The sequence below is a fragment of the Rhodococcus sp. KB6 genome, assembly GCF_001445685.1.
GTDB lineage: Bacteria > Actinomycetota > Actinomycetes > Mycobacteriales > Mycobacteriaceae > Rhodococcus_F > Rhodococcus_F qingshengii.
In genome coordinates, this window is the sequence record NZ_LNAK01000154.1 from 518235 (window position 1) to 575717 (window position 57483).

The window sequence follows — 57483 nt, forward strand, 5'->3', positions numbered from 1 at the left end:
CGATCACGATCACAGCACGCGACGCGTCGATCGACGATCCGAGAATGGACACCGCTGCCTCGACGGCTGACTCGAATGCCGCGGTGTCGCCATCGAGAAAGCCGTGCCTGCCACCGTCGGGGACATGTGCCGGCCACGGCAGATCGATCCGTGCCAGCGTGCCACGGCGGTCACCGATCGGATTGAGATCCGGAGCATCCAGCGCCGTGACGCGCTCGGTCAGGCCGTCGGGCAGGACCGTCGAACCCGAAGCGAGAGAGACGTAGTCGATTCGTACATTCAACTCTGCCGCCGCGGCTTCGCCGGCGACTCGGTGTTCCTCGGTTCTCATGTCCACCAGCGAGGCCACGACGTAGCGGCTTCGCGGGCATTGCCCGTGCAGCGCCCGGATGGCATCGATCGCAGTGGCGCCGGTGGAGATCTCGTCGTCGACGAGGACCAGAGGCAGGTCGTTCTCGAACAGTTCGGCGGACGTCGGCTGCATCAGATGGCTCGTGGCGTGCGAGTGCCCCTCCTCGAATCCGGCGAGCGTCGTAGCCCCTGGTACGTCTCGGCGCGTGGAGTGCAGGTAGCAGTGAGCGTGCAGGCGAGCTGCGACGCAGTGGCCCAAACCTGTTGCGGTTTCGGCAAATCCGAGAACGACGACGTCGACACCCTCACCGAGGGTTGTCCGCACCAGATCGCCGAGGTCGTCGGCAGCGCCGATGACCACGGACGGCTCGGTGGGCACGTGCTTTCCCAGCACGGTGGACACCAGCAGATGAGCGCGACGCGGATTCCGCCGAAGTCCCGGGATCACCAGATCGGGCACCGAATGCCCGAGTGACGAATCACCGTGAACGAGGTCCAAGCCGAATTCTGCTGTAGCCCAGGGAACGTCCTTGGACTGGACAAGCTCTGTCATCGATCGACCAACGCCGTCAGCAACTCGACGAACGTGATTCCCTTGTTGGTCACACCGAACACGTGAGCTCGGAGCGCAGTCTGATGGGCCCAATTGCGGTGCGGCTTCATCTCGTTCATCTTGTTCCGGTAGCCGGACGCCTGAACTCCCCCGGCGTCGGCACCGAGAATGTCGAGGGCATCGTGATATTCCTCGTGCGTGACAGCGGACAATGCATTGACCGCTGCGACGTGCGACGGGTGGATGACCGTCTTGCCCTGGATTCCGTTGGCTCGGTCCAGCGCGATCTCACGGAGCAGACCGTCGAGGTCGCGGCTGACGAGATGCTGACGGAACCGGACGGCGTCGTGTTCCTCGAACGGGGTGGCGCGCAGCATCGGCCGGAACATGCGTTCGTGATCGGCGAAGTACTCCCACACGGGCCCGGTGATGACAAAACCCGAACCGTCCGCGCGCCCGAGATAGTTGACGATGTCGGCGATGACGTCGACCACCACGCGCACGTCGTAGATGGTCAGATCGCGGTCACGACGGATGCCGAAAGTGCTGCACATGTCGGTGGCGCCGATGCGGACGGCAAGGATTCGATCGCGGTGCTGCGCGAGAATCCCACTGATGGTGCGCAATTCGAGATCGCGAGTATCGCGGTGCACAAGCGCGGGTGATTCGAGTACCGGCATCGCGTAGAGATGCTTGCCCAGCAACTCGGATGCGTCCGCGACGGCGTCGAGGAACACAGGGCCGGACTCGCTGCCGAACTTCGGGATGACGAACCCGGTGAGCGCGGCGCGCCCCTCGGTCAACGACGCGGCGACCTTGTGGATGTCCGCGACTTCACGAACCCGCACGAACAGCAGCATGCCGACGGCGTCGGTGGACGCGATCTTGTCGAGAGCGTCAACCGCGTTCGCTCGCGCTGACTCCACCTCGTGATCGGCGACGGCGTCCTCGAGATCGAGCACCATCGAGCTGACGCCCTCGGACGCACGCTTGACCACGATGTCGGCCAACCCGGCCCGGGTGGCAGGAACGTAGAGAGTTGCACCCAGAGCAATCGCGAGCAGATCCCTCTCGTCGGAATCCGCGAACGATCGAGGCGCATGCAGGAACAGTTGCTCCCGCACGTCATCCTCGAGATGTTGAAAGTGCTGCATTTCTCTTCTCTCTGTAACCGCAATCAAGTCCATGAAACGACCCCCTGTGACAACGCGTCGAGCAACTCCGATCCCCCGATCGGCCCGACCATTCAGTTTTTGCCGGCTCGCGCCCGCATCTTCTCGACAACTTCGGTGATGAACGTCGATACCGAGTCCAGCTGTAATACATACGACCAGTAGTCCGGATGAGTTCCCGACAGTGACGCACTCGCCCGCTCGATCCTTGCTAGTTGAGCATCGAGTACAGAGCCCCACTCCGCCACCAACCCTTGGTTAACAGCGAACATCTGGGCGTCTTTCAGCCGGAAACGAACCTCACGTTCCTTTTGGCTCGGATCTGCCCGGACTGCACGCAGAGTAGCGAGACGGTCCGTCACGGCGTCGGCACACGCTTCGGCGTCGGCGAGGTGCACGCGGGCTTCGGCCATCAAAGCCAGTGCATGTTCGGGGTTTCCCGCAGCCAACGACTGCTTCGCTTCCTTGAGATCGATGTCGGCCTGATCGATATGCGCTCGGCTGCGGCTGCTGTTGTCGACGAGGTCAGCGGAACTCGCGGCGTTGAACTCGCGCAGCAATGCGGAGTACGCCGGATCCAGGCGGTCCACTCGAGTGCGCACTGCCGACAACCTGGTCGAGACCGAGGAAATCGTCATCTCGGCACGGTGCTGGGTCGACGGGGCTTCTGCCAATGCTTCCTCGAGCGCCGATACCGCTTCGCGGACACTCTCGGCCCGCGTGCGGACTGCGTCGGCGCGACCGGATGAGCGCGCATTGTCGAGCGCTGCAACCGCGTCGTCGAGGTGTTCGGAGGCCGTCACCACCGACGGGTACTCGCGATAGCGCTGATCGGTGGCAGCCAGTTTTTCCCGGACGGCGTTCGCCAGGGTTCGGGCCTGCTGGCCGAGGACGGGAATGGCGGACATCGTGACCGTCGCCTGCTCGAGGTGCGCACGATGCCCGTTGTAGAAGGCGTCGACGCCCTTCGCCGCCTCGACGAGTTCGGCTACCGACTTTTCGAACGCCGCCCGAGCACCGTTCGGGTTCTGGTGAAGTACCTGATCGTTGCCATAGCGCTCGGATGTGTCGAGGTAGTCCGACGCAGCCTGGAAGCACCGATCCCGAACGGGTTCCCACGCAGCGCGCAGCCCTCGCTCGGGGTACAGCTCGGCGGAAGCGTCGACTGCTGCCGACGCGATGGTCTGCCGCTTGTCCATGTCGAGGAACGCCGAAACCATGGCCGTCTGCGCCTCCCGCGCACGACTGACCGACTCCCCCACTCTTGCCCCCCGATTGAAGCGCTCCGACCATCTTCCCACCACGATTGAATCCTACGGGTCCAGCACTTCGCTTCTCGGTTCGTAATTCTGCTGTTACGGCGAACACACCGGAACTGCGGTTAGGGTGGTGGAGGTAAACACACTCCCAAGACGACTTCGCGTCGTAGTGGGCCTTGTCTCTCCTCTTGAAAGGACCCCTGAATGGGCGTCAGCTTGACCAAAGGCGGCAATGTCTCTCTCACGAAGGAGGCCCCGAACCTGACTGCAGTGGTCGTCGGCCTGGGCTGGGACGCACGTTCCACCACCGGAGCTGCTTTCGACCTCGACGCCAGCGCAATCGGCGCAGGCTCGAACAAGAAGGTCCTCTCCGACCAGCACTTCATCTTCTTCAACAACCTCCGTTCGCCCGACGGCTCGATCGAGCACAAGGGTGACAACACGGACGGCGAAGGCGAAGGCGACGACGAGCAGATCGACGTGAACCTCGCAGCGGTTCCCGCCGAGGTCGAGAGCGTTGTCTTCCCCGTCTCGATCTACGACGCAGAAGCTCGCTCGCAGTCCTTCGGCCAGGTCCGCAACGCGTACATCCGCGTCGTCGACAAGTCGAACGGCAACGAGCTCGCTCGTTACGACCTCTCCGAGGACGCTTCCACCGAGACCGCCATGGTCTTCGGTGAGCTGTACCGCAACGGTGCAGAGTGGAAGTTCCGCGCAATCGGCCAGGGCTACGCGTCCGGCCTCGCGGGCATCGCGCGCGATTACGGCGTCAACGTCTGATCTTCGCTCTCGACGAGCTGACTCGGGGAAGGTTCCGCAGTAGTCTGTGGAACCCTCCCCGTTTTCACGTTCGGATGCGGTGAGAGACCGCTTGCAGTAACCACTCTGCATTGACCAACTAGAAAGGGCCACGCTCCGTGGTACTGCGAATATTCGGTTTATCCATCGCAATTTCGATCCTCGCGATGATCGTTGCGTTCATCTACGGCGGACCCGAGGCACTGTTCCTCGTCATCATCCTGTCGATTCTGGAAATCTCGCTTTCCTTCGACAACGCCGTCATCAACGCCACTGTTCTGCAAAGAATGAGTGAATTCTGGCAGAAGATCTTCCTCACCATCGGCGTCATCATCGCCGTCTTCGGTATGCGTCTGGTGTTCCCGCTCGTGATCGTCTGGGCTGCATCCGGTCTCGGACCCGTAGCTGCACTCGACCTCGCACTGAACCCGCCTGCGGACGACGCCGCGTACTTCGCCAACGGCGAGCCGAGCTACGAAACCATCCTCACCGACGCTCACCCGCAGATCGCTGCCTTCGGTGGCATGTTCCTGCTGATGCTCTTCCTCGGATTCATCTTCGAAGAGCGTGAGATCACCTGGCTGTCCTGGCTGGAGAAGCCGCTCGCTCGCATCGGCAAGCTCGATCAGCTCTCCGTCGTCGTGGCCGGCATCGTCCTGGTTCTCAGTGGTTCTTTCCTCGCTGCTGACGACAAGGTCTCCACCGTCATGATCTCGGGCGTTCTGGGCATGATCACCTACATCGCGGTCAACGGATTGGGTGAACTGTTCAATCTGCCGGAAGAAGGCGAAGAGGAAGAAACCGCCAAGTCCGGCGGCCCCACGCAGCTCGCGAAAGCGACCGGTAAGGCCGGCTTCTTCCTGTTCCTCTACCTCGAGGTCCTCGACGCGTCCTTCTCCTTCGACGGCGTCATCGGCGCATTCGCCATCACAGCAGACCCGATCATCATCGCCCTCGGCCTCGGCTTCGTCGGCGCGATGTTCGTCCGTTCCATCACGGTCTTCCTGGTCCGCAAGGGCACGCTCTCCGATTACGTCTACCTCGAGCACGGTGCGCACTGGGCCATCGGCGCTCTGGCCGTCATCTTGATGGTGTCCATCGGCGTTCACATCAACGAGATCATCACCGGCCTGGTCGGTGTCTTCTTGATCGGCGCTGCTTTCATCAGCAGCCTCATTCGCAACAAGCGAATCGCGAACGCAGATCCGAAGTTGGACGAGAACACTCCGGCAACTGTCTGACGTTCTTTTCACGAAACGCCCGCGACCAATTGGTTGCGGGCGTTTTGTTTGTTATGCCTGAATTGAAACTCTCTGCATTCCCAGCCGCGCGCCAATTGTTCAGCCGCGCGCCAAATTCAGCCTGCGGCTGAACAATTGCCCTGCGGGTGCGAAAAACCTATTCGTAAGGGAAACCATGAACGAGATAGTCATAGAGCGCGCAACGGACGAGGACGCCGCGGAAATCCTTGTTCTACAACGCTGTTGCTGGGTTTCGGAAGCAATCTCCAACAACAGCATGGACATACCCCCGCTCCACGAGGACCTACCCACGGTCCGAGCCTGGGTTCAGGAGTCGACTGTCTGGACCGCACGACGCGGCGGCCGGCTCGTCGGGGCCGTGCGAGGAACCGCGGACGGAACCGCATGGCAGATCGGTCGCCTCATGGTGGCACCGGACTTGGCGGGCAACGGCCTCGGCCGACGCCTCTTGCAGCACGTGGAACAGAACGCTCCGGAGCGCATCACACGTTTCGAGCTGTTCACCGGAAGCAGGAGCCTGCGGAACATTCTCCTGTACACCCGAGCGGGCTACTCCCAATTGCCGCCGGACCCCAGCCACATCCCCGGAGTCGTCTACCTGTCCAAGCCGAACGCCATCAACTCCGACTGAACGGCGATACTGACTTCTGTGGTGAACATTCGCGTCGCAGCGCAGACAGACTTGCCGTTCTTACGTGAGCACGACTCGCACGTCGGTGCCGAGGAACTCGCGTCAGTGGTCCAACGCGGCCGGATACTCATCGCCGAGGACAACGGTAATCCAATCGGATGGCTGCGCTGGGGCTTGTTCTGGGACGAGATTCCGTTCATGAACATGCTGACCGTCCTGTCTTCGAACCGCGGCCAAGGCATCGGGCGCGCTTTGGTCACAGATTGGGAAAAACGCATGAGCCGCGCGGGACATTCGCAGGTCCTCACCTCCACACTCGCCGACGAATCAGCCCAGAACTTCTATCGCGCAATGGGATACACCGACGCGGGAGTTCTTTTACTCCCAGGCGAGTCCTCCGAAATCTTCCTACGTCGAGACCTCGGTACGACGACCGATCTGACCGATCCCCACATTACCCACGAGTAATATATGGTGGTCGTCACACCACGATCTCAGGGTGGGGCGTGGCACACCAATGTGGAGGACGAGTATGTCGTCAAGGGTCTTATCTCGCGCAGTTGTCGGAGTACTCGCGCTTGCACTGACAGGCGTCGGCGCACCGGTAGCGCTCGCGCAGCCAGTCCTTGCCAAGTCCCCCGATGACGGTTTCTACAGCTACGACGGCGCGGCACCCCTCTCGTCGTACGCCCCGGGTGCGGTACTCGAGACTCGCACCGTGCCGTACACCATTCTCAACATCCCGACCCCGATACAGGCAGTGCAGGTTCTCTACCGATCAACCGACGCCCTCGGTCAGCCGTCGGCCAACGTCACCTCGATCCTGCGCCCGGCCAACGCTCAACCGGATAAAGTTGTTTCGTACCAATCCTTTTACGATTCACTGAACCCCGACGACAGTCCGTCGCGGGCCATCGCGGGCAACACCCCGATCGGAGATTGGACGCCGAGTGGGCGCAATTTCAACGTCGGCGGAACCTTCACGTCCATCGAGGCAGCCTTGTTCGGGCCGCTCTTCGCCCTCGGCTACACGATCGTCGTCCCGGACACCGAAGGCCCGGATGCAAACTTCGCTGCCGGACCCGAATACGGGATGATGACGCTCGACGCTCTGCGTGCCGCCCGCGATGTCCCGGAAACCGGAATCACCGACGACGCAGAGATCGCGCTGATGGGTTACTCCGGCGGAGCGATCGCCACCAACTGGGCTTCGATCCTCGCTCCCGCATATGCACCGGAGATCAACGACAACTTGATCGGTGCCGCGCAGGGCGGCGTGCTGGTCAATCCGGCCAACAACCTTCGCTACGCGAGCGGAAGCATCGGGTGGGGTGGCGTTGTCGGCATGGCAGTCGTCGGCGTTGCGCGTTCGTACGACATCGATTTCGGGAAGTATCTCAGCGACCGTGGACGCGACGTCATGGCTCGACTCGAAGACGCGTCCATCGGCAATGTGCTGGCACAGTATCCCGGACTGACCTGGCAGGATCTGGTCAAACCCGAGTACGCCGATCCCAATACGGTTCCCGAGTACGTCGATGTCGTGAACAAGATCAACATGGGCACCGCGGCGACACCGACCATTCCGATGTTCATCGCGCAGGCGGCCAACGGCACCATCGAGGGCACCCAACCCGGCGGCCCCGGTGTCGGAGCGGGAGACGGCGTGATGATCACGGGCGACGTCCGCGCCCTCGCGCGCAAGTACTGCGACGCCGGCCTGGCGATTCAGTACGACCAGTACGACACCATCAGCCACTTCCTCGGCGCCATGCTCTGGCTCCCCGGTGCGCTCGCCTGGGTCGACGACCGCTTGAACGGCAAGCCTGCACCGTCCAACTGCGCGAACATTGCACCGGGGAACTCACTTGCGCCGCAAGAACATGCGCACTGACTGACAGCGAGCCTGAATCTACTTCGACGGTTCCACCTCCCACCGAACGTGAGTCACCAACGGTTCAAGGCTAAGTCGGCTGACGGCGGATTCCAGGAGTCCGTCGTCTCGCTCCGCGGCAGCCAGTTCGGCCACCACCCGCACGCGGTCGCTGTCCGGGATGTCGAAGGACTGCACTGACCGGAGCTGAAACTCGGGCCTCGAAACGGACTGCACGGTAAGACCTCTGATGTGAGCTTCGGCGTCGCCGTGACAGGTCACCTCGAAGGTGTAGTCCGCGGGTGGTTCTTCGCGTCCGGTTCGGGCAGGCTGGTGATCCATCATCCGGCCCAACGGCCTCAACAGCGTGTTCGCCAACATGATTGCGCCGGCACCGAACACCGCGACCCAGTACATTCCGCCGCCGGCCAGTGCGCCGACGGCGGCCGTGGCCCACAGAGTGGCGGCAGTGTTCAGGCCGGTGACCGACGCACCCTGCTTCATGATCACTCCAGCACCGAGGAAACCGATCCCCGAGACGATCTGCGCTGCGACGCGCGTCGGATCGGCGTCCGGGCCCTGAAACCCGTACGCGCCCATGATGACGAAGAGCGTCGCACCCAAGCTCACCAACGCGTTGGTTCGCAGACCCGCCATCCTTGCGCGCCATTGCCTTTCGATCCCGACGGCAGCGCCGAGGACGAGCCCGAGCGCTATCCGCACAAGGATGACGTGGATTTCCACGGTGAACTCCTAGAGCCAGGTCGCGAATCGACGGATGAACATTCCCTTGGCCACCTGCGTGACGACGCAGTATGCCGCGAGAGTGAGGACCAGCCACGGGAAGTAGTTCCACGGCAGTGAAACCAACCCGAGGGAATGACCCCAGGACGTGAACGGGAACACCAGCGCGAAGACGCAGGCGGCGCCTGTGCTGAGCAGTACCGGCAGCGATGCACGCGACTGGATGAACGGGATCTTGCGGGTGCGGATCATGTGAACGATCAGCGTCTGCGAGATCAATGACTCGATGAACCAACCCGATTGGAACAGCGCTGCATGCTCGGGAGAGTTGGCGGCGAACACGAACCACATCAGCGCGAACGTCGAGATATCGAAGATCGAACTGATCGGGCCGATGAACACCATGAACCGGCGAAGGCTCTTGGTCTCCCACTTGCGGGGCTTCGCGAGGAAGTCGTCGTCGACACGGTCCCACGGGATCGTGAGCATCGAGAGATCGTAGATCAGGTTCTGCAACAACAGAACTACGGGAATCATGGGGATGAACGGCAGCAGGGCACTGGCGACGAGCACCGAGAAGACGTTCCCGAAGTTCGACGACGCAGTCATCTTGATGTACTTCTGGATGTTTCCGAAGGTACGACGCCCTTCGATGACTCCTTGTTCGAGTACACCGAGGTCCTTCTCCAGCAAGATGATGTCCGCGGATTCGCGGGCGATGTCCGCCGCTGTGTCAACGGAGATGCCGACGTCCGCAGCCCGCAGTGCGGGTGCGTCGTTGACACCGTCACCGAGGAAACCAACCGTGTGGCCGACCCGGCGCAGCGATTCGACAATGCGTGCCTTCTGCATCGGATCCGTCTTCGCGAATACGGTTGTCCGCTGCACCAACTCGTCGAGGGCGTCGTCGCTCAACGCTTCGATCTCGGCGCCGGATACAACAGCTCCCACGTCGATACCGACTTTGCCGCAGACGGTTTCGGCGACCAGTTCGTTGTCACCCGTCACTACCTTGACCGCGACTCCGTGGCTCGCGAGGGCTTCGATCGCCCCGGCCGCAGATTCCTTCGGCGGGTCGAGGAAGGCCAGCAGTCCAACCAGGGTCATGCCCTCTTCGTCGGCCGTCGAGTACTCGCGGCGCTGCTCTTCGACGACTGTCTTGGTTGCCACCGCAAGCACTCGCTTACCTTGACCGTTCAGCTCCGCGACCAGACGGTCGACTCGGGCCAGCCATCCCGGTGTCAATTGGTGGGTCACCCCGTCCAGTTCCACCGATTCACAGACCGAAAGGAGCTCTTCCACTGCACCTTTGGTTACGATCAGATCGGCGTCTCCGTGGTCGACCACCACGGAGAGTCGACGGCGCTTGAAGTCGAAGGGAATCTCGTCCACCAACCCGTGGCGACGCGAGATCTCCTCGACCACTTCGGGACCGGCGGCCTCGATCACCGCGTCGTCGAGAAGACTGCGCAATCCGGTCTGATTCACGGAATTGACCGCCGCTAGCCGCAATACGTCCTCGGACTTACGTCCGGCAGTATCGAGATGCTCACCGAGAACGATGCGGTCCTCGGTGAGAGTTCCGGTCTTGTCCGTGCACAGAACGTCCATGGCACCGAAGTTCTGAATCGCGTTGATCTGCTTGACGATCACCTTCTTGCGCGACATGTGGAGCGCACCCTTGGCCAGGTTCGCCGTCACGATGAGCGGCAACATTTCCGGAGTCAACCCCACCGCGGTGGCGACGCCGAAGAGTAGTGCTTGGCTCCAGTCCTTGGTCAGTCCGTTGATGATGAACACCGCGGGAACCATGATCAGCATGAACTTGATCAGCAGGTAGCTGACACTGCGCACCCCGACGTCGAAGCTGGTTTCGGGTCGCTTGGACGCCAATTGTGCTGTCATGGCACCGAAGTAGGTCCGCTTGCCGGTGTGTACCGCAACGGCGGTGCCGCTGCCCGACACGACGGAAGTACCCATGAACCCGATGTTCTCGGCTTCGAGCAGGCGATCGACGTCGATCCCCGACGACGGGTCCGCCGACTTCTCGGCCGGCATCGATTCACCGCTGAGCATGGACTGATTGACCTGTAGATCCTTGGCCCGGATGATGCGGACATCGGCCGGGATCATGTCGCCGGCGGCAAGCTGGACTACATCACCTGGCAGTAACTGCTCGATCGGAATCTCAGCCGTGACCACGGTGTTGTTGATCTTGCGGGTGGCCGCGACGGTCGTCGTAACCATCGCCTTGAGCGCCTCGGCGGCGCGGCTCGAACGGTATTCCTGCCAGAACCTCAGTGAGACACTGACAAAGATCATCAACCCGAGAGTGATGATGCCCTCGTAGGAAGGACCGTCCTCGGGGTCCGCCCAGACCACGTCGGTCCCGACCATGATCAGGGCGAGGAATACCAGGATCAGGATGAACGGGTTCTTGAAGGCCCCCGCGAACTGCACGATTGCCGGCGCCGGGCGGTCGTGGCGGACATCGTTGCGCCCGTATTGCCGACGAAGATCGTCGATCTGATCGTCGCGAAGGCCGTTGGCCGTCGTGGTCAGATCGGCGAGGACGGTGCGCGTGTCCGAGGCCGAGTAGTCGACCAATTCCTGTGCGCTTTCCTTTGCCAGGACTGTTGAATGTGTTTGTTGTGCACTGTTTCTCGTGGGCCGTGGCCGCAATGCGAGAACGGAAAATGACATGACGAATCTCCTCGGCTGCCCGAACACGCCGGACCATGCCAGTGCATGAGGGCAGCAGAATGCGCTGAGCGACAATGGAAGTCGTCAGCGGACGCGGCAAAGCCGCGCAGATGAAGCCGAGGATGCAAAGAGTCAGTGACTGAAGAGCAAAAGACCGGGGTGAGCATCGTCGGCAAGAACAGAAGGATGGGTCGAATATCGACTCGGCGGGTCGTCCACGATGGTCACCTCCTGAAAGTTCGGGGCGTCCGATGACGCCACACAAAGTACATGCGCACAGCACACGCCAGGAGAACCGAATATCGACGTACTCTCGCCTTCGCCGGAAGAAACCGGCATCAAGCTGCGAAAACACCTCCACGTCCGAGTTTTGGCACTGCACGACGTGTCCCGATCAAGACCGGGAAGCCACTTTGGATCACCCCTTAAGCCGGGGAGATCTGTCCTAACCTTGGGCGTCTCTCGACGTCGTGAGATCAGTGGCCTGTGTTCGTGCAGAAGCCTCACCTAACGAGGTACTGCACCCAGAGGGTAGTTCTCAAATCCGTTGCCTGTCAACCGAGCAACTCAGACGGCGGGCAATCCTGCCCGTGCGACGGCGCCGGCGAAGAGTGCCGTCACGGCGGCACCCATCACGCTCTGATCAACTTCTTCCGGATCCACCGAGTGCTCGAGAACGAGCCCGGATATCAAGGCCATCAACGAGATTGCAGTGGTCCGCACATCGAAGGAATCGTCCACTCCCCATTCGCGGGCACGTTCACCGATCAACTCCACGAGTTGACTGCGCAAGTGGCGACGCTCACGTAAGTACGCCTGAGCGATCTGCGGATCACGTCCGGCGAGCACTCCGAATTCGAGGACGAGCAGTGACCACCCCGGGTCGTCGACCATCCACGTTGCAATGGCCTCGCCACCTTTGCCCGCCGCGTCGGCCGGGTTCATCCCGGCGATCTCGGCAAGCACACGGCCAGCCAGTTCGAGAGACCGTTGCGCGAACAGTTCGGCGAACAGATCCTGTTTCGACTCGAAGTTGGAGTAGACAGCCCCCTTGGTGAAGCCCGCTCGGCGAGCAACTTCAGTGAGACGTGCAGCACTGAATCCGCGCTCCGCAAACTCTTCCGCCGCAGCGTCGAGCAGTCTTTGCCGCACCACGTCACGTCCGGGGCGGGTTACCGGCGTCCAGTCCGGTTGACGAGATTCAGTCACGATACCTAGAGTATTCAATACCTCGGGTATTGACAAGCTCTTTACTTTCGACAAGATCAGGACTCTTTCGTGACCACTACGCATCCGGCACACGCCGCACCAGACAACAGCTCCACCCACGACGAACACCACCACGACAATCTGCTGGTGAAATACGGCGCACCCAAGGTGATGGCCGCGCTGTTCGTCGGCGTGCTCCTGCTGCAGATGGGCTTCATCCTCAGCTACGTCGCCGCCTTCCATCAGCCGACTCCGCGAGACATCGAAATCGCGGTCATCGCCGATCAGGGCACACCCGACGGCATGGATCAGCAGATCGCCGACAAACTCAACGCCATCGACGGCAGCCCGCTCGACGCTCAGGTGGTCGACAGCACGGCGACCGCTCGCCGCATGATCAACGACCGCGAGATCCAGGGCGCGTTTGTCGTCAACCCGGCCGGACCGGACACCCTGATCACCGCGAGCGCAGGCGGCAGCTCCATCGCGACGTCACTCGAAGCGGTGTTCACGAAGGTCGAGGCGACACAGGACCGACAGTTCGTCGTCCGCGACGAGATCCCCGTCGGAGCCCACGACAACCGCGGCCTCTCGGGCTTCTACCTCTCGGTCGGCTGGGTCGTCGGCGGCTATCTCCTCGCGGCAGCCATCGGACTGTTCATCGGTGCGCCGAAGACTCTCCGCCAGGCAAGCGCACACACGGGCGTGATCGCGATCTACTCGATCATCTCGGGAGCTCTCGGCGCCCTCATTACCTCACACGTACTCGGAACTTTCGCGGGCCACTGGTTCCCGCTGTGGATCCTGGGAACAGCCGTGGTGTTCGGCACCGCCATGTTCACACTCGGATTGCGCGCTGCCATCGGCGTTCTGGCAGTCCCGCTGGCTATCGCCGTCTTCGTGATTCTCGGCAATCCCAGTGCGGGAGGCGCATTCGGCTCCAACGTGATTCCCTCGTTCTATGCCGCCATCGGCCGATGGATCACACCTGGCGCCGGCACCGAAGGCGTGCGGAGCATCGTCTACTTCAACAACGTCGGCGTCGGCCAGCCTGCTCTGACGCTTTTCCTGTACGCACTGATCGGTGCGGTCATGCTGTTCGGCTTTACGATCCGTCGCAACCGAAAGTCCACCGACACGACGCCGACTCCAGCTGTGGCGAACGCCGACTAGTCCTAGTCTGAACTCATGACGAGCCTCCTCCACCCCAACGCCTCGCACGTCGCCGAAACACTGATCTCACGGGGTCACCACGGCGTCATCGTCACGCAGCCCGAAGCCACGCACACCGCGGCCGAGGCAGCGGCGGCCGTCGGGGTGGAGGTAGGCGCGATCACCAAGTCACTGGTGTTCCTTCTCGACGACGATCCGGTCCTGCTGCTGGTCTCCGGCGCGCATCAGGTGAATCTGAAGGCCACCGGCGAACGCCTCGAAGGCAAGCTCACGCGGGCGCCGCTGGAAATGGCGAAGTCGGCAACGGGCCAGCCGATCGGTGGGGTCGCTCCGCTCGGGCATCCCACCAACCTGCCCACCTACATCGATACAGCCCTCGAGCAGTACCCCGAATTGTGGGCAGCCGCCGGGCACCCCAACACGGTCTTTCGCACGACGTACTCCGAACTCCTCCGAATCACCGCCGGCCTCGCCGTCGACATGGACTGAAGCACTTCAGCCAACCCGGTCCGAAACCACTCAGACGTGCGTCCACCTATAGTTAGACGCACCATGTGCACTGCAACCAGGACCCCGGCCGGCAACCACTGGCGTCGACGGCACGTAGATCTGTGCCGCACCGACGCCTGTCTGTGTATGCCGAGCGCAGTCACCTCGACCACACCGCACACCTCGAGTTCCAGCCGGAGAGTTCCCGTTGTCTGACAAGCCGAATGCCGTTTCCAGCCACACCACCCCCGACGTCCCCGAAGTAGCGGCGACGCCCGAGTTGTCGACCGGCATCTGCGCGGGTGACTACCGCGCTGCGCTTCGCCGCCACCCCGCCGGTGTCACCGTCGTGACCCTCGATTCGGGTACCGGCCCGGTGGGTTTCACCGCCACTTCGTTCTCGTCCGTCTCCCTCGAGCCGCCGCTCGTCTCGTTCAACATCGCGGAGACGTCGTCGAGCATCAATGCGCTCAAGGCAGCCGAGTCCTTGGTGATCCACCTTCTCGGCGAACATCAGCAGCATCTGGCCCAGCGCTTTGCGCGTAGTGCCGATCAGCGTTTTGCAGACGAGTCACTGTGGGCAGTGCTCGACACCGGGGAGCCGGTGCTGCACGGCACCCCCAGCTGGATGCGCGTCAAGGTCGACCAGTTGATCCCTGTTGGCGATCACACGCTGGTCATCGGACTCGTCACGCGGGTTCACGCCGAAGAAGACGACGAATCCGCTGCCGCGCCGCTGCTCTACCACGAGGGCAAGTACTACCGCCCCACTCCGTTAGGTCAATAGACAACTGTGCGCCTTTATTAACCGCCCGCGGTTAATAAAGGCGCACAGCAAGTTAGAGCGCTACGTACTTGGTATCGAGATACTCGTCGATACCCTCGGTTCCGCCTTCACGGCCGAAGCCCGATTCCTTCACCCCACCGAACGGCGCGGCAGCATCGGAGATCGCGCCGCGGTTGACGCCCACCATGCCGGTGTCCAGCTTGGCCGAGACGCGCATCGCACGGTCGATGTCGCGGGTGTAGAAGTACGCCACGAGGCCGTATTCGGTGTTGTTCGCAGCCGCGATCGCTTCGTCTTCGGTGTCGAAACCGACCACTGCCGCAACGGGTCCGAAGATCTCTTCCTTCAGCAGGCGCGCGTCGGCGGGCACCTGGTCGAGGACCGTCGGGGTGAAGAAGAACCCGGGGCCTTCGGGTGCCGATCCACCGGTGCGAACGCGAGCACCCTTGGACACGGCGTCGTCGACGAGTCCGGTGACGGTTGCGAGCTGCTTGGTGTTGATCAGCGGTCCGATGTTGGTGCCCTCGGCGTCACCGGCGCCCACCTTCAAGGCCGCAACCTTGGCGGTGAACTTGTCGGTGAACTCTTCGCGCACCGAGTTGGCGACGTAGATGCGGTTGGCCGCGGTGCAGGCCTCGCCGCCGTTACGCATCTTCGCGAGCATTGCGCCGTCGACAGCTGCGTCGATGTCCGCGTCGTCGAAGACGATGAACGGTGCATTGCCACCGAGTTCCATCGACGTGCGGAGCAGCTTGTCAGCAGCATTGCGCACCAACAACTTTCCGACGCCAGTGGAGCCGGTGAAGGTGACCTTGCGCAGACGCGCATCTTCCATCAGCGGTCCACTGATGGAGGCCGCGTCGGACGTCGGGAGGATCGAGAGCACACCGTCGGGCAGACCGGCATCGGCGAACACCTGACCGAGGAGCTGCATGGTCAGCGGCGTGTCCTCGGCGGGCTTGACGATGATGGTGCAACCGGCAGCCAGCGCCGGTCCGATCTTGCGTGTGCCCATGGCGAGCGGGAAGTTCCACGGGGTGATCGCGAGGACCGGTCCGACGGCTTCCTTGGTGACCAGGATGCGACCGTTGCCGGCCGGAGCCTGCGTGAAACGTCCGCCGATGCGTACTGCTTCCTCGCTGAACCAGCGCAGGAATTCGCCGCCGTAGTTGACCTCACCGCGGCTCTCTGCCAACGACTTACCCATTTCCAGGGTCATCATCAGCGCGAAGTCCTCGGCGCGGGCGTGCAGCAATTCGAAGGCGGTGCGCAGAATCTCGCCGCGTACACGTGCCGGAGTGGCCGCCCAGTCTTCCTGCGCCGCAGCGGCGAGGTCGAGCGCACGGATACCGTCGGCAGCGGTGGCGTCGGCTACCTGGGCGAGTTCCTCACCCGTTGCCGGGTTGTAGACCGCAAAGGTCTTCTCGGCCGGGACGAGCTTGCCGCCGAGCCAGAGACCCTTGGGTACCGAGTCGAGAAGATCCGAGACGTTGGACATGTCAGTTCCCCTGTGCTGCAGTGCGGATGGCGGTCTCGAGGACGGTCAACGCGTCGTCGAGCAGCTCTTCGGAGATGACCAGCGGCGGGAGCAGACGGATGACGTTGCCGTAGGTACCGCAGGTGAGGATCACGACGCCGGCAGCGAGGCATTCGGCGGCGATCTTCTTGGTGATGTCTGCGTCCGGCTCCTGCCCACCGGGCTTGACCAACTCGATGGCGAGCATCGCGCCGCGACCGCGAACGTCACCGATGACGTCGAGTTCCTTTGCCAGTGCGTTCATTCGGCCGACGACGGTCGACTCGATGGTGCGTGCGCGGCCACAGAGGTCGAGCTCACGCATCTGGTCGATGGACGCCAATGCAGCGGCGCAGGCGACGGGGTTACCGCCGTAGGTGCCACCGAGGCCGCCGGGGTGGACAGCGTCGATGAGCTCGGCGCGGCCCGTGACAGCGGCGAGCGGCATGCCGCCTGCGATGCCCTTGGCGAGCGTGACCAGGTCGGGGACGATGCCCTCGTGATCGCTGGCGAACCAGGCGCCGGTACGAGCGAAGCCTGCCTGAACCTCGTCGGCGATGAAGACGACGCCGTTCTCCTTGGCCCACGCGACGAGCGTCGGGAGGAAGCCTTCTGCGGGAACGATGAATCCACCCTCACCCTGAATGGGCTCGATGAGGATGGCGGCGGTGTTGGCAGCGCCGACCTGCTTCTCGATCATCGTGATGGCGCGCTGTGCGGCCTGCTCACCGGTGATCTTGGAGCCGTCGACATTGAGGCCCTCGCGGTACGGGTAGGACATCGGGACGCGGTAGACCTCGGGGGCGAACGGACCGAAGCCGCTCTTGTACGGCATGGACTTCGAGGTCAGTGCCATCGTGAGGTTGGTGCGGCCGTGGTACGCGTGGTCGAAGACGACGACTGCGTCGCGACCGGTTGCGTGACGGGCGATCTTGACGGCGTTCTCGACGGCTTCTGCGCCGGAGTTGAACAGCACGGAACGCTTCTCGTGGTCACCGGGGGTGAGCTCGGCGAGACGCTCGGCGACCTCGACGTAGCCCTCGTACGGAGCGACCATGAAACAGGTGTGGGTGAAGTGCGCGACCTGATCCTGAACTGCGGACACGACGGCCGGGTTGGAGGCGCCGACGCTGGTCACCGCGATACCGGCACCGAGGTCGATCAGCGAGTTGCCGTCGACGTCGACGATGACTCCGCCGTCTGCGTCGGCGACGTAGACCGGGAGGGTGGATGCGACGCCGGCGCCGACGACCTTCTTACGGCGTTCGGCGAGCGCAGCCGAGCGCGGGCCCGGGAACTCCGTGACGATGCGACGCTCCTGCGGAAGCCGGTATTCGATTGCACTCATGTGACCACCCTCTCGGTTGTGTATTGCATTCGAGTATGCGACGCGCGAAGCATCGCAAGCACTGCCGAAATGGATACCCGGAGCTCCAGGGCTACTCCATATCGGCAACGACAGCTAGCCTTGATCAGGTGACGGTTCCGATCTCGTGGCTCTTGCGCCAGAAACACCTCTCGCTGGCTCTGCTCACCGACCGAGCAGCTGCCACCCACCCCGTCACGTTTGCACAGGCCACAGAGCTGACGGACCCCACCCCGTGGCTTTCCGGCGGCGAATTGGTGCTCACCACCGGGCTGGCACTGGTGGGCGCGGACGCCACCGACTACAGCGAGTACATCGACCGTCTGGCCGCCGCAGAAGTATCGGCTCTGGGTTTCGGGACCGGCCTTTCCCACGAGAGTGTGCCCACAGACCTGATTGCCGCCGCCCGCAGCCGCGGACTCCCCCTGCTGGAAGTGCCGTTCACGACCCCGTTCGCGGCAGTCACGCGCGCGGTGATGACCCGTCTGAGCCAGCAGGAATACGAATCGGTACTCCGCGCGGCAGAAGTACAGACGCGCATCACCCGCGTTGCACTGCGCGGTGGCGTGTCTGCCATCGTGCGCGAACTGGCCACGGCCACAAAAACTTCGGTGGCGTTTGTCGGAGATCGGATCACCGCGGTGCATCCGGCAAACCAGAAGTCGTTGATCACCGAGGTTCGCGCGGTCGCGGCGACCACCCGCGATCCCAACGCTCCGGCGTCGATCTCGCAGAGCACACCCGAACGGACGCTGACACTGTCCCCCGTCGGCGTCACCGACAGCTGGCACGGCTACCTCGCCATGGCGGGCGCCGGGCCCCTGAGCAATATCGACAGAGTGTTACTCGGGCATGCGGTCTCGCTGCTCACTCTCGAACTCGAGAAACCGGTTCGACTACGGGCCGAGCGAACTCGACTCAACGCCATGGCTTTCGGGCTCTTACTCGACGGCCGAATCCCCGAAGACAGTGTGCCGTCGTACTTGGACGAGGCAAGCGACACGCACGGCAACATTCGTGTCGTCCACGTTCGCGGATCCGGACTCGGCCCCGTTCTTCGCGAACTCGACAACGCTCTCGCGCGAGCAGGCCGGCCGTTGTTCGCGCAATCCGAGGACGGTTCGCTGACCGTCCTCCTCCGCGGAACCGACACAATCGACACCGCCAAAACACTACTGGCGCAGCTCTCCCCCACCGAAGCGAAAGCCGTGCGTGCCGGAATCAGCACCCCTCACCGTCTTCTGGACGCACCGCGCGCACTCGTCCAGGCCCGCGCCGCGGCCAATCTCACGACGGCCACTGCCCGCATTCTCGAGTTCGACGCTCTGAGTGGTTCGACGATTCTGGCATCCGAGCCTGCCCGTGAGGCACTGATCGCAATGGCTGCGGACACCATCCCGGTGCTGACCGAACACGACCAGGCACACGGAACCGCACTGGCCGCGTCTTTGCGCGCCTATCTCGAGGCAAACGGCCAATGGGAATCGGCCGCAGCCGAACTCGGTGTTCATCGGCACACCCTCCGAGGTCGCATCGCACGCATCGAGGAACTGCTGCAATGCGACCTCGGACAGGCCAGGGTCAGAGCCGAACTGCTGCTATCGCTACTCGCCTGGGAGGGCCGCTGAACCCTCCGCGGCGTGTACCGAAGCGAAGCTCGACGCACCGCGGACGAGTAGTTCGAGTTCGGCGTCGACCGTGCAGAGACGGGCGGTGTCCAGCGCTCCGCTGCGGCTCACGCTCGACATCAAAGCCGTGAACCGGCGCACCGCTTGCGGATTGGCGGCGGTCCACAACTCGACGACCTCCGGAATACCTTCACCGAGCGCACCGGACACGAGGTCCGCGAAACGCGCCGTCAACCTGGCATGGACGGCAGCGCTGCCCATGACCTCCCAATGCGAGGCACCGACGGCGACGTCGACGCCGCCGAGAACATCGCCCAGATCGAGAGCGTAGGAGAGTTCCCGATAGATCGCGGCTGCGGCCGCGGCCGTCGTATTCTCCTGCAGTGCAATGTCTGCCAGGGCGAGTGCTCCGAAAGACGCCTCGATGCGCTCGCTGGCCGGCAAACCGTCGGTGAGTTCCCGCACCGGGGCTGCCCACCGATCGATGTCGGCGCGCGGGTTCACGGTGAACCGGCCGGCTGCTCCCGGACGACGCAACACCCAGCTCATCTCGGATTCCAACAACTGCTGCAAGCGATCGAGAGCCTGCAACTGCTCGGTGGCGCGCAGCTCCGAGTTCAAGATCTCGCGCCGAAGTTCCTCGGTGCCGAGCACTTCGCTGACTACTGCGTAGGCCAGAGCCGCTTCCGGACTGTGGACTCCGAGGTGTTCCTCGAGCCGGAACAGCACGCCGGGGCCGACGCGGTTGACCAGTTCGTCGACAACCGAGGTGATGATGATGTCGCGGCCCAACCGATGTGCGCGGACCGCGTCCGGTGCTGCCTCGACGACGGAGAGCGGGAAGTACTGCGGGAGACGATCGGCGAAGATCTGATTGTCCGGGACGGTCGACGCCCCCAATTCCGCCGTCAGTACGTTCTTCGACTGCGCCACCAGCACAGCAAGTTCCGGCCGCAGGAGACCCTGCCCGGCACGCGCCCTGACCGCCAGCGCCTTGGAGTCGGGCAGAGATTCTTCCAGTCGCTTCATGGCGCCCGCCGAGACGAGGTTCTCGATCAACCGCTCGTGCTGATCGAGCAGGGCCGGTGCGCGGTGCTCGGCCAGGCTGATCGCGAGGGTCTGATCTTCACTGGCCTCGAGCACCGATGCGGCCACCTCGTCCTGGGCCGCCGCGAGTAGTTCATTGCGCGAGGTCGCTTCCAACTCTGCGAGTGCGATCTTGATGTTGACCTCACGGTCCGAGGTAGCCACGCCTGCCGCGTTGTCGATGAAGTCGGCGTTGATTCGTCCTCCGCCAGCGGCATATTCGATGCGGGCACGCTGGGTGAAACCCAGGTTGCCGCCCTCACCCACCACGGTTGCACGCAACTCGTCAGCGCTGACGCGAACTGCGTCGTTGGACGGATCGGCCGCGTCGACGTTGCTTTCGGTCGACGCTTTCACGTAGGTACCGACGCCGCCGTTCCACAACAGGTCCACCGGAGCACACAGGATCGCTCGGATCAGTTCCTGCGGGGTCAAGTTCTCCTCGGTGATTCCGAGGGCCGCACGCGCCTCGAGCGGAAGGCGGATCGACTTCGCGCTCCGCGGCCAGACGCCACCGCCCGGCGACATCACGGTGCGATCGAAGTCGTCCCAGGACGAGCGCGGCACGGTGAAGAGGCGAGCGCGTTCGGCAAAGCTCGTCTCGGTGTCGGGGTTCGGGTCGATGAAGATGTGGCGGTGATCGAATGCCGCGACCAGACGGATCTTGTGCGAGAGCAACATTCCGTTGCCGAACACGTCGCCGGACATGTCCCCGATACCCGCGACGGTGAACGGATCGGTGTCGACATCGAGGTCGCGCTCGGCGAAGTGCCGTCGTACCGCCACCCAGGCGCCGCGAGCGGTGATGCCCATCGCCTTGTGGTCGTAGCCGGCCGAACCGCCGGAAGCAAAAGCGTCGCCGAGCCAGAAACCACGCTCGACGGCGATGCCGTTCGCGACGTCCGAGAACCGTGCGGTCCCCTTGTCTGCTGCCACGACGAGATAGGAGTCTTCACCGTCGTACTCGATTACTTCTGCCGGGTGTACCGCAGCGCCGTCGACGATGTTGTCCACCACGTCCAGCAAGCCGCGAATGAAGGTGCTGTACGACTCCTGCACCTGCGCCGGAGTCGGTGACGACGTGCCCCGAACCACGAACGCGCCCTTGGCACCCGAAGGAACGATCGGGGAATTCTTCACGCTCTGGGTCTTCATGAGGCTCAGGGCCTCGGTGCGGTAGTCCTCGTATCGATCCGACCAACGCAGGCCGCCACGGGCGACGGAGGAACTACGCAGATGAACGCCTTCGACATTGGGTGCGCTGACGTAGATCTCGCGGAAGGGAACGGTCTTCTGCGGGGTGGAGAGCAACTGCGAGTCGATCTTGAACGACGCGTACGGCAGCGGGTCGCCGGACTCACCACGCAGGTACCAGTTCGTGCGCAGAGTCGCCTGCAGGAACGAACGAACGCCGCGCAAGACGCGATCCTCGTCGAGAGTGTCTGCACCGTCGACTGATTCGTCGATGGCCGCCGCCGCGGTGGCCACTGCTGTCTCCCGCAATCCTGCTACGGCGGGATCGAAACGCGCAGTGAAGAGTTCGATTGCCTGCCGTACGAAGCGTGGCTTCGCTGCCAACACTCCGACGATGTAGCTCTCGGACAGCCCGATACGAGCCTGAGCGAGGAAACGGCACGCAGCGCGCAGCAACTCTGCGTCGCGCCACGTGATGTCTGCTCGTCCGATCAGACTGGAGAATGCGTCCATCCGGGTCTGTTCGGCGATGACGGCTTCGAAGGCGTCCGCCATCTTCTCCAGCGCACTGCCGTCGAAGGTGCTCGGCTCGAAGGTGAAGTAATGCGCCGAACCCAGAACGGTCGGAAGCGGGCGGTGCGTCGAAACTCGGAGTCCGAGAGACTCGAAGTTCTCGCACAGATCGGAGAGGGAGGGCTCTCCGGACGGCCACAGCACCACACAGGTCAGATCGTCACTGTTCAGGTTGTCACCCTGACGGAAGACGAGTCGCTGGCCCGCTGCGGCCAATTCGGCGACCAGTTCGAGCGCCGGGTCACCGGATCGATCACCGCCTGCCGGTCTCGATTCTGCAGCTGCGGTCTTGGTCGCCGATGATGTGCTCGCCATTGAACACCCTCCTGGAAATTATTGGATCCGAACACTTTCCAGTGTTGCGTGGATCACCGGAAAGAGGTCGTGCCCGATAGGAGTACCAACCCCCATCGGGCACGACATTTCGGCAGTTGCGGTGAGCTCAGTCGCCCAACCTGATCGGAGCAAGCTCCTCGAACACGTCGCCGGGTCCGGGATTCTCGGCAGGCGCAGCGCCGCCGAGATGGTTGACGACGCCCCATACCGCGTTGATCGCGGTCTGGATCGCGCCCTCAGCCCAGCCGGCGGTCCACGACACGTCGTCACCGGCGAGGAAGATTCCCCGATGACGCGGTTCGAGATCATTCTGCACGAAGTGGGAGAACAGGCGCTCCTGGTAGCGGTAGTGCCCCGGAAGGTTCGCCTTGAATGCGCCCATGAAGTCGCGCTCGGTTTCCCACGACAGCGTCACCGGGCTCGAGATGATGTGGCTGCGGAAGTCAACGCCGGGGTAGATCTCTTCGAGAGAGCGCAGCATGATGTTCATGCGCTCGGTGGCGTCGAGCGCCAGCAGCTTCAGCGAATCGTCCGACCAGGTGTACGACAAGCAGATCAGGCCGGGCTTGCCCTCGCCTTGATCCAGCAGGTAGGTGCCGCGACTCATACGGTCGGTCAGTGTCATCGACACCGAATCACGGCCGGTCACGGGGTCCTTGTCCTTCCAGAACGGGCGGTCGACGAGAACGAACACCTTGGTCGAACCCATGTAGTGAGTTCGCTCGATCGCAGTCCAGTGGTCGATCGGGAACAGATCGTCGTCACACCTGATATTGTTCAGCAGCATCCAACTCTGCACTGTCACAACGGCACTCGCATAGGTGCGAATGAAACCTTCGGAGTCGGTGACCGTGATGTTGCCGGGCTCGGTACGCCGGAGTTCGGTGACGCGGGGACGCGTCTCACCGTCGTTGAGCGAAGCGACCGTAGTACCGGCAGGCCAATGCGCCATGTGCGCCGGGGCGCGGTTCCACAACCGCATCGGCAGCTGCTGCGATCCACCGACGATGCCGCGGTGGTCGTCGTCGGCGGCCGTGATGACCACACGAAGGATTTCGAGGATCGAATTGGGGTAGTCGGTATCCCAACCGCCCGTACCGAATCCGACCTGTCCGAACACTTCCCGCATGTGGAAGGACTTGAAGTGCTTCGACGCGGCGAGGAATCCGTAGAACGTCTGGTCGTCGTAGCGCACCACGAGGTCGTTCCAGATCCGCTTGATTTCTGCGGTGTCGCGGTCACGAATGGCCTGCTGCAACGGAATCAGATCGGCATGCTCTTCGAGAGTGCGCTGCCAGGCCTGCGCCACCTCGGTGTAGATCGGCGGCAGATCCTCGAGAGTGTGCGCGTAGTGGCTCTCGCCCTTGAGATCGATGACGGTGCTCGGCGTGACCTCGGCAAGGGGATTGGGGAACTCTTCGGTCTGCAGACCCAGTTCGTTCAGGTAGTGGAACAACGTCGTCGACGACGGTGGGAAACGCATTGCGCCCATCTCGGCGACCACCCCGGGGTGCCCGTCGAACTCGACCGACCGCATCCGGCCACCGATCTGATCAGCTTCGTAGACAATCGGTTTGAGACCGATCTTGAGCAACTCGTAGGCCGCGATCATGCCGGAGAGTCCGCCACCGATCACGGCAACTTCGGTACCCAGTGCCAGATCGGGCACCGAGCCGAGTCCCGCCGGACTGGAAACGTAGTCGTCGTACGGGAACGGAAAATCCGGCCCGAACATCGTGAGGGGCGGCTGCTTGCCGGGTTCCGAGGAACTGTCCGGAGCTACTGGGATGGTCATCTACGGTTCTCCTTGGAGACAGTCGTGACAGAAAGGTCTGGATACAGATCGAGGCGTCGATCGTCGAGATGCGTGTTGAGGGTGCGCGATTGCGAGACGGTGGCGGCGGCGATATCAGCGAGGAGCAATTCCGGGCCGACCCCGGCCCTCGCCAACTCGGCACCGTCGGGCGCGATGGCGCACGAGAGACCGCAGTATGTCAGCTCGGTTTCGGCGCCGCAGCGATTGACGTAGGTGACAAACATCTGACTCTCGTATGCGCGGGCCGGAACCACTTGCTGCGCAATGTGTTCGTACGGAGTCATCAACCCTGTCGGCACGATGAGCCATTCGGTACCGGCGTCGGCATGGGCCCGAACCGCTTCCGGAAATTCCACGTCGTAGCAGATCAACAACCCGCAGCGGATGCCCTCGAAATCGAACCCGACCACCAGGGTCTCACCTGGCCGGAAATGTTCGCGGTCGAGCGTGCCGAACAGGTGCGTCTTGCGGTAGTGCGCAAGCGAAGTGCCGTCGCGGTCCACCACCTGCACACTGTTGTAGACATCTCCCCCGTCGAGTTCGGGGTAGCCGTAGACGACTGCGATGCCGGCGCTTCGAGCAATCGCGGCGACGGAATCGAAGATGGGGCCGTCGGCCGGTTCCGCGCGTAGCGACACCAGTTCGCCGATGTCGTAGCCGGTTGCGGACATCTCCGGCGTCAGCAGGATCTTCGCACCGGATGCTGCAGCCTCGCGGGCAGCAGTGTCGATTGCAGCGAGGTTGAACTCCACCGACGCAAAGGTGTCCGGGGTGGTGAGCGGACCTTGGAACAGGCCAACTCGAACTGAATCGACATGCATGGTGCGCTCCTTCAGGAGTTCCGTGACGCCAATTTTCGACGATGTGTGTGACGGGGACAACTACCAGCGTGACGGGTGCCGCCAATCATGTCAACTCTTGTTTCCTAAGAATCAACATTCACGGATTCGGGTCTCACGAAGACGACGCGCGGGGCCCTTCCGGCAATGCCGGATTCAAGACCCACAGAACCTTCGCCAGAACCGAGCCTTCGGCCTGAAAACTATGGTTGTGCGTCGGCGTGAATGTGAAGGAATCGCCCGCCGCAAGTACGACGTCTTCGGCATCGACGGCCTCACCGTTCGGATCCGTCCGACCGCCCTCGAACGAGACCCGCAAGCCGCCCTCGAGCACGTGCACGAAGTTCACGTCGATCGGCAGACTGTAGAACTCCCGACCACTTCCGCCGCCTGGTTCCAGCTCGCCGAGCAGCACCTGAATTCGACGCTCGTTGGTAGGCGTGAGCAGGTACTCCGTCATCTTTTCGCCACCGAAGCTGATTTGCGGCATGGCGTCGGCGCGGACTACTTCACCGGCGGACGCATTCTCGAACAGGGATCCGACGGGGATCTCGAGCACCGCGCACACCTTTATCAGGGTCGCCACCGACGCGTTGACGTGATCGCGCTCGAGTTTCGAGAGATACCCCTTGGTCACACCACAGGCCTCGGCCAGGTCGTCGAGGGTCAACCGCTTCGATTGACGTGCCGCCTTGAGCCTCGCCCCGATGCGCGGTCCGACCGGCTCGACCGCTTCCTTCGCCTTGGCCACTGAACCCACTCCTTCACGACCGCCGTGTCCCTTTCAGGAAACAGGGGTTGACAACCGAGCCTCTTGAAGAAACCATACTTGCTCAGAGAGCTACATCACTGAAGGGCGCCCGGTGTGCGCCGAATCGAGAGCAGGGACCTCTGCACATGGCTACCAACAACCCCGGATCGTTCATCGGACCCGTCGACGCCACGCGCGTCCCCCGCTACGCCGAGCCGACCACCTTTGCGCGTCTCCCGCGCCTGGACGAGGTCTCGCGCGCCGACGTGACAATCCTCGGCATCCCCTTCGATTCGGGTGTCAGCTACCGCCCCGGTGCCCGGTTCGGTCCGGGGCACATCCGCGCTGCGTCGAAGCTGCTGCGTCCGTACAACCCAGCGCTGAAGGTCTCGCCCTTCGCCAACCAGCAGGTAGCCGATTTCGGCGACATCGGCGTCAACCCCTTCGACATCCAGGAAGCTCTCACGACGGTTCAGTCCGCCGTCACCGACCTGCGCGCCGACGGTTCCTCCGTGCTCACGCTCGGCGGCGATCACACCATCGCACTGCCGATCCTGCGTTCACTGGCCCGCGATCACGGCCCGATCGCCGTCCTGCACTTCGACGCTCATCTCGACACCTGGGACACCTACTTCGGTCAGCCTTTCACCCACGGCACCCCCTTCCGCCGCGCCAGCGAAGAGGGCCTGATCGACATGGAGCGTTCGCAGCACATCGGCATCCGTGGACCGCTCTACAGCGAGAAGGACCTCGAAGACGACCGCGTCCTCGGCTTCCAGGTGATCCGCAGTGACGACTACGAGGTCGACGGTGTCGCCAGCATCGTCGAGCGCATGCGTAAGCGCCTCGACGGTGGCCCGGTGTACGTCTCCGTCGACATCGACGTACTCGATCCCGCCCACGCTCCGGGCACCGGAACACCCGAAGCGGGCGGCATGACCTCTCGCGAATTGTTGAACACACTGCGTGGGTTGGTGGGACTCAACGTGGTCGGCGCCGACATCGTCGAGGTAGCGCCGGCGTACGACCACGCCGAGATCACCGGTATCGCAGCGGCCCACGTCGCTTACGAGTTGCTGTCGGTGCTCGCACTCAATCGCTGAAGCAGCACAACGGTATCCGTCGTGTGATGCATCTCGGGGTTCGCGGGAAGATCACGTTCCCGCGACTCCGAGACCAACACCTTCCAACCATCGGTGAACAGCGACTCCACGTATTCGGGTGTATGGAGCATGGCCCGATGGTGCTCGGTCGGCGACTCGTGAGGTGAGTGGCCCACGATCAGCAAATGCCCGCCGGGCGCGACCAGATCTCCGAGAGCACGGAACAATTCCCCGCGCGCGGGTTCGAGCATATGGAAGAACTGCGCGGACACCAGATCGAACGAGCGCCCCTGCGGATCCCACTTCGTCAGGTCGGCTTCCAGCCATTCGATGTCGACGCCCTCGCCCTCGACGTGAGCCTGGGCGCGGCCGAGCGCAACCGACGAGATGTCGGTGCCGGTGACCTTCCACCCGCGACGCGCCAACCACAAAGCGTCGGCACCTTCGCCGCAACCGACGTCGAGTGCCGTGCCCGGTTCCAGGTCGGAGGCTTCGGCAATCAACTGTGGGTTGGGATTTCCGCTCCAGCGCGCGGGGCGTTCCTCGTACAGCGAGTTCCAGAACTGTGCGTCCGCCTTGGCGTACGGATTCTCGGTGGTATCGGAGTTTTCGTGGTGATTGTGGTGTTCGTGGCTCATGCACCCAGGATGAACGACCCTCCACAACTCACGCAACCATCTTTGCTGAAACAGCAACTTCTCCATTTCGACGCCCTGCTAACGTCACGTCGTGGCCGGTGGATTTCCCGTGTTTCGTCTCTACTGCAGCTCAGCGGGCCCATACGTTTTGTTGTGCGCATTTCCCCGAGTTCACCGGTTCGAACTCGGACGAAGAGTTCAGCGTCCAGCAGAGCTTCGACCGCGCAGTCGAGAAGATTCTGCGCGATGCATCCTTCGAACCGACTACCTTGACTTTGGTCGGCGAGCAGCAGGGCTATCCCGTCGGAGACCGACTGTTCGATACGACAGTTCCGCGTACCGGAACCGTCTCGTACGCGTTCCAAGAAGCCGGACCGCCGTGGATCGTTCTCGGCCTTGATGTTTCGGCGGACGAATTCTGGTCCGAAATCGACGACGACGCAGACCTCCACGGTCTCGGCCCCACCTCCCCGTTGAGGTCAGTTCCAGCAACCGTGCTCACGGAGACCGGGTGGCCACGACGAAGTGACCTCGACTCCCCGTGAACTGAACCAGAACTCCAACCTTCGTGAAATCGAACAAAAATCCGCCCGATTTTCGTGAGGATCGACCGAGATGCCCGTCACGTCCTACGCCAAGATTTAGCGGTCACACTCGACTGCGCCCTCACGATTCACTCCCGGGCCCCGGCTCCTTCACGGAGGCACAATGAAACACCGCTCCTATTCGACGCTTGCCGCGACCGCGGGGCTCGCGCTCGTATTGTCGGCTTGCAGCTCGGGAGGCACGTCCTCGGGCTCCGGCGGCGGTGAGCCTCTGACTGACGGAACCTTCCGGTACGCGTTGCAAGGCGATCCGGGTGCACTCAACCCGATCATGTCCGGCTCTGCGGCAACCGCGGAAATTTCGAAGCTGGCGTACGACTCCCTGGTCTACCAGGATCCTGAAACCAGTGAATTCAAACCATGGTTGGCCGAGAAGTGGGAAGAAACGCCGACCTCCGCGTCCTTCACCATTCGTGAAGGCGTGACCTGTACCGACGGGTCGACGCTGACTGCACAGACCGTCGCGAACAACATCAACTTCGTAGCCGATCCAGCCAAGGGTTCACAACAACGCGGCACCACAGTTCCCATCGGCGCTTCGGCCACTGCCGATCTCGCCACCCGCACCATCACGGTAACCACTCCGGCGCCGACCCCGTTCCTCCTCCTCACCATCAGTCGCCTCCCGATCATGTGCGATGCCGGTCTCGAAGATCCGACCGCCTCGAACAACAAGTCGCTGGGCTCCGGCATGTTCGAAGTCACCGAAGTCTCGGCCAATGACCACTACACGTTCGAGCGTCGTGACGGTTACAGCTGGGGGCCCGACGACACCACCTCCGACACACCGGGTGTCCCCAAGACAGTCATTGCTGTCATGGCACCCAATGTCAGCACCGCAGCAAACCAGCTTCTCTCAGGCGAACTGAGCGCATCTCCGATCGCCGGTCCGGACAAGGATCGCATCGATGCCGCCAATTTCGACTCGGTCCAGCGCCCACTTCCCGCCGGTCAGATGTACTTCAATCAGATTGCGGACAATCCGACCAGCGATCCCGCCGTTCGAAAAGCTCTCGTCCAGGCTGTCAATCTCGACGATCTCGCTGAAGTCATCACTGGCGGCCAGGGCACCCGTGCAACAAGTCTTGTCTCCGTCGAGCCCCGAGCCTGTGTGTACGACTCTGTCGCAGGCAACATTCCGGACTTCGACCTCAGCGCAGCAAAGGCAACACTGGACGCTGCAGGTTGGACCGCCGGCTCCGACGGCAAACGAAGCAAGGACGGAAAGCCGCTGACCCTCCGCCTCTTCTACGCTGCCGGCGAAGATGCGCGCAGCGCGGCAGCCGAGCTCACCCAGTCGGCATGGTCCGACCTCGGTGCGACCGTCGAGGTGACAGGAGCCGACCAGACCAAGGTTGTCGACGTCATGCTCAGTGGCAAGGACAACAACCAGTGGGACATCGCGTGGATCCAGATCAACAATTCGGTTCCCAGCGGGTTCGTCCCGTTCTTCTCCGGTCCTGCTCCGGCAGCAGGTAAGAACTTCTCTTCGATCAACAACCCCGCCTACGAAGCAGCCGTTGCCAAGGCATCCGGCTTGACCGGCGAAGCAGCGTGCGCGGAGTGGGCGGACGCCGAGTCACAGATCACCAAAACGGTGTCCGCAGTCCCGTTTGCAGATACGGTCTTGAGCTTCTACTTCAACAAGGCCGGACTCGCATTCGGTAAGACCTTCATCGGTTCTGCGTTGCGCCTCTACCAGTAGGCCGGTCGACCGAACGCGGTGCGTCAACGAGATACGTCAGATCATTGTGATCTGACGTATCTTGTTGCCACACCGATCGTCTCGTTGTCGAGTTCGACGTAGGTCAGCTGAGGAATGCTGGAGGCAAGTTCAGTGAAAGCCCACTTCGAGACATTCTCGAATGACGGACGGAAATCGAAAATCTCCGGCCAGGCACCGCTCGCCAATTGCTCGGCACATCGATCGACGGACTCGTCCAGAGCGTCCGTGTCGACAAACCATCCACGTTCTCCGAGTTGGTCGTCCTCGAACGAGAACGCCACTCGCATCGTCACGCGAAATCCCTCGGCAGGCATCAGCGGCGGCAAGTTCTTCGCGTCCCGCACCGGTGCCGGAAGCCCTTGCCTCACAGCGAATGTACGACGGATCTCGATACTGAACATGCGCACAAAGGTATCAATGTTCATCACAATTCTATGAGCGGACCAATCGCGCAATCGCGTCGTTCGCTTCTTTGATCTTCGCGTCCGCCTCGGGCCCACCGGCAACAGCGGCTTTGACGACGCAGTGGCCGATGTGGTCCTCGAGCAGGCCCATGGCCACCGCCTGGAGGCCCTTGGTCATCGCCGACACCTGCGTCAGGATGTCGATACAGTACTTGTCCTCGTCGACCATGCGCTGCAGGCCGCGAGCTTGACCTTCTATGCGACGCAGACGCGCCAGGTAGTCGCCCTTGGCGGTGATGTAGCCGTGCGAATCACTCGTGCAGCATGCATCGCCGGTCGCATCACTGCCTTGGGCACTGTTTGGAGCACTGCTTGGCGCACTGCCCACTTCTGTCGCTTCCGACATTCGATGTCCTCCTGTTCGTCAACGCGTGACTTCGCAACAATTCTCGTTACCGGGGCGATGTGCGGAGACTCTTCGACTTCCGTTGTCTTGCAGAGCAATCACTGCGCACATCGCCACGCATTTCGCTACGGCACGAACAGATGGATGCATGGCGATTGCCCATGCCCGTTTTCCCGTTGCTGCGAAACGCATTCGGTTTCAGTGCCCGTGGTGCGCGTGGCTCGAGTGTTCGGCCCCAGGCGTGGTCGCATTGTCGGCCGTCAGCGTGAATTCCGCCGTACGCACCACTCCGCCGTGCTTGAAGTCCAAAAACAACCGGTAATCCTCGGCGCTCGGCATGTTGGCGTAGAAGGTGATTGCCGGTCCAGCCGGCGTGACACCGTCACCGGGGTAGCCGTCCGGATGGACATGGAGATAGGCGAGGTCGGAGGCACGCAACGCGACCAGATGCCCGTATGCGGCAAGGTAGGGCTGCAAGTCCGTGACCGGGATTCCGTCACGACTGACCGAGAGCGTGAGCTTCGATGTCTGGCCGGCATGGGCCGCGCCTTCGAGGGAGACGGTATAGCCGTCGACCGTCGTGGCGGCAGCAGCAGCGGGCAACGGCCGAGGATCATAGGGTCCGGCGACGCGCACATCCGCACTGAGCGTGATTCCGTCACCACCGTCCGGAGTGAAATCAGCGAACACTCGATAGTCTCCCGCATGATCGAAATCGACTGACACATGCCAGTTTCCGTTCTCGTCCAATTCGGGATGCACGTGCTGGAATCCGGTCAGGTCCAGACCGACCACGATCAGATGCAACTGCTTGTCGTGGGTGTCCGTGTACCGGATCAAGGGAGTTCCAACCGGATCCAGGATCCGGAACTGCAAAGGGACATGGTTGCCGACGGTCGCCTCCGACGTTGCCAATTCCAGTGTGTAGCCGTTGTCGCTGAACATCTTGCCCTCCAAAGTTTGGGTCGGCAGCACTCTCGTTGCCGTCTGCGTCAGGTTCTGCACTCCTTGACATCGAACCTGTTGCAATTTGTACCATACCCCCCTAGGGTATGCAACGAACTACTCGAACACCCTGAATTCACTCGAAGGAGATCCGATGCGCATCTACGCAGAGCGCCGGCCGAATGAGTTCCAAGAACAGCATTTCCCCGCGCACCTCAACGAAGCGCTGCGCCGATGTCGCCCCGGCTCGCTTTCGACACCCCCCGACCACACGAGCATCACCTATACCCCGTACAGGTAAGGAACTCAGAATGTCCACACAACCGAAATCCACCCGTAAGTGGTGGGCGTTGGCGTTGATCGCCGCCGCTCAGTTCATGGTCATCATGGACACCTCCATCATCGGCGTCGCTCTCCCCCAGATGCAGAGCGATCTCGGCTTTTCCCAAGAAGGCCTGACCTGGGTCTTCAATGCGTACGTCATCGCGTTCGGCGGGCTACTCCTCCTCGGCGGCCGCCTGTCCGACCTGTTCGGCGCCCGCAGAGTGTTCTCCGCTGGTTGGCTGATCCTGCTGATCGGTTCCGTTGTCGCCGGTGCCGCCGGTAACGTCGCCGTCGAACTTGCGGGCCGTGCAGTCCAGGGCGCAGGCGCCGCACTCATCGCGCCGTCGGCGCTCACCTTGCTGATGATGCTGTTCGGCAGCACGCAGAAAGAGATGACCAAGGCGCTGTCCATCTACGGCGCTGCCGCCCCGGCCGGCGGTACGGCCGGCGTGTTCCTCGGCGGCGTCATCACCGAATACACCAGCTGGCCTTGGGTGTTCTACCTCAACATTCCCATCGCTGTCATCGCGCTGATCGCTACTCCCCTCCTGATGCCGAACGCACCGGCACGTACCGGGTCGATCGACTTCCTCGGCGCACTCGCTGTCACCGCAGGTCTTGCTGTCGGAGTCTTCGGCATCGTCAGAGCACCTGATGTCGGATGGGGATCCGGGCAGACGTGGCTGGCGCTCGCCGTTTCGGCCGCTCTGTTGGGTGCATTCGTATTGATCCAGTCGAAGCGTCGGGAACCTCTGGTGCGTCTGGGAATCTTCAAGGCGCCCAACCTCGGTGCCGCGAACATCGCTCAGCTCGTGCTCGGCGCCGCCTGGATACCGATGTGGTTCTTCCTGAACCTGTACCTGCAGCAAGTGCTCGGATACAGCTCCTTCCCGGCCGGTGCGGCGCTGCTGCCGATGACGATCTTCGTCATGCTCGGCATGGTCGTCGTGGCACCACGGGCCATGGCACGCTTCGGTGCAAAAGCGATGATCGTGACCGGATTGCTGGTACTGGGAATCGGTTTGGGTTGGATGTCGTTGATCCGGCCCACCGGCAACTTCTGGGTCGACGTACTGCCGGCGTCGCTCGTGGCTGCGGCAGGTATGACGCTGGCGTTCATTCCCTCACTCGGTACGGCGATTTCGGCTGCACGCCCGGAAGAGGGCGGATTGGCTTCCGGCATCGTCAACGTCAGCTACCAGGTCGGCTCGGCTGTCGGCCTCGCGGTGATGACCGCGATCGCAGCAGTGTTCGGCGCTGATCAACTCGGTGACCTGACGGAGTTGACGAACGGTTTCTCCGCCGTGTTCCTCGGAGCAGCCGCCATCGCAGTGGTTGGCGCAGCAATCACCGCGGTCGTGATGCGGTCGACCAAGGTCGACGATCCTAGAACCGTTCAATCCACCGTCAATTCTTGACCAACTCCGGTGGTGGGTTCGGCCGGCTGTCACCAGCCGAACCCACCACCGGCGGAACCACTTAGGACTCGTTATGTCGCGCCTTGCTTCTCTCACGCCCACCACCGCTGTCGGTGCATCGAAAGACCTTCTCGCCGAACTCGTGAACCGTCACGGACAGGTCGGTGACATGGTCGCGGCGATGGCTCATTCGCCCGCTGTGCTGGGCGGCTATCTGCAACTCAGCCGAGCAATGAAGCGAGCGAAACTGAGCCGCAAGATCACCGAGCGAATCTCTATCGCTGTGCAGGTCCAGCAAGGTTGCGCTGTTTGCCTCGAAGCCCACGTGGCCGCCGCGCACGCCAACGGCGTCGAGGCGGACGAGATCGAGCGTGCCCGCGCGGGCACCTCGGCCGATCCCGCCATCGCGGCAATGATCGACCTCGGGCTTCGCGTCTATCGGGAGCCTGCCTCGATTTCAGACGAACACATCACGGGCCTTCGAGCGCACGGCTACGGTGATCGCGAGATCGCCGACGTAGTCGGAATCGTCGCCCTCAATGTCCTGACCGGAGCTTTCAATCTTGTCGCGGGAGTGAAACCAAATGAACCGGATCGCTAACTCCGCACTGGAACGGAACAGCCTGCGTCTGTTCTTGATTCGCGACTATCGCCTGCTCTTCAGCGCCCAGATCATCGCGCTGTTCGGCACCGGGTTGGCGACGGTTGCGCTGGGTCTACTCGCCTACGAACTCGCCGGACCGAGCGCCGGAGCCGTGCTGGCCACCGCGCTGACGATCAAGATGTCCCTGTACGTCGTGATCGCTCCACTCGCGGCGGCGTACGTAGACCGGTTGCCGAGACGGGCTTTCCTCGTTGCCCTCGACGCCATTCGCGCAGCGGTCGTGATCGCATTGCCCTTCGTCAGCGAGATCTGGCACATCTACGTGCTGGTGGGCGTTCTCCAAGCTGCGTCGGCAGCGTTCACTCCCACGTTCCAAGCGGTCATCCCTGACATCGTGACCGACGAGGCCGATTTCACCCGCGCGCTGTCGGCATCGCAGGTCGCTTACACGATGGAAAGTCTGCTCAGCCCTGTTCTTGCCGCAGTCGCTCTGTCCTTCATGACATTCAACCTGTTGTTCGTCGCCACCTCCGTGGGCTTTGCCGTCTCGGCACTGCTCGTGCTAGCCACCCGAATCCCCAACGCTCGCCGAAGTACTCACCGCAAGGCGTGGGATCGGATCGCGTCGGGGGTGCAGATCTTCGTGACCACGCCGCGACTGCGCGGCATCATGGCACTCAATCTCGTGGTGGCAGCAGCCGGATCGATCGTGGTGGTCAACACCGTCAACTACGTCCGCGACGAGCTCGGTGGAACCCAATCCGACGTGGCGTGGATGCTTGCCGCGTCAGGCACCGGCACGTTGGTGACCGCGCTTCTTCTTCCACGCGTTCTCGACAGAACCGCTGAACGTACTGTGATGACAGCAGGTTCCGTTGTCCTGGTCGTCAGCGCCGGCGCGACAGCAGCCCTCGCTGTGGCCGGTGTATTCACGTGGATACTCACTGCCGTAGTGTGGGCACTCGTCGGCGCCGGGATGGCCATGATCGTCACTCCGACCGGAAAAGTACTTCGGCGCTCCGTCGAACCCGCAGGTATACCGGAGGTGTTCGCAGCCCAGTTCTCCCTGTCGCACCTTGCCTGGCTTGTCACCTATCCGATCGCCGGATGGGTTGGTTCGAGCGCGGGATTTGCGGTCACCTGGAGCATCCTTGCAGCGCTTGCCGCAGTGGGAACCGTTGCAGGATTTGCACTTTGGCCTCGGGAGACAGTTGCTGAATTGCCCGGACAGGCGACGTACGAAACCACGCGAGGCGAATGCACCTTGACGGCTGCCCAGTGCGCGTGCGCTCGCGCCGTCTGATGTCGACGGTCCGACTGCCCCCGACAGGGCTACAACGAAAGTGGTGGTGCAGCCATCGCCTGCACCACCACTTTTCGCTCAGCTCACGTCGGCATACTTCCTGGGATTTGCGTCGAACCGAGGACCACATCCCTTGCAGCAGAACCAGTACCGATTTCCTTCGAAGTCACGAAACAGGCCTTCCGCTTCGGCACGCACCTTCTCGATCACGCTGCCCGGCATGACCCGACATTCGACGAGTTCACTACTGCCAGCGGTGAGTAGGTCTTTCCCACCGGTCGGCATCGCCGAACCGACAGCGCCGACATCGCCTTTGGCGTCAGACTTCGGGGTGTTGCCACAGCCACAACTGCTCATTGGGATTCCTGTTCTTTTGCTGGACGGATGCGGCCCGGAAAGCGAGCCCGACACAATCAATATACCCCCTATAGGTATATTGGAGATAACTTGAAGGTCTGCGCGTACAGCATCTCAGCACATAAACCATTGCAGGAGAACGAATAATGCGTCCCCAGTCTCGGATCACCTACAGCATCATGACACACTCAACCTTATACCTACGGGGGGTATAGGGTAGGTCTGGCATCGACCATCCATGTCCGCGTGGTCGTCGACGAAGAGGAGCAATGAAGAACTGGAAAGCAATCGGCAGCAGCCGATTCGCCGTAGTTGGAGCTTTGCTGTTGGTCGGCATGCTTTGGGGAAGCTCGTTCCCTCTGGTTGCTGTGGCAGCACCAACTCTCGGCGCCGTCGGCACGACGCACGGCCGCTTCATTGTTGCAGCGTTGGTTCTCGCGCTGATAACTGCTTCCAGCAGATCGACCTGGCGCGCGGTCCGTCATCGGTTTCCTGCATTCCTACTGCTGGCTGCCCTCAACGTCGCTGGGCCCCTGACACTTGTCGCAACTGCGATCGTCGGCCTCAACTCGTCGACGGCGTCGATCCTGAATGCCACGACTCCGATGTTCAGCGTATTCGTCGCCGCTTTCTGGCTTCGACAAAAGATCACCTGGCGAAAACTCTCGGGGGTCGCGATCGGCATCGTCGGTGTCTCGGTGCTTGTCGGCGGAATTCCGTCAGCGATCGACAGTCGCGCAATGCTGGCCATTGGCGCATCTTTGACCGCGGCGCTGCTGTACGCAGTCGGAGGTGTCTACGCACGAAAGTCGTTCCAGGACACTCCACCCCTGACTCTGGCCCTCGGCCAGCAACTTGCCGCGGTCGCCCTCTTGGTGCCGGTGTCCGCCGTCGCTCCCCCACCGGGGCCCATAACCGTCGGCCCTCTAATCGCCGTGGTAGCCCTGGGGCTGGGGGCTACGGCCGGTGGCTACCTGGTCTACTTCTGGATAATTCGTCAGGCGGGTCCAGTCGCGGCATCGGCCGTCACGCTTCTCGTTCCGATTTCGGCATCAGCTATCGGAGTGCTGTGGTTGAACGAACCTGTCACCTTCGCGCTCGTCGGCGGGCTCGTCGTCATTCTTGCCGGAGTCGGCTTGCTCCTGGATCTTCCACCGACGCGAGATCCATCCCGCAGGGTTGCCCCGGGGCGGGCGGCTAGCGCGGACAAACGGCCGGTCAGCGGCTGATCGGAGCAGTCCAAAGTCCGACCAGCGCGTCGACGAGATCGGTCGTGAAGTCCTCCCATGACGTGACCGCGTCCGGCCCCTCTTCGGCAAGCGTGCGCTCGCGTTCGGCGAACATGTGCACGATCGCATTACGCCCGATGTCCGCGCGGGCGCGTCGAACACTCATCGGCATGTCAGTCAGACAGGCTGAAAGTCCGCGTAGCGTCTCCTGCAGAGTAGGCGAGGCCAGCACCTCGTCGTAAACGATTTTCCGCAGGACCGGGTCGGTGAGAATCTGCGCGCTGAACCGCGCATACCAGGTCGGGCCACCCATTTCGGCGTAGTGATCGGTCGACGCCCGAACCAGACACGAAATCCAGTCACGAACATTTGTGGACCCTTCGATCTCACGCAGCAGTTCGCCACGGTTCTTCTCGACCTGCTGGGAATGCTTGTTCACGATCGCGCGGACCAGATCGGTCTTGGTTCCGAAGTGATATCCGACGGCAGCATTGTTGCCCTGACCTGCCGCGTCGCTCACCTGACGGTTCGAAACCGCGAAGACTCCATGTTCTGCGAACAACTGCTCGGCGACGGCGAGAATGCGGTCTCGGGTTGCAGCAGAGCGCGCGGAATTTGCGGCGCCGCCGACATCGGCCGACGCGTCCTCAGTCCTCGTAGTCATGGACACCATCATCCTCGACCATCCGAAGCTGCTCGGCACCGGAGATATTCGTCACGATCGGAGGCGCACCCTTCCGTTAAGTCAGTCACTTGATTTAACTTTAGTTCAATCAAGTGACTTAAACCATTATTCGTTCTTCCTCCGATGGAGTTACCGCAATGTCGTCAACCACTTCTCCACCACCGACAACGCCGCCACAGACAACGAAGTCGCCATCCACCACCGCAGTGGTGGCTGTTCTGGCGTTTTCCGGCATCGTCGTCTCCCTCATGCAGACGCTGGTCATCCCGATCATCCCGCATCTGCCCGAGTACTTGAACGCGCCGGCGTCCGATACCGCGTGGGCTGTGACCGCCACGCTGCTCGCAGCTGCCGTCGCCGTCCCGACCATGGGCCGCTTGGGCGACATGTTCGGCAAACGGCGTCTACTCCTGATCAGCATGGCGCTGTTGGTAACCGGTTCGGTGGTCGGAGCACTCAGTTCGAGCGTTATCCCCCTCGTTGCCGGCCGAATCCTGCAGGGCCTTGCTGCCGGCGTCATTCCGCTGGGCATCAGTGTGATGCGCGACGTGCTTCCGCCCAAGAAGCTCGCCGGCGCTGTTGCGATGATGAGCGCTTCACTGGGAGTCGGTGGCGCTCTAGGTCTTCCGATCGCGGCTTTGATCGCCGAGTACGCCGACTGGCACGTCCTGTTCTGGGCGTCAGCCGTGCTCGGCGCTCTTGCGGCCGTTCTTGTTGTCGTCCTGGTCCCCGAATCGACGGTTCGCACAGGTGGCACGTTCGACTTCGGCGGGGCAATCTCGCTCTCAGCCGCCCTCATCGCTCTACTACTGGCCATTTCCAAGGGTGGCGACTGGGGTTGGACGAGCACGCTCACGCTTTCCTTGTTCGGCGCCGCGATCCTGATATTCGGATTCTGGGCTTGGTGGGAACTACGCACCCCCAAGCCGCTGGTGGATCTACGCGTATCCATCCGCCGCCAGGTGCTCTTCACCAACCTCGCATCGATCGTGTTCGGATTCGCGATGTTCGCCGCCAGCATGGTCTTTCCCCAGGTAGTCCAGTTGCCTGAAGTCACTGGTTACGGCCTAGGCGGTTCGATGCTCACCGCAGGTCTGGTCATGGCTCCCTCCGGCATCATCATGATGCTGATCTCTCCGCTGTCCTCACGCATCACCAATTCGCACGGCCCCAAGGTGACGCTCATGCTCGGCGCCGTTGTCGTCGCAATCGGTTACGGCATCGGCATTTTCGCCATGCACTCGATTTGGGAACTGATCGTGATCGCCGTGATCATCGGCGCCGGTACCGGTATGGCTTACGGCGCGATGCCCGCTCTCATCATGGGGGCTGTTCCTCCGTCCGAGACCGGTGCAGCCAACAGCTTCAACACCCTGATGCGCTCCCTCGGTACATCATTCGCCAGCGCCATCGCGGGTGTCGTCATCGCCCAGATGACCATGTCCATCGGTGGGGCAACGCTGCCGTCGGAGAACGCTTTCCGCGTCGTCATGGCCCTCGCTGCCGGATCCGCCGTCATCGCACTCGTCCTGGCCGGTTTCCTCCCTCGGTTCGACGGCTCCAACTCCCGCAAGGAGATTGGTAGCGAACACACCGATACGTCCCCGACCACGTCGAAGGAATCCGTCCCGACGCACTGAGCAAGTGCGCAACACACACAGCACGGCCCCGGCGGAGTCCAACTCCGCCGGGGCCGACGCGTTTCACACATTTTGCGGTTGATACACCTGCAGACGACAGTTTCGTGACATGCTCCGTTGAGATGGGTGCTCGTTCGATACTCGGGGAAAGGATGCCGCGATCGCCGCTCCTCGTGCTGACGTAGCCCTTGCTGTCGCCGCCGCTGCCGTCCTGGGCATAGGCGTCGGTGTCCTTCTTGCCGATGTCGTCGCCGGCCTGGCTGCAGGTGCGGGTGCTGCAGTGGTATTTCGGTTTGCTCTTCGGATGATCAATACCCGAAAGTGAGCGTTTGCCGAGGGTCCTACTTCAGGACACGGATCGCCGAGCCCGGAAGGATTCCGCTCGATGGCGGATAGATCGACGTTGCCCCGTTGAAGAACATGTGAGCGGGAGTCGTGGATACCGGCAGCAGGTCGACGTCCTTGAACAATGCCCGCTCACTTTCCTCCCAGACCTTGCAGGACTCGTCACCGGGAAGAAGCGAAGCCTCAGTGGACAATTCGATGTACTTCTTGTTGTCGAGGGAAGCGAAGTTCACTCCTTCAGGTTTGGGCGGGCCGGTGAAGTACTTGGCAAAGATGCTCGGCGTATCACTCCCCAGCGTCAAACCGATGGAAACGTCCCACGACGACAGGTCGGTGGTGCTGAATGTGTTGGCGATGACAAAACTGTAGTCGCCGCCGGTCAGTTTCACTCTCGCGCCCAGTCCTTCCCACTGTGTTGCCACGTATTCCGCGGCGGCAGAGTTCGTATCGCGTGAGTTGTTGAAAATCACGTTGAGGGCAAGCGGTCGCCCGTCCTTCGTCAGGATGCCGTCGGGACCCGCCTTCCAACCTGCGTCGGACAGCGTTTTCTTTGCTGCATCGACGTCGAAATCGGGGATCGTCCCTTCGACACTGTTGTAGTCGCAGGCAAGGGGTTCCGAAACCGCGAGGGCGCGTGCGCGGGTTCCTTTACCGCCGGTGGTGATCTCGGTGTAGTCGTCCAGGTCTACTGCCTGCACGAGGGCCTGCCGTACAGCACGGTCTGCCGTGGGTAGGGCCGCGAAATGATTGAAGATGAACTCGCCGGACAACGTGGTGTAGGTCTTCGAATCCAGACCCGCGGCCAAGACTCGTTCCTCGTCCGAACCGGTGACCGCTGCGGCATTCACTCCGCCGGTGAGAACAAGATTCGCCGTCGTACTGGGATCGGTGACAATCTTTATCGTCACTGTCTTCGGCACTCCGAGTGTGTCTGAAGTGGTCTCGCCGTTCGGACTCCAGGTGTAACCGTCGCGGCGTTCCATCGTGATGTGATCGTTCGGAACAACTTCGGTGACCTTGAACAGACCCGTTCCGTTGCTACTCGAACGGATGCTGGCCGGGTCTTCGAGCGTCGCAGCGCACGGAAGCCGCAACGCGCCGATTCGAGAGAGCAGGAAGGGCGCTGGCTCGGCGGTAGTCACCGTCAGTTCGTCACCGTCCGCTGAGGCCGAAGTCGACATCGGCACAGTGGATCCGCGTAGCGGTGAAGCGTTTTCAGGATCCATGACCCAGTTGATGTCATCGGCCGCGGTCTGTGCGGTGAAGGAAGTGCCGTCAGCACAAGTGATGCCCTTCTTGAGCACGAACTTCAGCGTGTTCCCTTCTTCACTCCAGCTCTCCGCCAGATAGGGACGCACAGTGCGTGTTTGCGCGTCGATGTCGATCAACGAATCGTACGAGTACGCGTTCACGATCTGAGTCGACGTAAGGTTGGTGATCAGAGGGTGCAGATTTCCGGGATCGGCGTTGATGACAGTCGTGAAACTGCCGTCCTTTGCATACTCACCGACTGAACCTTCGGGACTGGATGCGCCGCCACACCCGGCCAGGGTGAAAACGCCAACGCTGATAACTGCTGTCGCGGAGACAGAACGGGCTTTCATACGAGCCGCCATCTACTAGGAGTTGCCATGGCGACAATCGTGCGGGACTGACGTGGTCTGTATCTCGTTGAAGTTCCCCATACAGTCGGCCGTACTCTGTTCGATTGTCACTATCGACCGGGCAAGCGCAGACGCTAAGTACGACGCTGCCGTTGACGGTGATTCGCGACGTTGATTCGGTTGCCGCACAACGCCGGCATGCAGTATCGGCGTCGCCCTCCCCTGCTCGTATCGACAAACACCCCGTTGCACGTCGGCGATGCGCATGGACGGAATCGTTCGTACCCCAATGTGCGCAGAGTCCCCAGCAACGAGTAGCCGATCAACAACGCAAGCTCACCCGCGAGATCGATTCTGCTGTCCGGTACCGCATTCCATCGATAGCCGTACTGGGCATCAGGCACGAGTCGAACGTGATGCGGGACAGTCTGCAGGAATTGATCAGTGCGATCAACGAGCTCATCAGAAGTCGGAGCATCGAGAATCGAACGAATCTCCTCTCTGAGTGCCTGCACGTCGGCAAGTTCACCGCTGGTAAGCCGACGCCCGTTGCGGAGCGCATCCGGCGAGAGTCCATGTTCATCCAGTAGATCGTGAAGCGCCTGGGGGTCAGCCAACGCGTCACCTGCCTCCACCCAGACCCGGGGCGAGGTGTTGACCAGGTCGGTCGCGAACGACGCACCGACGACGTAATCGTCTAAAACTACTTGCATCCCTTACCGTCCTGCCCTACCGTAATTGAATAACCTAACTTTACACCTTACGGAGGCGGCGGGATGGAACATTGCGCAGACCACAGGCTGCCCGAGATACTCCGAGACACTCACCACCGATTGCGCCGCGCCGGTACCGTGGCATCGCAGACACCCGTCGTCGCTGCCGATCTCTACTGGTCGATCGGCGCGCTCGCCCAGTGCCTGACCGCGATGGACGAGGTCATTTCACAACTTGGAATCAATGCCCGAAAGCAGTTGCGCGCTGGAAAGTTCGACGTCCAGAGCGGACCGTTCGAAGGAGAGCCCGACGCCGCCCTACTCACCGCAGTTCTTGCGCTCGCCAGAGCATCGAGTAGTTGCGAACCGGTTCAGGCGGCAATCGGCAACGCTCAGATCGCGGTGAGTGATCTCGTCGTCTCAAGGCCCACCAGCGCTTGACGCCCGCGCTCGCAGCCTGTCCCAATAGAGACTGTATGGTTGGTTTTCAGGCAGCCATCGAGAGCATCGACCAGCAGGAACCGGGTTATCACTGTGAGTGCAGGAACATCGACAATCTACGAGGACCGAACCGTCCGGATCGACGATCAGGGCGTCACGATCCGCCACTACTACTTTCCGTTTGTCAGCAAGTTCGTCCTGTACTCGCAGATCGAATCCGTCGACCTCGGAGTCATGTCATGGCTGAGCGGACGCCTACGAATCTGGGGAACAACAGATTTCAGCTCGTGGTACAGCCTGGATCTTTCACGCCCGTGGAAGGAGACCGCGGTGGTACTCACTCTCGCCGGCCACGGATCGCCTTCGTTCAGCCCCAAGGACGCCGATCGCGTCGAGACCGAAATCCGCAGTCGCATCGGATCACACGCCGCGAACTGACTAGCGGAACTCGGATTCGACGGTGACGATCTCACTCCAGTCGGTTCGATCGAACAACCGCGCCAGCGCAGTGAACAGAACTTCCGGGTCGACGACGCTCTCGGGTGAGTGCACACCGATCCGATCCGAAATCGTTCCGTCGGCGAGCCGGGACACCACCTGAGCAAGGCCGAGCGCCAAGGGGATTCCGGTTGCACCGGCCATGTCCGACAGCAACTCCGACACCGGTGAATCGTCTGCAATCCGGGCCACGACGCGCATCTTTCGACCTTCGAGCGCCCCTGTCGCCGAGGCGAAGAACAACGGCAGGGATCCGTGGCCGGCGCGCGTGAGCATTCGAGGCGCAGCGCGGATCATCCGTCCGAGCGAAGGCTTGCCCAATTCTTCGGCGGCCGAGTCGAGATCGATTCTCCCCTTGTCGATGTCGGCGCGGAGAACGTCGAGAAACGCCACGGTTTCCGGTGTGATGACCATCAGATTTGCCGAATGCCCCGCAGGATTGATGGTCCGATGAAACATCACCGGCTCCGGATGCCCGACCACGTAAGCGTTCCCCCGACGTCCGCCGGGCAGTTCGAGTGCGATGGAACGCAACGGTTCTTCGTTGACGATTCGCCCCGCACGAACCACCGGAACCTGGCCGCTGATCTGCTGCATCCAGTGAACGGCGGCTGCACTCAATGTGTCCACCGACTCGTCCTCGCCCTCGACATCAACCGGCCAGGCTGTATACAGATCGTCGACCACGTCCAATCGCGAGACTGCCATCGCGGCCAGGAGGTTACTCATCCCGGGACTTGCGCCCATGCCGACTACCGCACAGATTCCGGCTCCCCTCGCGGCACAGTCCAATTCCAGCATGTCGACGGCCGGCTCCCAGTCGTCGCAGATGTCGAGATAGTGAGTCCCGGTCCCGATCGCTGCCTGGAGAATGCCGACGCCGAAACGGAAAAACGGTCCGACCGTATTGACGACCACGTCTGCGCCGTCAAGCAATTCACGTAGCGTGCGACCGTCCGTGACGTCGATGCTGCGCGCCTCGACTTCCGCTGAGGCCTGCGCCAGTTCAACTGAAAGACGCTTCGCAGCATCGATATCGCGATCCGCGACTACTACCTTGCCGATTCCCGGCAATGTTGCGGCCAGACGCACTGCTGCCGAGCCCATGGCACCGGCACCACCCAGTGCGACAACCGTGATTCCGTCAGCCATGAATTCCCTCCAAAAATGCAGTCTGATCCGCTAGATAGCCGGGAGCGAAGATCGAACGGGGAGCAAGAACGGCCACCAGAGCCGACATCAATTCCGAGTCTTCGAGGTCCTTCTCCACAATCGAGTGAGTGGCGTCGGGGTACTTCTTGACCACCAGCTGCCCTGGCGAGTCGAGTAATTCGCGGTACACCCTTTCGGTATCAGCCACGTCGACGTTGACGTCTTGTCCGCCGATGATCAAGAGCACCGGAACCTTCACGGTTTCGAGATCGGCTCGCGCATCCGAGAGGTAGTTCTTTCGGATGAAGTTCCACCGGTCTTCGGTGAGACCGTCGGCCTCGCCGGAGGCCACGAGATCGTCGAACGATGCATCACGGGCCAACTGATTTAAGTTCTTCGCACGATCGACCCGCGCTTTCTCGAACTCGTCGGCCGACGCATTTCTCTCGGAAAGTTCGGCTAGGGTATTGAATTCGCCTTGTTGGAGCCAGTTGATCGCGGGACCCACGGCAATGACGAACGCTACGTCCGGGTCGAGGTTCACCACCTTGGGCATCACCCACCCTGCCTGGCTTGCACCCCACAGACCGATCCGAGACGGATCGATATCCGAACGTCCCCGCGCCCACTCGATTGCCGCTTCCGTTTCTGCCGCGCGATCGTCCATGCTCTGGTCGAGCCAATTGCCCGGTGCCCCATTCACCCCCGGCTTGTCCCAGGAGAGTGACGCGTACCCCGCCTTTGCGAACGCCTCCCACACCGGTCGATAGAACGTCTCATGTGTTGCATCGACCGGGCCGTCTCCGTGGACCAAAACCACGAGCCCGAAGGGACCGTCACCGTGTTCGGGCAGTGCAAGGACTCCCTGGAGCGGCACCGATCCCCCGGTGATCGTCACTTTTTCCTCACGGATGTCATAGGTGTTCTGGTACAGCGTCCAGCCCACCAGAGTCGCGATCAGAACAACGACCACCGCCAGGGAAGTAACCATCCACCTGCGTAAACGAGGCTTACTCTTGCCCTCGCTCATCGATTCCGCTGCCATCTTCCCGCCCTAACGTACGAATTTGAAACGATCGTATTGCATTCGATAGTACAGTTGTGGGCGAAGATGTCGAGAAGCGAGGAAAGGACATGGCGATGACCGACAGGGACGTCGATGTACCCACGAGGATCTTGATCGAGGGACTACTGCGCACGGACGGAACTGTCGACGGACGCACCCTCTATGCCACCGCCGACGCCCTCGGCAAAACTGATCAACAGGTTCGGCTGTGCATCAAGCGGTTGGTCACCGAGGGGAAGTTCACTCAGGAAGGTCGCGGGCGGCAGGCCACGCTACGAGCAACGCCGAAAGCCCTGCGCGAGATGGAACCCGACGTCGAATTCGTTCGGCTGGCCTATCGACAAGACCGCGACACTGTGACGCCGTGGGACGGGTACTGGCACCTGGCCGGATTCGCAATTCCGGAGTCGTCACGGAAAGGGCGAGATGCGCTGCGCACCAAGGTCGTTTACCTCGGCGGCGCGCTCGTCCAGGGCGGTCTGTACGTCTCGCCGCACGCCTGGGAACCGTATATTCGCGATGCGGCCGCCGAACTCGACGTCGAACAGCACCTGTCTTCTCTCACCACTCGAGATCTGAAAGTGGGCACTCTCGAAGACCCCGTGAAGATTGCCGCGCAGTTGTGGCCACTGGACCAGATCGCTGACGGATACGAACGGCTACTCGACGTAGCGACCGCACGCCTGCACAAACTGCAGAACAGTCCGGGTACCGATGCTGTCACGATGACCATCGAACTCGCGGCGGAATTCACGCGAGCCATGGAACCGGATCCGCTGTTGCCGCCGGAACTACTGCCCACCAACTGGATCGGCACGAGGGCTCGGTCGATCACTGCGCAGTGCTGGACGCTTCTGGCACAGGTGGACGGTGCCGACGAATTACCGTCGCTGTTCCACCTGTACGCAGATGCAATCGGTGACGATCAGGATGCAAGCGTGCGCTGACGGGGCGGCAGTCCGAAACGCCCGAGAACCTCGTCGACTGCGGTGGACGGTGTGACAAGTCCGCGATCCTGAAGCCACGGAATGGTGCTGTCCACCAGATGCTCGAGCGATCGAGGCAATGCGAGAGGCAGCAACGTAACGCCGTCGGCGACCTCCGCAGCTCGGATATCGGCGATCAAACTGCCGAGACCGGAAGGCGTTCCGACGTAATGAAGCGAAACGGGAACCCGCGGCGAGGTCAACGCGCTGTCCAACTGCGCAAGCTCCTTACGAGCGGAGCGAGCCTCCGGCGCGATCAGAATCTCGAGATCGACCAGCACTGCGACGCTGTCGGGATCGCGTCCTTCTTCGGCGACGGCAGCGCGTATACGTGCGCGTTCGAGCTGTGCCTCACGCAGATCCGCAGCGCGAATCCGAACCACATTGGTAGGGAATGAAGCCAAATCGAGAGCCTTTTCACCCTCGGTGAGGTCCACCCAGTAGTCGCCGCCGATGATGGGCAGGTTGCCGGGTGCGCCCTCAGCGGCCGGATGGTGACCGAATCCGGTCAACTCGACCGCTACGTGCAGAGAATGCGAAGCGAGTGAAGACATGTGAGACCTCCGAAAATCAGAAAAGTATGGGATGAGCGAGACGAATCGTCAGCTCGAACACATTCCTGAAGAGGTGCGGCACAGATCGACATGGCGACGGCACCACTGACCGAGAGTGATGCTCACTCTCGAAGGGGTGGCGGGAAAATCCGCTGGTGCCATGGCTGCCATGCTAGTTGTCCGTTCGAGTTTTCGGGGACCGAGCTCAGCTCAGACGCACTCGGCTGCGCCGGCATTGTCGTCTGCGGCTCCGAGGAAGGGGCGGGTCTCGGGCACAGGGTTCCACGCACCTGCCGTCTTCGCGTACTTCCAATCACGCTGATTCGAAACCAGGATGTTCACGGCGTCGACCAACCGCGTCACGTCGTCCGAGCTGCTACCGAGGCCGAGGCTGGCGCGAACTGCACCGCCGGAGAGGCCGAGGCGCGCGAGAACCGGATGTGCGCAGAAGCGACCGTCGCGAACTCCGATGCCGTGCTCGGCGGAGAGGAATGCGGCGATCTCGCCCGCTTCGAATCCGTCAACGGTGAAGGTGACGATTCCGACGGCGTCAGGAGCGTCGTTCCACAGTCGCACGAGTGAGACGCCCTCGATGGCGGACAAGCCGTCAGTGAGCTGGGCGGTGAGCGCCTTCTCATGCTCGGCGATCACGTCGAAGTCCAGGGCGTGCAGGGTTTCGCAGGCGGTCGCGATGGCAGCCGCACCGAGCACGTTGGGGGAACCCGCCTCGTGGCGTGCGGGCGCGCAAGCCCACTCGGTGGATTCGATGGTCACCTCACGCACGGCGCCGCCGCCGGCGAGGTACGGCTGAGCTTCGTCGAGCCAGTCACGGCGGCCGACGAGAACGCCGGCGCCGAAGGGCGCGTACAGCTTGTGGCCCGAGAACGCTACGTAGTCGACGCCGCATTCCTGCAGGTCGATGCGACGGTGGGGAGCCAACTGAGCAGCGTCGACGAGGATACGTGCGCCGCAACGGTGAGCGATGTCAGCCAAACGTGCAATCGGCAGGATCTCACCGGTCACGTTGGAGGCCCCGGTGATTGCGAGCAGCGCGGCAGGCTTGGTGCACAGTTCACCGATCAGACGCTCGATCGTTTCTTCGATGGTGTCTGCGGCGGTGACGATACGAGCGTCGTTCCACGGCAACAGGTTTGCGTGATGCTCGACGTCGAGGACGACGGTGCTGCCGGGGACGCACTGCGCAAGCAGGTTCAGCGAATCGGTGGTGTTCCGGGTGAAGACGACAACCTGATCGTCGGCACAGTTCACGAAACGAGCAACGGATTCACGAGCGTTCTCGTAGGTGAGCGTGGAGATCCGGGACGCGTAGCCGGCACCGCGGTGGACGCTGGCGTATGTCGGCAGCAACTCGGCGATACGGTCGGTGACCTGGGCCAATGCCGGCGCACTCGCGGCGTAGTCGAAGTTGGCGTAGGAGCATTCGCCACCCTGAACCAATGGAACCTGCAGGTCGGCACCCGAAACCTTGGCAATCGCGGTGGTGCAGCAGGTGTCGGCACTCAATACAGCAGTCATCGAAGACAATCCTCACGTTCAAGGACTCGTTCGTCGGGAGATGGCCCCGGAAGAGTCCGCGCTTGCCGCATTCGTTTTCGAACGCAGCCGGGTCGTCACCCGGAGCACCCCACCGCGGAGGAGGGTTGCCGACCAGCAAGCCGGGGCTGAACACTGGTACTCGTGACCTGGCAACGAGGATGGCAGGAACCTCCCGTGCTTGTCAAGACGAAGCCGCGAAGATCTCCGTCAGGGCGCGATGGTCCGGCAAGCAAGGTGGAGCGCGAGTCTCGTTTCCGGATCTGCGAGATCCACCGAGAGAAGGCGCTGAATTCTATCGATCCGACTCGATACGGTGTTGCGGTGCAACCCCATTCGGGTTGCGGTGTGAGCCAGAGACGATTCTTCGTCGAGGTACGTCGACAGAGTCTCGAGCAACTCTCCATTGGAATCGCGTAGCGGTGCGAGCAATGCTGCGGCCGCAGGCTGGAAGGTGTCGGTTCGCGTCCACGCCAGCAGCAACTGCGCCAGCCCGAGGCGGTCCACGTGCAGGAATCGACCTGTTTGAGATCGGGAACCGGCGAGCCGAGCGGCATCCCCGGCCTCCGACAGGGACGAACCGATTCCGGCCGGACCGTCGTGTGCGCGTCCCACACCTACCCAGGTCTCCATCGTGGGTTCCAACCTGGCCTGAGCTGCACGGATGCACTCGGCGATCCTGGTGATCGCCTCCGGTCGCGGCTCGCCTGGCAGAGTCGTCCACGCCGCCCAGCCGTCAGCCTGTTCCACGACATTGGCGTCGATTCCCTCGGCGGCGAGAGCATCTGCAACCTCGCTGCGTCTTGCCACCAGGTCGACCTCACCGACCGCCAGGACTTTGATGCCGATGTGCCATCCGTCCAGCATCCAACCCGCGTCGAGTGCGCGCCGGAGCAGTCCGGGTGTGGCGTCTGCTGACGTGTCGATCAGTTCACCGAGCAACGCGCTACGCCGGCGCGCTTCACGCTCGTCGACCATGCGCGCAACGGCCAGTCGGTGCCCGGCAGCCAACGAGGCCACGTCGAGAACCACTGAGAGAGAAGCCTCTTCGACGCTTTGACGCACCGGGAGTAGCACCGCCAGCCAGGGCTCTCGGGCTGCGCCGGACATCACCGGGCACGCAATCAGGACCCCGCCGGAGTCCAATTCGACCGTGGTGGGCGCCCCGCGACCCGACAACATACCGGCGGCTGCTCGATCAGTGTCTGACAACAGGTCGGCGCCGGTCATCGGACGTCCGGACGAGTCCAGGAGAAAGAATGAACGCTGAAAAGTGTTCAGTAGCACCGACAGAAGATTCTCGACGCTTCCTCCGGCTCGTTGGCCCGCGTGTGTCGCCCGCAGTACTGCGTCGGCCATCACCGCCCGCGAATTCGAGAGAAGATCACGAAGATCCACGCTGAACTGCCACGGGTCGGATACTCCGAGCACCACCAGTCCGAGCCGATCGGCAAGCAACGAGAGATTCGCATCCTCCGCCGCAGTGCTGTGCACAGCGACCACCTGGCAGCCGGTCGCCGCTGTGCGCCGAAGGAGAGCGTCGAATCTCCACTCCCCGATGTCGATTCGATCGAGAATCACCAGAACTGATCCTGAACTCGCCGCATCCGACACGGCCTCGGCCGACTGTGCCGATTCCCCGGTGAGTGCTCCCACTGTCGTCACGACGGGATCACCCTCCCCGGCCAGTCGATACAGCCCGACAAAGGCCGGGTTGTTCAGCAACGCCGAAACACTCGCGCTCATCGCGCCTCCATCAGCACTGCGTCGTGGTCGATCCCGAATGCCCGCGGGCCGACAACTTTCAATCTGCCCACTTCTTCCGCCCACCACTGTGGACCGGGAAGAACCAACACGGCCACATCGTGCCCCTGGTGCACGGATTCACACGAGACGAAGGCGCCGGTCCGCACGTCGAGCAACGTCACGATGTCCGGGCACGTTGCAATCATCTCGCCGTCCAACGCGACGGTCAGGAACTCACTCTCGAATTCGACTCGTATCACCGCAGAACCGTGCTCGAGAATCACGCTGCCCCGACGATCTCCGGTGTCCGGACGACTACGACGCACCGCACGCACCCGGCCTGCCCCCAGTACTCGAGCCCCGGAGCTTTCCGCGATCTGCCGCCAGCTGCCCAGTGCCCCGATGTGCTGACCCAGTTCGTGCGCCCGAGACAGAGTTCCCGGAATGCACGCCTCCTGCACCGTCCGCGCATCGATCGACGCGATCGCCAGAGCACCCCAACCGCTGGTTCTCCCGATCAACGACCGCACTGCTACCTCGGCGCCGAGCACATCCACTCCGTCGACGACGGTAATGAGGCCGCCGGGCTGGGCGAGTGTGACCGGGCACAATTCCAACCCGGCTGCGGCGAGAGAGAAGTGATCGAGCCGCGGCATCGCTCGACCCAGCAGGTCCGCGTCGACCACGGGAATTCCCAACGCCAACGCCGCAGCAATGCCGGAGAGAGCGTTGAGTCCACCGCCTTCGAAAGTCATCACCGCGGTCGGACGCTTCCCGGTCCAGCGCGTCAAAGCTGCTGCAGTATCTGCAAACTCACGCCCGGAGGGCAATTGCTCCTCCAAGGCCAGGGCCGATCCGACGATTCCCACCGGCATCACCAATGCCTCCTCCGGCAACTGGTCCGGCGCGATGACCTCCACCGAAGTAGACGTCATCAGTGGACGCAGCAATTCCACGAACAAGCGTGGATCGCCGCCCCCGCCGCAGCCCAGGACCACCGCCCCCGCTGCGATCGCGTCGAGGTCGGCCTCCCGGACCGCGTGCAGCCTGCTCACGGCTCGCTATTCTGCCAGTACAGGTTGCTCGAGTGTCTCCACCGGCAGGAACGGGCGATCGAGCCCGAAGCTAGCCGGGCCGAAGACCGCCAGTGCCTCCGGGGTTCTCATGATGGGTGGGGTCGCGATCCCGATGACCGCAACGCGCTGCCCGTACCGCAAGCCCTCGGTGGTGACGGGTTCGGCGGTATCGGCCTCGACGATGCAGATCAGGTCTGGCACGATCGCCACCATCACTCCGGATTGGACGGCGATCAGATTTTCGTTCTGGAACTGAACTTCCAGCTCTTCGTCTCCGACGCCGGCGATCCGCACCGAACCCCGAGCGAACCCCTCATCGGTTCGCCGGTCGACATCGATCACCTTGCCGTGAAAGAGAACTCGCCCGTATCCGTAGAGCGTGTCGGCGAGACTGTCGACAAGCGCCTGCACCGGGTCCACCCGCTGCTCACGTGAAAGTCTGATGGACCGGCCGATGGTCATGGCCAACGACAGAGTCCGTGGGATCGCCGTCCGCTTCACATCTGCACCCGTCATCGAGTACTGCGCGATGTGCGCCATCCCACCGAACCTCGACGTCACCCCGCGGGCGAGGCCCTCCAATCTGCTGTTGTCACTTCCGGTGTCGAAGATCGCCACCTCGTCGTGCTCGTTCGCCATGGCGAGCGGACTCGCCGAAATCCCGTACACCGAGAAGGTTTCCATCTCGAGCTGAGGAAAGGCTCGTCCCATCCCGTCGGCGTCGACAACCGGCAGGCCGCGCCGTGCGGCCACCAGCAACGGAATCATCGAATTGATTCCGCCGCACTCCATCGGCATCGTGGCATCTGCAGTTCGACCCGTGTGCTTCTCCAACGTGATCAGCGCCAGCTCGGGTTCGGTTCCGCGCGGCATCTTTTCGACCACGACGGTCGGGGCACCCATCTGCGCGACGGGAATCACCCACGCGTCGTCGTCAAGCTCCTCCGGATCGAGAATTGTGATTTCACCGGCCTCACCGAGCGCCTGCGTGACCAACATCTTGCCGACGAACGGATCTCCCCCGCCGCCGGTGCCCAACAAGGCTGCGCCCCTGGCGAGGTCGTCGAGATCCGCCGTTCGTAGTGTCCAACTCATCGTGAGCCCTCCTGACCGGTGGAGACCAAACCACTGTGCAGTGCCAAGTCACCGACTGCCTTCACTCGAATACGTGTTGCGTTGCCCGGCAGATACGGAATCGGGACCTCGTCGAACTCCACGATCTGCACCGACTCGGGCCGTGCGCCTGCGGCGACTGCCCGATCGATCGCCTCCTGGCGAGCATCGTCGGCAAAAACCTGCCGGTGCCCGTCCCGCACCGCTTCGACTCGATCTACCTCACCACTGACCTGCGCGATCGCAGCGCCGATCGCATTGGCAACATCGAAGCGCTCAGGACGAATCACCGTTCCCAGGCCCGGGAGTTCACGCTCCAGCAGTACCGATCCCCCGCCAACCGCCACAACGGGAAGTGGATCCGACGTGGTCCGCATCTGTTCCACGGCGTCGGCGACTCGGCGCGAGATCCGGTCGAGTGCCGTCGACACCAGGCCGCGGTCGAGGTGCGCCACCGCACTGCGATCTCCGACGTCGACCAAGCCTGCCGCGACGGCTATGTCGGTGGCCGTCAACGTGTCACCGCCGAATACGAGTGCCCGTGAACCCAATTCGTATCCCACAGATTCGGGTCCGACTGTGAGTCCGTCTGCATCCACCACCGAACCACCACCGATACCGATCGAGAAGACGTCCGGCATACGGAAATTGGTCCGTACCCCCGCGACCGTCACCTCCGTGGTGGCTTCTCTGGGGAAACCGTTGGTCAATACGCCCACGTCGGTAGTGGTGCCCCCGATGTCGATCACCGCACAGCTGGCCAGACCGGACAGAACAGCGGCGCCTCGCATGGAGTTGGTCGGCCCCGAAGCGAAAGTCGCCACCGGATAACGCCTCGCGTACTCGATGTCCATCAAGGTTCCGTCGTTCTGGCTCAGGTACAGCGGCGCGACAATGCCGTGCTCGACCAAAGATCGGGCAAGACCGTCGACGATGTGATCGGCGAGCTCGCGCAGCGCAGCATTGATGATGGTCGCGTTCTCCCGCTGGAGTAGACCCACTCGACCGATCTCGTGCGAGAGCGAAATTGCGACGTCCGGGCCGAGTTCCTCACGCACGATCTCCGCGGCGGCCGCTTCGCATTCGAGATTGACCGGAGAGAACACCGAAGATATTGCGACCGAACGAGTACCGCTGCGAGCCATATCGGCGGCATGGCGGCGAATCTCGTCGGGGTCCAGCGGCGAGATACGACGACCGTCGAACTCGTGCCCACCGTGAGCGAGGTAGTGCCTTCCTTGCACAGCGGAGACCAGGTCTCGCGGCCACCCCACCATCGGCGGAAGCGCGGCGGTCGCCGGAAGCCCCAATCGCAGAGCCGCTGTCGGTGCAAGTCCGCGTTGCTCGATGAGAGCGTTGAGAAAGTGCGTCGTGCCGATCATCACTGCTTGAACAGCGCTGGGAGAGAACGAGTACTGCTGCTGCAGCGCCGCCAGAGCTCCGCCGATTCCGCCGGTGATGTCCTTGCTGGTCGAGTGTTTGACATGCCCGATGACGGTGGTCCCGTCCATCAGGACCGCATCGGTGTTCGTACCACCGACGTCGATTCCGATTCGCATCGCGAACTCCCTTCTACAGTGTGTGCCGTGCTAGTGCGTGAGCGCAGATTTTCCCGAAGTCTCTTGCGGCGCTTCGGTTGCGGTGCGTCCGACTCCGCGAATCAGGCCGAGTCGACCCGCGACGACGTAGAGAACGAAGGCCGAGGCCACCGCGTTGATCGACGGCAGGCCGAAGGTGCTGTAATGACCGATCAGCGCCGAGACGATCCAGATCACCAGCGTGGCCGGTACCCAAGTGGGTGCCGAGTTCGGGAGGGTACCCGCAGCTCGACTCTCCTCCAGATCCTTGCGCCATGTCTTGACGATGAAGTATTCCGCCACCATGATCCCGGCGATCGGCGGGAATCCGACGCCCAACAGGATCAGGAAGTCGGTGAACGAGTTCAGGATTCCGGCAGCCGCGAGGACCGAACCGGTGATGCCGACAACTGCTGTGACAACTGCGCGATTGATCCGTCGACCGAACACGACGTCGATGAAGTTCACGACGCCGAGCCCCGAGCTGTACAGGTTCCAGTCGTTGATCTTGAAGGTGCCGAGAACGATGATCAGAACGCCGACCCAACCGACCGACGAGAGAATGATCGTGGCGATGTCGGAACTGCGAACGGCATGGGCAAGGAGAACACCGGTCAGCCCGATCACGTATTCGCCCAACGTTATTCCGACGAGCGTCTGCTTCACGACATCGCCTGCCGTGCGGTTGAAGCGCGTCATGTCAGGTGTGATCACTGCTCCGGCAATGAAACCGCCTGCGACGATGGTAGTTCCGGCGAGGAAGCTGAGCTCCGGCCCGGCTGGAGCAGATGTCATCAGATCTGACAGCGAGTGATTACGCAGTTCGGCGATGACGGCCCAACCGACCAGGATCAGGAACAGCGGAACGGTGATATTGGCGATCAGTTGCATGGATCCGAACCCGCGAAGGACTATCGCGGTGATCAGGAGACCGAAGGCCAAAGCCCACGCCCACTGCGGCAGAAACGGCATGATTCCGTGCAAACCTGATGCAGAGACAGCAGATTGAATGCCGAACCAACCGATCAGGCTGACCCCGATCACCAAACCGATCACCGCGGAACCTGCGTGCCCGAATCCACACCAGCGTGCGACCACCGATGTGTTGAGCCCTTCACGAACCCCGATGATGCCGATGAAAATACAGACGACCTCGAGAATCACCGCCCCGACTGTCAATGCCCAGAAGGCATTCCAGAACGTCATACCGTAGCCGAGCGTCGCACCGAGCAAGAACTGTGCGAGTGCCGATACCTGACCGAATCGCTGTACTGCCACCGAGAACCACGAATATCGTGCTTCGTCGGGAACGCGGGTGAGCGCGTAGTCGTCACCGTCGGACACTTCACCGCCGGCGGCGGTCGTTGACGTGTTTTTCATGACGGACTCCTCGAATAGTTGGGAAGTGTTCTCGGAGAAGACGGTACGAATGTGGCCAGGGTCACGCCTATGGGCGAATTGGCGTTTCTTCGTGTTACGACAATGCATTTCGCACAGTCGTCATTTCACACAGTCGCCAAATGGCACGGGTCTAACGCAACGCGTATCCGCCGTCGGGGTACAGCGTGGAACCCGTTGTGTACGTGTTGGTGAAGAGATAGAACACCGCTTGTGCAATCTCGTCTTCGTTCCCGACGCGGCCGAGCACGTTGTTCTCGGCGCTCCAGGTGAACGCGGCCTCCCGAACCTCCGCCGGGCGCTGAGCCCACAGATGCCCGTCGATGGTTCCGGGAGCGACAGTGTTGACGCGGATCGGCGACAGTTCGACCGCCAGCCCCCGCCCGAGCCCCTCGATTGCCGCGTTGGCTGCAACGTATGCCGCGGCAGCTGCGGGTGGCCGCACACTGGCAGCGCCGGACATGAGGACCACCGATGCGGTGGGTGTCAGCTTGTCGAGCGCAGCGTGCACGACGCGGTACTGCCCCCAGAACTTGGAGGTGAACGGCGACGCCGCTTCCTCGACGCTCTGTTCACGGAACGAGCCGACCTGGTAATCGGCAGCCGTGGTGAAGAGAGCATCGACGCTGGGGATGTTGGTGAAGAACTCTTTCACCGAGTCGTCGTCGGAGGTGTCGACGGTGAACCAGTGCGCAGCCTCACCCAGCTGCGCGGCCGCTGCTTCGAGCTTGGATGCGGTTCGGCCACCGAGAACTACCTGCGCGCCGGCGTCGACGGCAAGCTGCGCCACTCGCAGCCCGATGCCTGTTCCGCCGCCGATCAGTACGACGGTCTTGCCTGAGAGAGGAGAAGGTGTCGTTGTCATGCAGCGACTGTAGGGCTCACCGAATTGTCCCGACATGTGCAGAACGCACAGATTTCACTACGGAACAGTGCTAAGTATCGAGACTTAGCTGGTAGAGGACACCGCCCCCGGGGATCTCGCTTGACGACGTTTGCTGCGTCGAAACTGCCTTCACATGTACTCCTCCTTCGAGTTCGCTTGTAACAAAACAACTCCCACGACCGAAAATGTCGGTGAACCACAACAGCGAAGGGAAGTAACGACTATGGGATCAGCAGACGTCATGGCCTGGCTCGCCGAGGGTTACCTCGCCGGCGATCCGATTCGCTATCCGCTCTACGTCGGATCGATGTTCCTCGCGATGCCGTTCCAACTGATCGGCGTAATTCTGGGTCACCCCTTCTGAATCGTCACATCAGGCCAGGGCGGTCGACGTAGAACTGCCAGGGTTGCGATCACCGCGGCCGCCAGCCCGATGAACTCCCCCATCAAAGCCGCCCTGGTGTGATCGACGGCCGGTGACCACGACGGCTCACCCTCGTGGATCGAGAACACTCCCACTGGCACCGGTATCGGGTCGCCCCGCCACCGCCGGTGTAGACGCGAAACCGTGATGATCGTCGATCCGTCGCTGGTCTGGTGCGGTTCTCCGAAGATCATCGAGGTCCCGGAATCCGCCCGAAGTCGCTCCACCGCATCACGAATCTCCATGATCTCCATCGTCGCACCGAAACAGCAGCCCTGTGCGAGTATCGATCGATGGCCGAGTGGTGGAATCCGAGCAGGCGCGTCGAGCGATGGTGGCAGACGATTGGCCTCGTCCTGCTCGTAGTCGTAATCGGTCCGAGCACCATCCATACAGTGACCACGGAACCGACAACCGGTAATTGGGTTCGCCTGGCAATCTGGCTTTTCGCGACGGCCGGATTTGCCTACGGCACCGTCCAAGCCTGGCGAAACAGGAACAAACCTCAGTCGGTGTGGTGGGAAGGGACGACTGCCCCCACCGAAATACCCGCCGACGACGTCCGTAGCGCACTCGCGTCGACTGACGACCGTATTCCGGCAATCAAGGCACTACGCGAACTGCATCCGGGCTTGGGTCTGAAGGATGCGATGGATCTGATCGACGCTCAGCGGGGCGAACAGGGCCCGCATCACTGATAGTTGCGACCATCACAATCACAGTTAGGTATCGACACCTGACCGCCACGATCGGGCAAGCACACCAGGAGTTAACCACCTGACAGACAGGCTGTTTCGCCGAGTTTGACAAATGTGGTCAATCGGTGAGCGTCGACTCGACCGATTCAACTCACC

General features: G+C 62.3%; 53 protein-coding genes and 2 riboswitches (1 of these 55 cut by a window edge). Of the genes, 22 read left to right on the forward strand and 31 right to left on the reverse strand.

Features of this window, described 5'->3' with window-relative positions:
- The 3 genes from ASU23_RS29810 to ASU23_RS29820 form a co-directional block, all read right to left on the reverse strand.
- Positions 1-904: the 5' portion of a phosphoribosyltransferase family protein gene (locus ASU23_RS29810; RefSeq protein ID WP_058039271.1), read on the reverse strand. The gene continues 386 nt to the left of window position 1, outside the view; 904 of the gene's 1290 nt are visible here — the first part of the coding sequence; the start codon lies at positions 902-904; the stop codon falls past the left edge of the window.
- The gene (locus ASU23_RS29815; RefSeq protein WP_042950575.1) at positions 901-2058 is read right to left on the reverse strand and encodes an HpcH/HpaI aldolase/citrate lyase family protein; all 1158 of its coding nucleotides are present in this window, start codon (positions 2056-2058) and stop codon (positions 901-903) included. The genes ASU23_RS29810 and ASU23_RS29815 overlap by 4 nt, the downstream gene beginning before the upstream one ends.
- Before the next feature lie 92 nt (positions 2059-2150).
- Positions 2151-3296: a hypothetical protein gene (locus ASU23_RS29820; protein WP_007727045.1), complete on the reverse strand. Its 1146-nt coding sequence runs from the start codon at positions 3294-3296 to the stop codon at positions 2151-2153.
- A 243-nt stretch (positions 3297-3539) separates the two neighbouring features.
- On the opposite strand from ASU23_RS29820, the gene ASU23_RS29825 reads away from it, so the two are divergent.
- The 5 genes from ASU23_RS29825 (at position 3540) to ASU23_RS29845 (ending at position 7920) form a co-directional block, all read left to right on the forward strand.
- Positions 3540-4115 (forward strand): TerD family protein, encoded by a 576-nt coding sequence (locus tag ASU23_RS29825; RefSeq protein ID WP_003941199.1) that lies wholly within the window; start codon positions 3540-3542, stop codon positions 4113-4115.
- A gap of 137 nt (positions 4116-4252) precedes the next feature.
- Positions 4253-5374: a DUF475 domain-containing protein gene (locus ASU23_RS29830; RefSeq protein ID WP_003941145.1), complete on the forward strand. Its 1122-nt coding sequence runs from the start codon at positions 4253-4255 to the stop codon at positions 5372-5374.
- A gap of 175 nt (positions 5375-5549) precedes the next feature.
- On the forward strand, positions 5550-6026 hold the full coding sequence (locus tag ASU23_RS29835) for a GNAT family N-acetyltransferase (RefSeq protein WP_058039272.1): 477 nt from the start codon (positions 5550-5552) through the stop codon (positions 6024-6026).
- A gap of 18 nt (positions 6027-6044) precedes the next feature.
- Positions 6045-6494, forward strand: a complete 450-nt coding sequence (locus ASU23_RS29840; protein ID WP_058039273.1) for a GNAT family N-acetyltransferase — start codon at positions 6045-6047, stop codon at positions 6492-6494.
- Positions 6495-6558: 64 nt separating this feature from the next.
- Positions 6559-7920, forward strand: coding sequence for a lipase family protein (locus ASU23_RS29845; RefSeq protein WP_058039274.1), 1362 nt, complete (start codon positions 6559-6561; stop codon positions 7918-7920).
- Positions 7921-7938: 18 nt separating this feature from the next.
- Here ASU23_RS29845 and ASU23_RS29850 read toward each other — a convergent pair whose 3' ends face one another.
- The 3 genes from ASU23_RS29850 to ASU23_RS29860 form a co-directional block, all read right to left on the reverse strand.
- A complete protein-coding gene (locus ASU23_RS29850; RefSeq protein ID WP_058039275.1) occupies positions 7939-8643 on the reverse strand; it encodes an MgtC/SapB family protein in 705 nt (234 codons plus the stop codon).
- Positions 8644-8652: 9 nt separating this feature from the next.
- A complete protein-coding gene (mgtA, locus tag ASU23_RS29855; RefSeq protein ID WP_054187875.1) occupies positions 8653-11346 on the reverse strand; it encodes a magnesium-translocating P-type ATPase in 2694 nt (897 codons plus the stop codon).
- Between the two features lie 348 nt (positions 11347-11694).
- Positions 11695-11868: riboswitch (M-box (ykoK) riboswitch) on the reverse strand.
- 45 nt (positions 11869-11913) lie between these two features.
- On the reverse strand, positions 11914-12498 hold the full coding sequence (locus ASU23_RS29860) for a TetR/AcrR family transcriptional regulator (protein ID WP_029254386.1): 585 nt from the start codon (positions 12496-12498) through the stop codon (positions 11914-11916).
- 126 nt (positions 12499-12624) lie between these two features.
- Between ASU23_RS29860 and ASU23_RS29865 the strand changes: the two genes are divergently transcribed.
- From ASU23_RS29865 to dszD, 3 genes are all read left to right on the forward strand, one after another.
- On the forward strand, positions 12625-13728 hold the full coding sequence (locus ASU23_RS29865) for a hypothetical protein (protein ID WP_050655993.1): 1104 nt from the start codon (positions 12625-12627) through the stop codon (positions 13726-13728).
- 15 nt (positions 13729-13743) lie between these two features.
- Complete coding sequence (locus tag ASU23_RS29870) at positions 13744-14217, forward strand: YbaK/EbsC family protein (RefSeq protein ID WP_019746727.1); 474 nt, start codon at positions 13744-13746, stop codon at positions 14215-14217.
- Between the two features lie 208 nt (positions 14218-14425).
- Positions 14426-15004 (forward strand): NADH:FMN oxidoreductase DszD, encoded by a 579-nt coding sequence (dszD, locus tag ASU23_RS29875; protein WP_003941189.1) that lies wholly within the window; start codon positions 14426-14428, stop codon positions 15002-15004.
- A gap of 52 nt (positions 15005-15056) precedes the next feature.
- Here dszD and ASU23_RS29880 read toward each other — a convergent pair whose 3' ends face one another.
- Together ASU23_RS29880 and gabT are read right to left on the reverse strand one after the other, a co-directional pair.
- A complete protein-coding gene (locus ASU23_RS29880) occupies positions 15057-16502 on the reverse strand; it encodes an NAD-dependent succinate-semialdehyde dehydrogenase (RefSeq protein ID WP_042922728.1) in 1446 nt (481 codons plus the stop codon).
- Position 16503: 1 nt separating this feature from the next.
- Positions 16504-17868: a 4-aminobutyrate--2-oxoglutarate transaminase gene (gene gabT, locus ASU23_RS29885; protein WP_007727077.1), complete on the reverse strand. Its 1365-nt coding sequence runs from the start codon at positions 17866-17868 to the stop codon at positions 16504-16506.
- 128 nt (positions 17869-17996) lie between these two features.
- On the opposite strand from gabT, the gene ASU23_RS29890 reads away from it, so the two are divergent.
- The gene (locus tag ASU23_RS29890; RefSeq protein ID WP_058039276.1) at positions 17997-19514 is read left to right on the forward strand and encodes a PucR family transcriptional regulator; all 1518 of its coding nucleotides are present in this window, start codon (positions 17997-17999) and stop codon (positions 19512-19514) included.
- On the opposite strand, the gene ASU23_RS29895 is transcribed toward ASU23_RS29890, so the two are convergent.
- The 4 genes from ASU23_RS29895 to ASU23_RS29910 form a co-directional block, all read right to left on the reverse strand.
- Positions 19491-22682, reverse strand: a complete 3192-nt coding sequence (locus tag ASU23_RS29895; RefSeq protein ID WP_058039277.1) for an NAD-glutamate dehydrogenase domain-containing protein — start codon at positions 22680-22682, stop codon at positions 19491-19493. The genes ASU23_RS29890 and ASU23_RS29895 overlap by 24 nt on opposite strands.
- Before the next feature lie 127 nt (positions 22683-22809).
- Complete coding sequence (locus ASU23_RS29900; RefSeq protein WP_007727084.1) at positions 22810-24498, reverse strand: NAD(P)/FAD-dependent oxidoreductase; 1689 nt, start codon at positions 24496-24498, stop codon at positions 22810-22812.
- Positions 24495-25340 (reverse strand): carbon-nitrogen hydrolase family protein, encoded by an 846-nt coding sequence (locus tag ASU23_RS29905; protein WP_042452043.1) that lies wholly within the window; start codon positions 25338-25340, stop codon positions 24495-24497. Before ASU23_RS29905 ends, ASU23_RS29900 begins: the two co-directional genes overlap by 4 nt.
- A 133-nt stretch (positions 25341-25473) precedes the next feature.
- On the reverse strand, positions 25474-26109 hold the full coding sequence (locus ASU23_RS29910) for a helix-turn-helix domain-containing protein (protein WP_007727089.1): 636 nt from the start codon (positions 26107-26109) through the stop codon (positions 25474-25476).
- 146 nt (positions 26110-26255) lie between these two features.
- On the opposite strand from ASU23_RS29910, the gene speB reads away from it, so the two are divergent.
- Entirely contained in the window at positions 26256-27212 is a 957-nt protein-coding gene (gene speB / locus ASU23_RS29915; protein WP_003941134.1) for an agmatinase, read from the forward strand.
- Here the strand turns inward: speB and ASU23_RS29920 are convergent.
- Positions 27176-27850 (reverse strand): bifunctional 2-polyprenyl-6-hydroxyphenol methylase/3-demethylubiquinol 3-O-methyltransferase UbiG, encoded by a 675-nt coding sequence (locus ASU23_RS29920; protein ID WP_007727092.1) that lies wholly within the window; start codon positions 27848-27850, stop codon positions 27176-27178. The two genes, speB and ASU23_RS29920, sit on opposite strands and share 37 nt — an antisense overlap.
- A 98-nt stretch (positions 27851-27948) precedes the next feature.
- Between ASU23_RS29920 and ASU23_RS29925 the strand changes: the two genes are divergently transcribed.
- Both ASU23_RS29925 and ASU23_RS29930 read left to right on the forward strand, forming a co-directional pair.
- Positions 27949-28395 carry a hypothetical protein gene (locus ASU23_RS29925; protein ID WP_251014308.1) on the forward strand — a complete coding sequence of 149 codons (447 nt, stop codon included), beginning with the start codon at positions 27949-27951 and terminating at the stop codon, positions 28393-28395.
- A gap of 163 nt (positions 28396-28558) precedes the next feature.
- Positions 28559-30160 (forward strand): ABC transporter substrate-binding protein, encoded by a 1602-nt coding sequence (locus ASU23_RS29930; RefSeq protein ID WP_003941166.1) that lies wholly within the window; start codon positions 28559-28561, stop codon positions 30158-30160.
- Between the two features lie 41 nt (positions 30161-30201).
- Here the strand turns inward: ASU23_RS29930 and ASU23_RS29935 are convergent, their stop codons facing one another.
- The 3 genes from ASU23_RS29935 to ASU23_RS29945 form a co-directional block, all read right to left on the reverse strand.
- Complete coding sequence (locus ASU23_RS29935; protein ID WP_058039278.1) at positions 30202-30606, reverse strand: 6-carboxytetrahydropterin synthase; 405 nt, start codon at positions 30604-30606, stop codon at positions 30202-30204.
- 7 nt (positions 30607-30613) lie between these two features.
- The gene (locus ASU23_RS29940) at positions 30614-30991 is read right to left on the reverse strand and encodes a metal-sensitive transcriptional regulator (protein WP_020906032.1); all 378 of its coding nucleotides are present in this window, start codon (positions 30989-30991) and stop codon (positions 30614-30616) included.
- A 198-nt stretch (positions 30992-31189) separates the two neighbouring features.
- The gene (locus tag ASU23_RS29945; RefSeq protein WP_058039279.1) at positions 31190-31996 is read right to left on the reverse strand and encodes a hypothetical protein; all 807 of its coding nucleotides are present in this window, start codon (positions 31994-31996) and stop codon (positions 31190-31192) included.
- Between the two features lie 251 nt (positions 31997-32247).
- Here ASU23_RS29945 and ASU23_RS29950 point away from each other — a divergent pair, with 251 nt between their 5' ends.
- From ASU23_RS29950 to ASU23_RS29960, 3 genes are all read left to right on the forward strand, one after another.
- Positions 32248-33678 (forward strand): MFS transporter, encoded by a 1431-nt coding sequence (locus ASU23_RS29950; protein WP_058039280.1) that lies wholly within the window; start codon positions 32248-32250, stop codon positions 33676-33678.
- Positions 33679-33751: 73 nt separating this feature from the next.
- On the forward strand, positions 33752-34279 hold the full coding sequence (locus ASU23_RS29955; protein WP_020906029.1) for a carboxymuconolactone decarboxylase family protein: 528 nt from the start codon (positions 33752-33754) through the stop codon (positions 34277-34279).
- Complete coding sequence (locus ASU23_RS29960; protein WP_172827108.1) at positions 34263-35585, forward strand: MFS transporter; 1323 nt, start codon at positions 34263-34265, stop codon at positions 35583-35585. Before ASU23_RS29955 ends, ASU23_RS29960 begins: the two co-directional genes overlap by 17 nt.
- Before the next feature lie 78 nt (positions 35586-35663).
- Here ASU23_RS29960 and ASU23_RS29965 read toward each other — a convergent pair whose 3' ends face one another.
- Positions 35664-35942: a YHS domain-containing protein gene (locus tag ASU23_RS29965; RefSeq protein ID WP_003941173.1), complete on the reverse strand. Its 279-nt coding sequence runs from the start codon at positions 35940-35942 to the stop codon at positions 35664-35666.
- A 269-nt stretch (positions 35943-36211) separates the two neighbouring features.
- On the opposite strand from ASU23_RS29965, the gene ASU23_RS29970 reads away from it, so the two are divergent.
- The gene (locus ASU23_RS29970) at positions 36212-37171 is read left to right on the forward strand and encodes a DMT family transporter (RefSeq protein ID WP_058039281.1); all 960 of its coding nucleotides are present in this window, start codon (positions 36212-36214) and stop codon (positions 37169-37171) included.
- Here ASU23_RS29970 and ASU23_RS29975 read toward each other — a convergent pair.
- Complete coding sequence (locus tag ASU23_RS29975; protein ID WP_042450572.1) at positions 37161-37835, reverse strand: TetR/AcrR family transcriptional regulator; 675 nt, start codon at positions 37833-37835, stop codon at positions 37161-37163. The genes ASU23_RS29970 and ASU23_RS29975 overlap by 11 nt on opposite strands.
- A 158-nt stretch (positions 37836-37993) precedes the next feature.
- On the opposite strand from ASU23_RS29975, the gene ASU23_RS29980 reads away from it, so the two are divergent.
- The gene (locus ASU23_RS29980) at positions 37994-39496 is read left to right on the forward strand and encodes an MFS transporter (protein ID WP_058039282.1); all 1503 of its coding nucleotides are present in this window, start codon (positions 37994-37996) and stop codon (positions 39494-39496) included.
- 341 nt (positions 39497-39837) lie between these two features.
- On the opposite strand, the gene ASU23_RS29985 is transcribed toward ASU23_RS29980, so the two are convergent.
- The gene (locus tag ASU23_RS29985; RefSeq protein ID WP_042450529.1) at positions 39838-41445 is read right to left on the reverse strand and encodes an ABC transporter substrate-binding protein; all 1608 of its coding nucleotides are present in this window, start codon (positions 41443-41445) and stop codon (positions 39838-39840) included.
- A 134-nt stretch (positions 41446-41579) separates the two neighbouring features.
- Complete coding sequence (locus ASU23_RS29990; RefSeq protein ID WP_058039283.1) at positions 41580-42158, reverse strand: CGNR zinc finger domain-containing protein; 579 nt, start codon at positions 42156-42158, stop codon at positions 41580-41582.
- Between the two features lie 63 nt (positions 42159-42221).
- Here ASU23_RS29990 and ASU23_RS29995 point away from each other — a divergent pair, with 63 nt between their 5' ends.
- Positions 42222-42599 carry a hypothetical protein gene (locus ASU23_RS29995; protein ID WP_042450525.1) on the forward strand — a complete coding sequence of 126 codons (378 nt, stop codon included), beginning with the start codon at positions 42222-42224 and terminating at the stop codon, positions 42597-42599.
- A gap of 93 nt (positions 42600-42692) precedes the next feature.
- A complete protein-coding gene (locus ASU23_RS30000; protein WP_042450522.1) occupies positions 42693-43037 on the forward strand; it encodes a hypothetical protein in 345 nt (114 codons plus the stop codon).
- Here ASU23_RS30000 and ASU23_RS30005 read toward each other — a convergent pair whose 3' ends face one another.
- Both ASU23_RS30005 and ASU23_RS30010 read right to left on the reverse strand, forming a co-directional pair.
- Positions 43038-44249 (reverse strand): saccharopine dehydrogenase family protein, encoded by a 1212-nt coding sequence (locus tag ASU23_RS30005; RefSeq protein WP_058039284.1) that lies wholly within the window; start codon positions 44247-44249, stop codon positions 43038-43040.
- Positions 44242-45240, reverse strand: coding sequence for a S9 family peptidase (locus ASU23_RS30010; protein WP_058039319.1), 999 nt, complete (start codon positions 45238-45240; stop codon positions 44242-44244). The genes ASU23_RS30005 and ASU23_RS30010 overlap by 8 nt, the downstream gene beginning before the upstream one ends.
- A gap of 143 nt (positions 45241-45383) precedes the next feature.
- Between ASU23_RS30010 and ASU23_RS30015 the strand changes: the two genes are divergently transcribed.
- Positions 45384-46262, forward strand: coding sequence for a DNA-binding transcriptional regulator (locus tag ASU23_RS30015; protein WP_058039320.1), 879 nt, complete (start codon positions 45384-45386; stop codon positions 46260-46262).
- Here the strand turns inward: ASU23_RS30015 and ASU23_RS30020 are convergent.
- From ASU23_RS30020 to ASU23_RS30055, 8 genes are all read right to left on the reverse strand, one after another.
- Positions 46241-46855 (reverse strand): hypothetical protein, encoded by a 615-nt coding sequence (locus ASU23_RS30020; RefSeq protein ID WP_058039285.1) that lies wholly within the window; start codon positions 46853-46855, stop codon positions 46241-46243. The two genes, ASU23_RS30015 and ASU23_RS30020, sit on opposite strands and share 22 nt — an antisense overlap.
- Before the next feature lie 210 nt (positions 46856-47065).
- A complete protein-coding gene (locus tag ASU23_RS30025) occupies positions 47066-48391 on the reverse strand; it encodes an aminotransferase class V-fold PLP-dependent enzyme (RefSeq protein WP_003941108.1) in 1326 nt (441 codons plus the stop codon).
- Positions 48392-48444: 53 nt separating this feature from the next.
- Positions 48445-48559, reverse strand: a riboswitch (SAM riboswitch).
- 60 nt (positions 48560-48619) lie between these two features.
- Complete coding sequence (locus tag ASU23_RS30030; RefSeq protein ID WP_054187864.1) at positions 48620-50155, reverse strand: CdaR family transcriptional regulator; 1536 nt, start codon at positions 50153-50155, stop codon at positions 48620-48622.
- Positions 50152-51210, reverse strand: a complete 1059-nt coding sequence (locus ASU23_RS30035) for a DUF917 domain-containing protein (RefSeq protein ID WP_058039286.1) — start codon at positions 51208-51210, stop codon at positions 50152-50154. The genes ASU23_RS30030 and ASU23_RS30035 overlap by 4 nt, the downstream gene beginning before the upstream one ends.
- A gap of 6 nt (positions 51211-51216) precedes the next feature.
- Positions 51217-52326 carry a DUF917 domain-containing protein gene (locus ASU23_RS30040; protein WP_058039287.1) on the reverse strand — a complete coding sequence of 370 codons (1110 nt, stop codon included), beginning with the start codon at positions 52324-52326 and terminating at the stop codon, positions 51217-51219.
- Positions 52323-53903, reverse strand: a complete 1581-nt coding sequence (locus tag ASU23_RS30045) for a hydantoinase/oxoprolinase N-terminal domain-containing protein (protein WP_058039288.1) — start codon at positions 53901-53903, stop codon at positions 52323-52325. The genes ASU23_RS30040 and ASU23_RS30045 overlap by 4 nt, the downstream gene beginning before the upstream one ends.
- Before the next feature lie 30 nt (positions 53904-53933).
- Positions 53934-55301, reverse strand: coding sequence for a cytosine permease (locus ASU23_RS30050; RefSeq protein ID WP_007727143.1), 1368 nt, complete (start codon positions 55299-55301; stop codon positions 53934-53936).
- 151 nt (positions 55302-55452) lie between these two features.
- Positions 55453-56184, reverse strand: a complete 732-nt coding sequence (locus ASU23_RS30055; RefSeq protein WP_054828021.1) for an SDR family oxidoreductase — start codon at positions 56182-56184, stop codon at positions 55453-55455.
- Between the two features lie 244 nt (positions 56185-56428).
- On the opposite strand from ASU23_RS30055, the gene ASU23_RS34400 reads away from it, so the two are divergent.
- A complete protein-coding gene (locus tag ASU23_RS34400) occupies positions 56429-56569 on the forward strand; it encodes a hypothetical protein (protein WP_003941170.1) in 141 nt (46 codons plus the stop codon).
- On the opposite strand, the gene ASU23_RS30060 is transcribed toward ASU23_RS34400, so the two are convergent.
- Complete coding sequence (locus ASU23_RS30060; protein ID WP_058039289.1) at positions 56557-56883, reverse strand: hypothetical protein; 327 nt, start codon at positions 56881-56883, stop codon at positions 56557-56559. The genes ASU23_RS34400 and ASU23_RS30060 overlap by 13 nt on opposite strands.
- A 141-nt stretch (positions 56884-57024) precedes the next feature.
- On the opposite strand from ASU23_RS30060, the gene ASU23_RS30065 reads away from it, so the two are divergent.
- Positions 57025-57327: a ribosomal protein L7/L12 gene (locus tag ASU23_RS30065; protein WP_232329970.1), complete on the forward strand. Its 303-nt coding sequence runs from the start codon at positions 57025-57027 to the stop codon at positions 57325-57327.
- Positions 57328-57483: the final 156 nt, after the last annotated feature.

Bases quoted from the DNA above. Each gene is read 5' to 3' on its own strand.
- ASU23_RS29975 (WP_042450572.1), bottom strand. From the start codon at position 37,835: ATGACTACGAGGACTGAGGACGCGTCGGCCGATGTCGGCGGCGCCGCA.
- ASU23_RS29845 (WP_058039274.1), top strand. From the start codon at position 6,559: ATGTCGTCAAGGGTCTTATCTCGCGCAGTTGTCGGAGTACTCGCGCTT.
- ASU23_RS29960 (WP_172827108.1), top strand. From the start codon at position 34,263: ATGAACCGGATCGCTAACTCCGCACTGGAACGGAACAGCCTGCGTCTG.
- ASU23_RS30040 (WP_058039287.1), bottom strand. From the start codon at position 52,326: ATGAGTTGGACACTACGAACGGCGGATCTCGACGACCTCGCCAGGGGC.
- ASU23_RS30025 (WP_003941108.1), bottom strand. From the start codon at position 48,391: ATGACTGCTGTATTGAGTGCCGACACCTGCTGCACCACCGCGATTGCC.
- ASU23_RS29825 (WP_003941199.1), top strand. From the start codon at position 3,540: ATGGGCGTCAGCTTGACCAAAGGCGGCAATGTCTCTCTCACGAAGGAG.
- ASU23_RS29880 (WP_042922728.1), bottom strand. From the start codon at position 16,502: ATGTCCAACGTCTCGGATCTTCTCGACTCGGTACCCAAGGGTCTCTGG.
- ASU23_RS29970 (WP_058039281.1), top strand. From the start codon at position 36,212: ATGAAGAACTGGAAAGCAATCGGCAGCAGCCGATTCGCCGTAGTTGGA.
- ASU23_RS30010 (WP_058039319.1), bottom strand. From the start codon at position 45,240: ATGGTTACTTCCCTGGCGGTGGTCGTTGTTCTGATCGCGACTCTGGTG.
- ASU23_RS29815 (WP_042950575.1), bottom strand. From the start codon at position 2,058: ATGCAGCACTTTCAACATCTCGAGGATGACGTGCGGGAGCAACTGTTC.
- ASU23_RS30050 (WP_007727143.1), bottom strand. From the start codon at position 55,301: ATGAAAAACACGTCAACGACCGCCGCCGGCGGTGAAGTGTCCGACGGT.
- ASU23_RS29835 (WP_058039272.1), top strand. From the start codon at position 5,550: ATGAACGAGATAGTCATAGAGCGCGCAACGGACGAGGACGCCGCGGAA.
- mgtA (WP_054187875.1), bottom strand. From the start codon at position 11,346: ATGTCATTTTCCGTTCTCGCATTGCGGCCACGGCCCACGAGAAACAGT.
- ASU23_RS30020 (WP_058039285.1), bottom strand. From the start codon at position 46,855: ATGTCTTCACTCGCTTCGCATTCTCTGCACGTAGCGGTCGAGTTGACC.
- gabT (WP_007727077.1), bottom strand. From the start codon at position 17,868: ATGAGTGCAATCGAATACCGGCTTCCGCAGGAGCGTCGCATCGTCACG.
- ASU23_RS29900 (WP_007727084.1), bottom strand. From the start codon at position 24,498: ATGACCATCCCAGTAGCTCCGGACAGTTCCTCGGAACCCGGCAAGCAG.
- ASU23_RS29985 (WP_042450529.1), bottom strand. From the start codon at position 41,445: ATGAAAGCCCGTTCTGTCTCCGCGACAGCAGTTATCAGCGTTGGCGTT.
- ASU23_RS29965 (WP_003941173.1), bottom strand. From the start codon at position 35,942: ATGAGCAGTTGTGGCTGTGGCAACACCCCGAAGTCTGACGCCAAAGGC.
- ASU23_RS30015 (WP_058039320.1), top strand. From the start codon at position 45,384: ATGGCGATGACCGACAGGGACGTCGATGTACCCACGAGGATCTTGATC.
- ASU23_RS29935 (WP_058039278.1), bottom strand. From the start codon at position 30,606: ATGAACATTGATACCTTTGTGCGCATGTTCAGTATCGAGATCCGTCGT.
- ASU23_RS29995 (WP_042450525.1), top strand. From the start codon at position 42,222: ATGGAACATTGCGCAGACCACAGGCTGCCCGAGATACTCCGAGACACT.
- ASU23_RS34400 (WP_003941170.1), top strand. From the start codon at position 56,429: ATGGGATCAGCAGACGTCATGGCCTGGCTCGCCGAGGGTTACCTCGCC.
- ASU23_RS30045 (WP_058039288.1), bottom strand. From the start codon at position 53,903: ATGCGAATCGGAATCGACGTCGGTGGTACGAACACCGATGCGGTCCTG.
- ASU23_RS29950 (WP_058039280.1), top strand. From the start codon at position 32,248: ATGTCCACACAACCGAAATCCACCCGTAAGTGGTGGGCGTTGGCGTTG.
- ASU23_RS29980 (WP_058039282.1), top strand. From the start codon at position 37,994: ATGTCGTCAACCACTTCTCCACCACCGACAACGCCGCCACAGACAACG.
- ASU23_RS29905 (WP_042452043.1), bottom strand. From the start codon at position 25,340: ATGCATGTCGATTCAGTTCGAGTTGGCCTGTTCCAAGGTCCGCTCACC.
- ASU23_RS30030 (WP_054187864.1), bottom strand. From the start codon at position 50,155: ATGAGCGCGAGTGTTTCGGCGTTGCTGAACAACCCGGCCTTTGTCGGG.
- ASU23_RS29870 (WP_019746727.1), top strand. From the start codon at position 13,744: ATGACGAGCCTCCTCCACCCCAACGCCTCGCACGTCGCCGAAACACTG.
- ASU23_RS29955 (WP_020906029.1), top strand. From the start codon at position 33,752: ATGTCGCGCCTTGCTTCTCTCACGCCCACCACCGCTGTCGGTGCATCG.
- ASU23_RS29820 (WP_007727045.1), bottom strand. From the start codon at position 3,296: ATGGTTTCGGCGTTCCTCGACATGGACAAGCGGCAGACCATCGCGTCG.
- ASU23_RS29895 (WP_058039277.1), bottom strand. From the start codon at position 22,682: ATGGCGAGCACATCATCGGCGACCAAGACCGCAGCTGCAGAATCGAGA.
- ASU23_RS30055 (WP_054828021.1), bottom strand. From the start codon at position 56,184: ATGACAACGACACCTTCTCCTCTCTCAGGCAAGACCGTCGTACTGATC.
- ASU23_RS29930 (WP_003941166.1), top strand. From the start codon at position 28,559: ATGAAACACCGCTCCTATTCGACGCTTGCCGCGACCGCGGGGCTCGCG.
- ASU23_RS29920 (WP_007727092.1), bottom strand. From the start codon at position 27,850: ATGAGCCACGAACACCACAATCACCACGAAAACTCCGATACCACCGAG.
- ASU23_RS29940 (WP_020906032.1), bottom strand. From the start codon at position 30,991: ATGTCGGAAGCGACAGAAGTGGGCAGTGCGCCAAGCAGTGCTCCAAAC.
- speB (WP_003941134.1), top strand. From the start codon at position 26,256: ATGGCTACCAACAACCCCGGATCGTTCATCGGACCCGTCGACGCCACG.
- ASU23_RS29990 (WP_058039283.1), bottom strand. From the start codon at position 42,158: ATGCAAGTAGTTTTAGACGATTACGTCGTCGGTGCGTCGTTCGCGACC.
- ASU23_RS30005 (WP_058039284.1), bottom strand. From the start codon at position 44,249: ATGGCTGACGGAATCACGGTTGTCGCACTGGGTGGTGCCGGTGCCATG.
- ASU23_RS30060 (WP_058039289.1), bottom strand. From the start codon at position 56,883: ATGGAGATCATGGAGATTCGTGATGCGGTGGAGCGACTTCGGGCGGAT.